Origin of the sequence: Vibrio sp. Vb0888 (assembly GCF_033338835.1) — a bacterium.
Lineage (GTDB): Bacteria > Pseudomonadota > Gammaproteobacteria > Enterobacterales > Vibrionaceae > Vibrio > Vibrio alginolyticus.
In genome coordinates, this window is record NZ_JAWOTL010000020.1 from 1 (window position 1) to 57671 (window position 57671).

Consider the following 57671-nt stretch of genomic DNA (forward strand, 5'->3'; position numbering starts at 1 on the left):
TTTAAAATACAAAACGCCCGATGAAGTACATCGAGCGTTTTAGTTAAAAAGTGTCAACCCATATCAGGACGGGTCATGAATTGCTAGAAAAGCTTATTCACCCGCCACTTTCATGGTATCCAGTAGGATAGAGCCCGTTTGGATTTGTGAGCGCGTTTCAATATCACTACCAACCGCCACAATCTTGGTGAACATGTCTTTTAGATTACCTGCGATGGTAATTTCTGATACTGGGTATTGGATTTCGCCATTCTCAACCCAGAAGCCTGCGGCACCGCGAGAGTAATCCCCCGTTACCACGTTCACACCTTGTCCCATGACTTCTGTCACTAGAAGACCAGTACCGAGCTCTTTAAGCATTTGTTCGAAGTTTTGGCCTGTCGACTTCACGTACCAGTTATGAATCCCACCAGCGTGACCTGTCGGCGTCATCTTCATTTTACGTGCGGCATAACTGGTTAACAGATAAGTTGCTAGCACACCGTCGGTAATGATCTCACGGTCTTGAGTGTACACACCTTCACTATCGAATGGACTTGATGCCAAACCACGCAATACATGCGGACGTTCTGAGATATTGAACCATTCAGGAAGCACTTGTTTGCCTAGATGGTCAAGTAAGAAAGAAGATTTTCGGTACAGGTTACCACCGCTGATCGCCATAACGAGATGGCCAATCAAGCCTGTCGCAACATCAGCCGCAAACATGATTGGGTATTGACCTGTTTTTAGACGCTGCGCATCTAAGCGGTTAACCGTATTCTCTGCCGCCTTACGACCCACCGTTTCTGGGGTCCATAAGTCATCACGATGACGTGCCACGGTGTAGCTGTAATCACGTTCCATCTCGCCGTTTTGACCAACGCCAATTACACAACAGCTAGTACTATGGCGGCTAGACGCATAACTAGCTAATAAGCCATGGCTATTGCCATACACTTTCACGCCGTAATGACTATCATAACTCGCGCCATCACTTTGTTTGATTGCACTGTTATAACTTAGCGCCTCTTTTTCTGCTGCAATCGCCACATTGGCAGCATAGTCTGGATCGGGTGCGTCAGGGTGGAAAAGATCAAGCTCAGGGATATCTTGCACCATGTATTCTTTTGCTGCAGGGCCTGCAAATGGGTCTTCAGATGTGTAATGTGCAATATCTAGCGCCGCAATAACGGTTTGCTCGATTGCCGCTTCACTTAAATCAGACGTGGAAGCACTGCCTTTGCGTTGACCTCGGTAAACGGTAATGCCCAGCGCACCATCGCTGTTGAACTCGACATTCTCTACTTCACCCATACGAGTTGAAACACTTAAACCAGTGCTTTTAGTAATTGCGACTTCGGCGGCGTCAGATTTTGCCGATGCAAGCTTTAAGGCTCTTGCGACGGCTTGCTCTAGCTCGGTACGTTGCTCAGCAACCTGCTGTTTAATATCCATTGTCTTTCACATCTTGTCTTTGATGAACAATAGGATAACAAGAATTTCGCTTTCTCCCCATGATTCTTGTTAAAATAGTCATAATATTAATCAAAACACAGGCAACTGAAATGGCACGTAAGAATCAAAAAGCGCCATGGGAACCAGAAGAAGAGATCATCTGGGTAAGTAAATCCGAGATGAAGCGAGACATGGAAGAACTGCAAAAGCTAGGTGAGGAGCTTGTCGGCCTCAAACCTTCAGTTCTAGAAAAGTTTCCATTGAGCGAAGATTTGCGAGAAGCAATTGCTGACGCGCAACGCTTTAAAAATGAAGCGCGTCGTCGCCAATTACAACGTATTGGTAAATTGATGCGTTACGAAGATCCAGAGCCAATCCAAGCCGCACTGGATAAAATTCGTAATAAGCACTCTCAATTAACGGCGGTATTCCACAAACTTGAAGCGTTGCGTGATCGCGTAGTGGAAGAAGGTGACAAAGCCATTGATGACGTAATGGAAATGTACCCAGAAGCGGATCGTCAGCGTCTACGCCAACTTGCTCGCCAAGCAGCGAAAGAGAGAAAAGCTGGGAAACCAGCAAAAGCGTACCGCGAAATCTTTCAGATCCTTAAAGGTCTAAACGAAGAAGAGTTTTAATTCGAGGGCTCACGCAATGAGCATTCGATTTAAACGCAAAAAGCAGACGTCAATGTCTGCTTTTTTTATCTTTGGTTTTACAGTCAGCGTTACACTAAGCGATTAACGCGGTCTCCGCGATCGAAAGCGTTAATGTTATCAATCAGGATTTCCGCTAAACGTTGGATAGATGAGTCGCTGCCCCATGCAACATGCGGTGTCAGTAACAAATTAGGTAAACTCATATTGGCAATCAGCGGATTGCTCTCATCAGCCGGTTCTTGTGTAAAAACATCAAAACCAGCCGCTGCAATTTCTTGCTGTTTTAAGGCATCCACCAGTGCGCTCTCATCCACCAAACCTCCACGCCCTGTATTAATCAAAATGGCGTTGGACTTCATTTGTTTCAACTCTGCTTGACCAATTAAATTCTGAGTATGATCGTTGAGCGGGCAATGCAAAGTCAGCGCATCGGAGCGTTTTAATACTTCCTCAAACGACACATAACCTGGTCTACATTCTGCCGCCCCTTTACGCTCAGAAAACAAGACGGTCATTCCTAACGCTTGAGCCAGATTCGCCGTCGCTTGCCCTAGTGCCCCGCTACCAACAACACCTAACGTGCTACCACCAATATCCCCGATTGGGTGCGTAAAAAAACAAAACTGCTGGTTACGCTGCCACTCACCTGCGGCAATATCTTGGTGGTACCCAAATAAATTCCGTCTTAAAGCGAATAACATTGCCATCACGTGCTCGGGCACCGAACGCGTCGCGTAACCACGTACATTAGCAACCGCAATATCATGATTAGCACAGTAGTTCACATCGACGTTGTTAAAACCAGTTGCGGCAACCGCGATCATCCGTAATTTTGGTAGTTGCTCTAATACATGTTGGTCAAGCAGGACTTTATTGCTAATCACGATATCGGCATCTGCTAACCTTTCTATTACCTGCCCAGGCGCAGTTAGGTCGTACTCACGCCAGTGGTGCGGAAAGCTAGGTCGTGGGATCTCAATATGTTCTGGGATGGTCGCTCGATCTAAAAATACGATGCTTGGCAAAGACATAACAACTCCTTGTTCACGGCTGAAAGACAGGATACATCAACCACAGTAACGAAATAGCCAAAAATAGCGAACTAGAAAGAACCGCTGTTGAGTGCAATTGGCATTAAGGGTGTGGCAACGTTTTATAATCAGGCAATGTACGCTCTGGCGAAAAATAGTTAAAGATCATCGCCTCGGCTTCAGAATAAAAGTCACAGGGTACAAAAATACTGCTCAGCTGATCCGTAGCTGGATGATAAAAACTTAGCTCCGCAGCGTGCAACTCTAAACGCTCTGAAAACTGATACGCCTCTTCGCTTGCATAAAACTCATCACCCACAATCGCATGACCAATCGCCATCAAATGCACGCGTAACTGATGCGATCGACCAGTAATGGGCAGTAGTCGCACAACGGTTGTATGGGTGCCATCAGGGTGCACTTCACGCTTCACTACTTGGAATAAAGTTTGAGATGGTTTGCCGTCGTCAAAACATACTTTTTGTCGTGGACGATTTGGCCAATCACAAATTAATGGAAGATCAATATTCCCTTCTTGCGACTCAACATGCCCCCAAACACGTGCGTAATACACCTTGTGAGTGAGGCGATATTGGAACTGCTTTTTTAATGCTCGCTCCGCGGGTTTGTTTTTCGCCAGCAACATCAACCCTGATGTCGACATATCCAAGCGATGCACAACTTGAATTTCTGGATGCAACTCTTTGAGGCGGCTCCACATGCTGTCGTAATGCTCTGCAAGGCGACCAGGGACAGACAGCAGCCCTGATGGCTTATTCACTGCCAGAATGTCGTCATCCTCAAAAACGATATCAACCCAAGGGTCGGTGGGAGGGGTATATTCAAGCATTGCCATGGGAGATCTCTACAAAATAAAAACGCCGCGATTATATACCCAAATAGCACCCAGATGCAGGATTCTGAAGAAAAGTTCAACCCAATAAAACAAAGTCAATCCTTTAGCATAAAAACTAAAAATAGCACGTTGTAAATTTAGTTTGACAACAAGACGCATAACTGAATAGAGTGCTAGATGCACACAGCATGATATTCGCAAAGAATACTTAAAATAAATACATCAAAACACAGCATTTAAAAGACATTACCGTTGCGCAGTATAGGGCGAGCGCTCAGTTTGTCATGTACTGCGGTATGTATCTCTTTAGAAAGATACATAAGATAAAAAGGACAATAAGCAATGGACTCCGCCGTTATAGATAAACCCCAATCCAAACTTTCCTTATTTTTTCGTTCACTAGGCCCCGGCATATTAATGGCATCTGCTGCGGTCGGTGGCTCTCACCTCGTGGCATCAACCAAGGCTGGTGCGATTTATGGTTGGCAATTGGCTGCACTGATTCTGCTCGTAAACCTGTTTAAATACCCTTTTTTCCGAGCGGGCGTACAGTACACCATGGGGACAGGGCTCACCTTGGTTGAGGGCTACGCGAAATTAGGTCGGCCTTATCTATGGCTATTTCTATTTCTTAGCGTGGTATCGGCCGTCATCAATACCGCCGCTTTGTTGATGTTTAGCGCTAGCTTGCTGGGCTACTTCATTCCGTTTTCACTATCAATGGCATCACTCAGCATCATTGTGATTGTCACCTGCCTGATCATATTATTTGCTGGCCATTACAAAGCGCTCGATACGCTATCTAAGGTGATCATGTCGGTGTTAACCATCGCGACTTTACTCGCTGTTTCTATCGCCTTTGGTAACCCTGTTGAGCAAGTAGCCAACTTCGAGCCGCCGTCACCTTGGTCTATTGCGGCTATTGGTTTTATCGTCGTGACAATGGGGTGGATGCCTGCACCGATAGAGATCTCCTGTTTAACCTCAGCGTGGCTAAAACGCCAATCAAGCCAGCAAGAAGTAACATACCGCTCTGCTCTATTTGACTTTAATGTCGGTTATATTGGCACGGCGTTTCTTGCCATTATCTTTGTATCTCTAGGCTCTTTGATGCTTTATGGTTCTGGCGTTGCGCTTGAAAGCTCTGGCGTTGGCTTCTCCCACCAATTGGTTGGCTTATATGCGGCAACGATTGGCGAATGGTCTCGTTACTTAATCGCGGTAATTGCGTTTTTCTGTATCTTTGGCAGCACGATTACCGTTATTGATGGCTATTCGCGCGTTATTTCGGATTCTCAACGCCTACTGCGCTCACAACCAGACACTAACCCTAAAACCACTTCAGCGATCATGCTGGTAGTCTCCTTACTTGCATTAGGTATTGTGGTTTTCTGGGCTTCTGCGTTATTGCCTATGCTGAACTTTGCGATGATTCTCGCCTTTATGACCACGCCATTCTTTGCTCTGCTAAATTACACCTTAGTGAGCAAAACTGAGTTACCTGAGCCTTTGGCTGTTGGACCTAAACTAAAGTGGTTGTCGATTGCAGGCCTGATTTACTTGTTTGGCTTCTTGGCTGTATTTATCTGGTGGAAGTGGTTGATGTAAATGAGATAGCTATCAGTGATTAATGCATTCCGCATAAAGAAACTAAACCGTAAATAAAGAAAAAGGTCTTCAACTGAAGACCTTTTTTAATGAGCAATAAATACTTACTTAGTTGTGGCTCACCACAATCAAACGCAGCGAGTCGAGCTGAACCTGAGCTTGGTTGATATAACCAGTAAGCTCTTTAATTTGTGCGTCGATAGCTTCAATTTCTTCGTCACGAATATTTGGGTTCACCGCTTTCAGTGCTTGCAAACGCTCAAGCTCTGCATTCAAACTGTGCTGCATATCTTGATGAGCTTGTTTGCGTACTTCTTCGACCTTCTCTTCAATAAGAACATCACCGGCTTCAATTAAGCGGTGTACGTCTTTCTGTACCGACGTAACCAACTTGCTACCTAAATGACGGTTTACAGGGCTGAGCTGGCGGTTAAAGCTTTCAAACTCCACTTGAGCAGACAAATCATTACCACGCGAGTCCATCATTAAACGGATTGGCGTTTTCGGTAAGAAGCGCGCGATACCACTGCGTTTTGGCGCTTGCGCATCTACCGCGTAAATCAACTCAAGAAGAATAGTCCCGACTGGTAACGCTTTGTTTTTCAATAGAGATACCGCAGACGTCCCCACCCCTTCACTCATAAGAAGATCGATACCACCCTGGATCATTGGGTGTTCCCAACTGATAAAGTGCATATCTTCACGAGATAACGCTGTATCACGATCAAACGTGATCGTCGCTCCTTCGTATGGCAGACCTGGGTAGCTTGGCACCATCATGTGCTCAGATGGGGTCACAATCAGGGCGTTTTCACCTTTGTCGTCTTGATTCAAGCCAATCGTGTCAAAAAGAGAAAGTGCGAAGGTGACCAGATTGGTATCGCCGTCGGTTGATTCAATTTTCTCAACGATTTGTTGTGCTTTTTCCCCGCCATTTGAATGCATTTCTAATAGGCGATCACGGCCTTGCTCCAATTGGGATTTCAGCTCTTTATTCATTTTTGCTGACGCTTCAATGATCTCATCTAGCGTGCTGGTATCACCAGAGGCAAGAATTTCAATCAGATCATCGGAGTACTTATCGTAAACAGCACGGCCTGTTGGGCAGGTTTCCGCAAAAGCGTTCAGGCCTTCATCGAACCAACGTGCTAAGATCGCTTGCGATGTGCCTTTCAGGTAAGGAACATGAATGTCGATATCGCGATTTTGACCGATACGGTCCAAACGACCAATACGTTGCTCAAGCAAGTCTGGGTTGAATGGCAAGTCGAACATGACAAGTTGGTTGGCAAACTGGAAGTTACGACCTTCAGAGCCGATTTCGCTACAGATAAGAACTTGTGCTCCACCTTCTTCTTGCGCAAAGTAAGCCGCCGCTTTGTCACGTTCAAGAATCGACATACCTTCGTGGAAAACGGTGGCGCGGATACCTTCACGCTCACGCAGTGCTTGCTCCAATTGCAGTGCGGTACTCGCACGAGAAGCAATCACGAGGATTTTCTCGCTGCGCTTCTCTTTTACTTTTTCAAGCAACCAATTCACACGCGAGTCAAACTGCCACCAGCTCGCGTCATCGCCTTCAAATTCTTGGAAAATTTCTTCTGGGTAAAGGTTCTTCATCGCACGTGCTTCAGAACTCATCTTACCGCCAATCATCCCAGCAACACGCATTGATGTAGTGTATTGCGGTGGAATATCCATTGGCATCAGATGCACGTTACGCTTAGGGAAGCCTTTGATGGCCGCGCGCGTGTTACGGAACAGAACACGCCCTGTACCATGACGATCCATCAAGTTATCGATCAGCTCTTGGCGTGCCGACGCTTTAGCTTCTTCGTCCGCTTCACTTTCGATAATACGGAAAAGTGGTTCTACGTCTTGTTCAGACAACAACTCAGTGATCTGGTTTTTTGCTTCATTAGGTAGCTTTTCACCGGAAAAGAGTGAAGTAATCGCATCTGCTACGGGCGCGTATTGCTCTTCTTCCTCAACGAATGCTTCGTAATCATAGAAGCGGTCTGGATCCAACAAACGCAGACGAGCAAAGTGACTCTCACGACCAAGCTGCTCTGGCGTTGCAGTCAGTAGCAACACACCAGGAGTACGTTCAGCCAAGCCTTCTACCACTTGGTATTCGCGACTTGGTTTGTCTTGACTCCACTCTAGGTGGTGCGCTTCATCGACAACCAGTAGGTCCCATTCACCTTCCAGTGCTTGTTCAAAACGCTTGCGGCTCTTGCGTAGGAAATCCAAAGAACACAGCACATATTGCTGAGTATCAAATGGGTTTTCTGCATCCGCAAACGCTTCGATACAGCGCTCTTCGTCAAAGATAGAGAAATGCAGATTGAAACGACGCATCATCTCAACCAGCCATTGATGCTGCAGTGTTTCAGGCACCACAATCAAAATGCGTTCGGCACGACCAGACAGAACTTGTTGGTGGATGATCATGCCCGCTTCGATGGTTTTACCCAAACCTACCTCATCCGCCAATAAGACGCGTGGCGCGTGACGACGGCCAACTTCGTGCGCGATGTAAAGCTGATGAGGGATCAAACCTGCACGCATACCACATAGGCCACGCATTGGGCTCTTATGCTGCTCAAACTGGTTGGTTAGCGCACGGTAACGCAGAACAAAGTTGTCCATACGGTCGATTTGACCGGCGTACAACTTATCTTGAGGTTTGTTAAAACGAATTTGGTTGCTAAGGAAAATCTCACGCAGAACAACAGCGGTTTCTTGCGTGTCTTCACGAGTACCGAAATAGGTGTAAAGACCTTCATCTTCCAGTACTTCTTCTACTTTTAGAGACCAACCTTCTTGGCAATCGATGACATCCCCAACATTAAAGGTGACTCGGGTAACAGGTGCATCGTTACGTGCGTAAACTCGGTTTTCCTCTGACGCTGCAAACATCAATGTCACAGTACGAGCATCCATTGCTACAACGGTACCTAAACCTAAATCGCTTTCCGTATCGCTAATCCAGCGCTGCCCCAAAGCAAATGTCATGAATTGACTACCTCGTTATTAGTTCTTGATTCGTATTTCTTGTTGGTCTACTCATGCCCGTGGGCATGGATAATAGTTTAGATCTGATTCTGGCTTCTGCTATGCCGATAGCATTCGTCATTTCAGTATGAACTGAGTATTTTTTAAGCCAGCTCAACATGATAAATCGGACGTAGCCTATACGCAGAAAAAGGTCGCTAATCTTACTTGAAGCTGTGATTTAGGTCACGCCGAAACCGCACCAAGCAGAAACTTTTTTTCCCAAACTCTAAATGCAATCAAATTGTAAAATACTCATGCCAATTATTAAGTTGTAGAACGTAAATATTACGTATACTTCTAATGAGGGGCGTTTAAAACCATTGCATATGATTTAAGCGCGTTAGTACACGATTAGGATCAACACGGGTTTGCAGTAAGTTGTCTTGCTACTCGGTTGCACACTAGCCGACATCAGCCCGACAACCTCTATTGCAAGCAATCAGAGTTAGGTCACTTCACACCTATTTGGAAACGACCTAACAACTCGCATGCAGAGCCGTACTACGGCAAGGAGACGCTATGGGCGATACCGATCGGAAACTGTTTGTACTCGATACCAACATTCTTCTTCATGAACCCTTTGCCATCTTCTCTTTCCAAGAACACGATGTCGTTATCCCCATGACCGTGTTGGAAGAACTCGACCGAATCAAAGACAGTAAGCGCGACGTTGCAAGAGATGCGCGCGTGGCTATTCGCACCTTGGAAGATTTGTTTAAAGAAGCAACGCCAGATGAAATCTCTGAAGGCATTCCTGTTTCTAAAGACAACCCCGACCAAGGTACTATTTCCATTTTGGCGGATTTTGAACTGCAGGAAACCGTCAAAGCCTTCGCCGACAAAGCCGGTGACAACCGTATTCTCAACGCGGTGCTTTATCTGCAAAATAAACGTGCACCACGCGAAGTGGTACTGATCACGAAAGACATCAACATGCGTCTGCGAGCCAAAGGGGCTGGTGTACGCTTTGTTGAGGATTATAGAACCGACCAACTGATTGACGACATTCAATACCTAACCAAGGGCTTTCAATTGCGTGAAGGTGATTTCTGGAGCGGTATTGAGGAAGTAGAAAGCTATGCACTGGGTGGAAAAACTTACCATAAACTCAGTCGCGAACCCTTCGACCCAACCTTTATCAACCAATACGTTATTGATGAAGACAGTGACTTTGCTGGTCGCGTAGAAACCATCAATGAAGACAAGTTAACGCTTCTCGACCTGAGCCGCGAACGCCTAATGCATCGCAAGGCTTGGGACATCACACCTAAAAATATCTACCAGGGAATGGCGTTAGATGCCTTACTCGATCCAGAAATTGACTTGGTGATTCTAACGGGTGCGGCGGGTAGTGGTAAGACATTACTGGCAATGGCAGCAGCATTGGAGCAAACCATTGAAAAAAGCATGTTCGATAAAATTATCGTAACACGTAACACGCCAGATATCGGTGAATCCATCGGCTTCTTACCCGGCTCCGAAGAGGAGAAAATGATGCCGTGGTTAGCGGCGGTGACCGATACCTTGGAAGCACTACATAAACACGATCACTGCACTGAAGGCTCATTGAAGTACATCTGCGATAAAGCCAACATTCAATTTAAATCGATCAACTTTATGCGTGGCCGTTCGATTCAAAATGCGTTTGTACTGCTTGATGAGTGTCAAAACCTCACTGCATCACAAATCAAAACCATCATTACCCGCTGTGGCGAAGGAACCAAAATCGTCTGCTCCGGTAACTTGGCGCAGATTGACTCTCATTACCTCACCCCAGTGACATCAGGATTGACGTACATGGTTGAGCGCTTCAAGAACTTTGAAGGCAGCGCAAATATTCACCTCAACGGCGTGGTTCGTAGCCGCTTGGCGGAATTTGCTGAAGAAAACCTGTAATTGACACCGACTCACAAAGCAAAAGAGCGCTCATTAGAGCGCTCTTTTTATAACGATTCGACTGAGTTACTCCGTGCCACCCACTGTCAGTGAGTCCAGCTTCAAGGTCGGCTGACCAACACCAACTGGCACACTTTGACCTGCTTTACCACATACGCCAACGCCCTTGTCGATACTTAGGTCGTTACCGACCATAGACACTTGCTGCATTGCTTCGATACCTGAGCCAATCAACGTCGCACCTTTAACAGGGCGCGTAATTTTACCGTTTTCAATCAAGTACGCTTCCGATGCAGAGAACACAAACTTACCCGAAGTAATGTCCACCTGGCCGCCACCAAAGTTTGGCGCATACAACCCTTTCTCGACCGTCGAGATAATTTCTTCTGGCGTATGTTCACCTGGAAGCATGTAGGTGTTGGTCATACGAGGCATTGGCAAGTGTGCATACGATTCACGACGACCGTTACCCGTTGGATTTACACCCATTAGCCGCGCGTTTAGCTTGTCTTGCATATAGCCTTTCAGCACACCATTCTCGATAAGCGTGTTGTACTGACCGTTTACCCCTTCATCATCCACATTCAGTGAACCACGAAGGTCTTTTAACGTGCCATCATCGACGATGGTACACAACGAAGACGTCACTTGTTGACCCATTTTGCCAGAGAAAACCGAAGATTCCTTCCGGTTAAAGTCACCTTCTAGGCCATGACCTACCGCTTCGTGTAGCAACACGCCAGGCCAACCTGAGCCCAATACCACTGGCATCATGCCAGCTGGTGCGGCTTCTGCTTCAAGGTTGATTAACGCCATGCGAATCGCTTCGTCTGCGTAATGAAAAGCTTGTTTCACACCATTGCTTTCCGTTAAAAAGAAATCGTAACCGAAACGGCCGCCGCCACCAGCACTACCGCGTTCACGTCGTTCACCTTTTTGTGCAAGCACGCTAATAGACAAACGCACCAAAGGACGAATATCGCCTGCATAAGTACCGTCTATTGCCGCAACAAGCATCTGCTCATGCACACCGCTGATGCTGATCGAAACTTCTTTAATCAATGGTTCTTTAGTGCGGATGTAAGCATCTAGAGATTTGAGCAATTCTGTTTTTTGCTGCTTTTCCCATTCAGCTAGTGGATTCACAGCCGCGTAGTACGCTTGGTTTTCGGTGCGTTTAAACGCTTGGACTTTGCCATTTTGCCCTTGCTGAGCAATACCGCGCGCCGCCATTGCACTCTGCTTCAGGCCTTCAGGCTGGATTTGATCAGAGTAGGCAAAGCCGGTTTTCTCGCCAGTTACTGCACGGACACCAACACCACAATCAATGTTAAAAGAGCCATCTTTGATGATGCTGTCTTCTAGAACCAGAGACTCATGCCAGCTGGACTGAAAGTAAATGTCCGCATAATCGATCTGGCGCGTCGCAATGCTGGCAAGCGTGTCAGCAATGTCTTGTTCTGTCAGACCATTTGGGGCAAGGAGTGCCTGTTCTATTTGGTTTGTGCTCATAGTTAGCTCTTTTATTTCCGTCTCAATTCATTTTGAAAGCGACTGTGTTGAGTCAGCGGCATATTCTGCCTTACTTGTTGGCTTTGTGACAAATCTATCTCAGTCACCAATAAACCTACTTCATCCTGAAGCTGTTTATGGATACGTCCCCAAGGGTCAACGACCATTGAGTGTCCCCATGTTTTTCGTCCACATGGATGCGTTCCAGTTTGTCCGCTTGCCAAAATCCAACATTGTGTCTCAATCGCTCTAGCTCGCAATAATACTTCCCAGTGAGCTTGCCCCGTCACAGCGGTAAACGCAGCGGGCACCACAATGATATCCGCCCCTTCTTGACGCAATACTTTATAAAGTTCTGGGAAACGTAAATCATAACAAATGCTCAATCCAACACTGCCGATATCAGTTTCCGCAACGACTATTTGATTACCCGCCATAAACGTATCCGACTCACGATAACTACCATAACCATCGGCTACGTCGACATCAAACATATGCAGTTTGTCATAGTGAGCAATGCATTTACCGTGCGGCGGCAATACAAGTGTTGTTGTCGTGACACCTTTTGCGGTTTGAATGGGCATGCTTCCGACAATTAGCGTTAACTGGTTCTTTCTAGCGATTTCACAGAGCCGCTGTTGAATCATGCCACTGCCAAGTGGCTCTGCATGTTGATGATAAGCTTCGCGACTGGAAAATAGCACTGTATTTTCAGGAGTAAGAACAAGTTTGGCACCTTGCTTGCTCGCTAAAGCACACTGTTTTTCAATGAAGTCCAAATTCGCGTTAATATCCGGACCCGAAGTCATTTGAATAATGCCAACACGCTCCATGTGTTTCCTCCCTATTCCATTATATTCGGTGAGTTATTTGGCCTGTTCACGCAGTTTTTCTGGCAGCTTGTATTCACCTTTACTTCGCGAAATTTCTTTCACCGTTGGTGAATCTAGTGGGCCTTTCACTTCATAATTGACTTGAGTGAAGACCTCAACCACCGGAGATATCACCGTAGAGATGGCCAAGACATACAAAGCAGTTTGAGGCGCAACGGCAAACGCAGTCAGCATTGGTAAGCCTGATGTGATGTCTGGTGTGAATTTCACTTCCGCATCAACCATTCTGCTGTTCATATTAGCGATACCGCGGATTTGCATTTCCCCTGCTAACGCATCCATTACGATATCATTGGTGATAAACACACCGTCTTGGATTTTGCCTGTTCCCGTGATCGAGTTGAATGCCATGCCTTTATCGAATACGTCGGTAAAGTCGAGCTGCATCTTACGGATGATAGAATCCAAGCTAAACAAGCCTAACAAGCGTGCCGCACCACTAACTTCACTGATCACGCCTTTACCAAATTCCGTTGAGACGTTTCCTTGCAAGGTTTGTGTCTTCATTGACCAAGGTGCGCCGTCCCATTCCATATTGGCATTGATCTCAAATGGTGCTTGTTGAATGCCTGATGTAATACCAAAGCGCTCCATAAGATCGGTGTTGTTATCACCTTTCATTTTCATGGTTAAGTTGGAATGACTACTCTCTTTCGCCAGGTCCCACCAACCACTCATATCAATGCGGTTTTTGCCGCTACTAAAGGTGATATTTTTCCACTCCAAGCGGTTCTCGCGACGCTGCAAATCAACATTAACTTTGCCCACTTTGTAACCTTGCAGCCAAAAATCATCGATGTTCAAAGTTAAGTTTGGCATCTCTGCGTGAAACTTGCGGTCAAAATTGGTAATCAAAGGTGCGTTTTGATCTTCACTCGCAAAGATTGAACTGCGCTCTTTGGTCATCTCTTCAAACCCTGGGATGTACAGATGCAAGTGCTCTAAAGAGACCGATAGATCATAGGGTTTCAGATAGTTAGCTTTCCCTTTAACCTCTTGACTGTCCACATCGAGTTGCCAACTCAAATTTTTCTTGCTTGCTGAAAAATCCACATCATGAAACTCAATCCCACCGAGCTGTAAGTTTGGCGTTTCAACTTCAATGCGTGTCGGCAATGGAATGGTCGGCGTTTTCATGTTTGCCAAAACAGACGATGAAGGCTTGCTCTCAGAGACCTGCGCAAGCTCAGCCCATTGGTCTAAATTCAGTTCTTCGACACGCACCGAAGCATCGTGCCCGACAATAGGACTAATCCGGAAGCCACCTTTGCCAACCATTAAATGAGTCGCAGTCAGAACCGGGACATCGCCAGCGATATCTATCTCAGTTTGATACTTCACATTTGGGATCTGTAGTCTTGCTGAAATACTCTCTTGATTGCCAGATGCTTGCAGTTTCGCTTGCCCAGGCTCGCCAATTTGTTTCGCTAAAGGATAAGGATATTGACTAGCCAGACGATTTAGCTGCGCCAGCACTTCAAGCTGATAAGTGAAACCAACATCATTGAGTTGCAAGTCAATGTCCATTTGCCACGGCGCATGGCCAGAAACAAGGTTTAACCAACGCTCACCGACATAGGGTTTGAGAGGCTCGACATCCCAATCTCCTAGTGTATTAATTGTCACGTTGTAGCCTTGCTCCGCACTCTCTCCATGGAAATCAAGAGAGATAGGCTGTTGTAATAATTCGGCCGACAAACCCGATGTGGTAACCACATCATTGTCGAAGGTGATACGCCCTGTGGCGTTTTCAAGCATCATTGGCGGCGCTTCAACATCAACACGATTTTCTGTTAAATCGGCATAACCCCAAGCGCGAGACTCTTTCTCAAAATCAAACGGTATATTGAGTTGAAACTCAGAGTAAACGGGACCACTCACTTGCAGCGCTGTCAATGCGGCACCGACTGAATCCACTAATGGCGTCGCCATCATGTAGTCACGGACTTCATTACCCGGCGCGCTTGCTTTCGCTTCAATCTCGATGTGTCCACCTTCTGCCAACTCAGGGATTCGCCCAGTGATACGCTTGGCATGAACGCCATTTAGTGTGGCTGATTTTGAATCCAAATACATGGCATCATTTTCAAACAGCAAGTCTAGCTGCAAATCCGTGATGGTTGGCCATGCAGTATCAAAGCTAAATTTCGCGTCTTTTAATCCAACCCAAGCTTGGAACATGCCATTATGTTCTTTGTAAGGAAAATCACCTAACTCGCCATACCACAACAATTTCGCTGTATTCACTTTTCCGCCCTGAATCGCGGTCGAAAGATAGTCGGTCAAGTCTTGTCCAAGTGCCAGAGTCGGTAGATAGCGCCATGTCTCACCCGCGTTGTAGAGATCCGCTTCGGCATAGAACGATAAAAATGGGCTTTGTTCTTTTGGAAAATCAAGACGGAATGCCCCCAGGACTTGAAGATCAGGCGTTGCTGCCGTCACTTTGTCCGACCACAAGCGCCAGCCGCTCTCATCTTGCTGCCAGATAATATCGACTTCACCTTGTTTGATATTCAGCGGAGCTTGGAATACATCGCCGTACGGAAATACATCATCAATGACGGTGACTTTTGCTTTAGCTTGATTCACATCCCCCGATACGCTGCCCTGTACGTGATGAAACCCGGGTAGGAGCTCCCATTGTGTCATCGCGAGTTCATCCAGTTCAGCCGAGTAGCGTAAGGTGTCTAAACCACCGTTCATTGACAATCGGACATCTTCGACCCGACCTTTCGGTGCTAGTTTGTTAATAAGGTCACTGGTCGACTCTGACTCTGGAGCCAGCTTGATGAGCGGAATGAGTGCTTCTATGTCGAGTTGAGAGAGATTAAGCATCCAGCCGTTTGGTTGCCAATCAAACGCGACGTCTAGCTCTGGCCAAGGGGTATTATCGGTTCTGATTTGAAGTGAGTGACCATTTACTTTCCAGCCTTGTTTATCTGGTCGAAGATTGAAAATTCCAGACTCAATAAACAGCTCATGATGTCCATCTTCATTCCACACCAACTCGGAAGGCAGCAATTCAACATAAGCATCATGCGGTTGGCTATGTTTGAGCGTTAGCCAAGTATTTAAGCTGACTTTACCCGACTCTGCTCCTGACTCTTCTTGCATGTAAGTGGTCAGCCAAGGTGTGACCGAGACATCTTGAGCACTCACGTAAAACTCACCAGATACATCGCGCAACGAGCCATGATCTTTAAAGTTAGCGCTTACTAACAATGAGTTCAGGCGAACATCGGCAATGCTAACCGTGCCTTCGGCTACGTGACGTTTCCCTTGATTGCTCCAACGAAGCTGCTCAATATCTAAACGGCGAGTTTCACCAGACACCGACTTATACCAAATCCGTGAATCGCTAATAGTGAAGTCTTCGAACTGACGTAAAAGAAGTGAGTCGAGTTGGTCAATGAGTTTCACTTCGCTCTTATCCACTTCAGGCTTCGGTTCTTGACGATGAGAAGTCGGCAGAATGTCTACCGTGTGAATGTCTAAAGCGAGGTTATGAATGGTAAGGTCTGCAACTACAGGTTTAAGTTGAAAAAGAGATTGAATAAGATCGAACTCAATTTGGACTTCTTCAACAGCGAAGCGTGCATCTTGCACGTTTGGTAGATTTGCCTCTAAACCCAGTAACGCAATTGAGGGATGATTATTGCGCCACGTCCCTGCGACATTAGCAATAGAAACGTCAAAACCTGTGCCTTGTTTAACCCAGGTTTTGATCTCATCTTGGAAATGGTTAAGTTGCGGCAGTGTGACGCGAAGCGTGGTTACTAATATGGCTAATAACACCAATACAGTAACTAAACTCCACGCACAAAAACGCCCAAAACGGTTAACACCAGAATTCACAAATGTTCCAAATTACATCATTACGACGTCAAACTGTTCCTGAATGTACAGGGGTTCAGCCTGAACTCGCACTTGCTTGCCAATAAATACTTCGAGCTCTGCCAACGCATGAGACTCATCGCCCAATAGCGCTTCAGCAACAAACGGCGATGCGTACACGACAAAATTATCGGCGTCGTAAGCACGGTTCACACGAGTAATCTCGCGTAATATCTCAAAGCATACGGTTTCGACCGTTTTCACGCTGCCACGGCCTTCACAAGTAGGACAGCCAGAACACAAGATATGTTCAATACTTTCTCGCGTGCGCTTACGCGTCATTTCAACTAAGCCAAGCTGGGTAAAGCCGTTGATGTTGGTTTTTACTCGGTCTTTCGCCAGCGCCGTTTCCAGTGAGGTAAGTACTCGCTGACGATGCTCTTCGGATGCCATATCGATAAAATCAATAATGATGATACCGCCGAGGTTACGTAAACGTAGCTGACGCGCAATAGCTTGCGTTGCCTCTATATTGGTATTGAAGATAGTCTCTTCGAGATTACGACGACCAACAAATGCACCCGTGTTGATGTCGATGGTGGTCATGGCTTCGGTTTGATCGATGATCAAATAGCCGCCCGATTTTAGCTCGACCTTGCGCTCTAAAGAACGCTGAATTTCGTTTTCGGTGTCGTACATGTCAAAGATTGGCTTGTCACCTTCGTAAAGCTCAAGCTTATCTGTTAACTCCGGTACATACTCAGAAGTGAATTCTTTCAGGTTTTCATATTCAAGGCGGGAGTCGACCATGATCTTATCGAGCTCTGTGCCAACAAAGTCACGCAGAATGCGTTGAGCTAAGCCGAGTTCACCGTAAAGTGTTGAACGCGTTTTGTATTTTGAGCGACGCTCCATGACTTTTAACCACAAACGCTTTAAAAATGCCGCATCTTGAGAGAGCTCTTTTTCATCAGCGCCTTCTGCCGCGGTACGAATGATAAAACCACCGTGCTCATCGCAGTAATGGTTAACCACCTTTTTCAAACGCTCGCGCTCTTTTTCACTTTCAATACGCTGCGAAACACCGACATGGCTGGCCCCCGGCATAAAAACAAGATAACGCGAAGGTAAGGTGATATCCGTCGTTAAACGCGCACCTTTCGTGCCGAGCGGATCTTTGACCACTTGCACAACAATGTCTTGTCCCTGGCGTACCAGTTCAGAGATATCACGGACTTGAAACTGCTGTTTTTCGTTTTCTGCCACACATTCGGTATGAGGAACAATATCTGACGCATGTAAAAACGCCGCTTTATCTAAACCAATGTCGACGAAAGCCGCCTGCATACCTGGTAACACTCGGCTTACTTTGCCTTTGTATATATTGCCCACAATACCGCGACGCGATTCGCGCTCGATATGTATTTCTTGTAGTACTCCACCTTCAATCATGGCCACACGAGTTTCACTCGGGGTCACGTTAAGCAGCAATTCTGCACTCATGTGCACACCTCAAAACAATTATAAAAATTCTTGAATTAGCTGATCGGTTTCGAACAAAGGTAAGCCTACTACAGCGTGATAACTGCCTTCGATTCGGGTGACAAATCGCCCTCCGAGTCCCTGAATACCATAACTTCCAGCTTTATCGCATGGCTCTCCTGACTGCCAATATTGTTCGATTTCTTCGTGAGTCAGTGGTTTGAACCACACGTCAGTGGTAACGACCACTGAATGTTGTTGTTCCGATGATACAACGCTCACCGCAGTCATCACTTGATGACGACGACCGGATAAGTCAGTAAGCATACGCTTTGAATCTTCAAAACTCTTTGGTTTTTCTAGCACACGGTCATCGCATACTACGACCGTATCAGAGCCCAATACAACGGAATCAGGCTTAGCCAACGCTAAGCCTGCCTGAGCTTTTTCCAAAGAAAGACGCAACACGTAATCTCGTGCTTGCTCATGAGCCTGTTTGGCTTCCTCAATATCAGGCAATACGATCTCAAAATCATAACCCAGTTGAGCAAGCAGCTCTTTTCTTCTCGGAGAACCCGATGCGAGAACGAGAGATAAGCTTTTCTTCACCGCTTTACCTTACGTGCCATGCACGACGAACTCGTCGCATTAATAAAAACATCCATGGCCAAAGTATACAGTTTATTGCCGCCGTCCACAGAGATAATGGATTAAATACTACGTCCTGGTTCAAATATTCCCCACAGAATATCAAAACTTCCAATAACGCAGTAAAAAAGGCAATTAAAATCGACTGTTGCCACAATGCCATGTTGCGAATCAACAGGAAATTCAGCGCCACAAGGTAGATAACGATCGACATCATCATGCCACGAATTCCAAGCGTTGAGCCGATCAAGATATCCCACAATAAGCCCAACACTAGCGCAGTTCCGACGTTCACTCGGTGCGGTAGTGCCAACACCCAATAACACGTGACAAGGAACAACCATGACGGACGTAACACATCTAACACACCTGGCCATGGAATGGTTTGCAGTACCAGCGCAACGAAGAAACTGACGCCAATCACCATTCGGCTACTCAATACATTATTGGCCATCGGTTACCTCTTGTTCTTGCTCTAGCCCTTCATCTACATTGGACCGCAGTACTTTGTGTTGACGGTCTTCATTCGGCCAAATCAGCAGTAGGTAGCGTAAGCGATCAAATTCCACAACCGGCTCAGCCTTGATTGAGGCGAACTCTTGACGCGTATCGTGATCCACATTGGTAACCGTCGCGACTGGATATCCTTCAGGGTAAATACCACCTAAACCGGATGTCACCAATAAATCACCAACCTGAATATCTGTGCTGGTTGGAATGTGCTCCAGTTGGATTTCATCCATTTCACCATTGCCCGATGCGATCACTCGGATATCATTGCGGATCACCTGGACAGGAATTGCATTTTTCGCGTCCGTTAGCAGCAGAACACGTGCGTTGTGCGCTGCGACAAACGTGACCTGACCAACGATGCCTTTCTCATTGATAACAGGCTGACCAACGTAAACACCATCAATACGGCCTTTATCGATCACCACTTGATGACGATAAGGTGAAGTATCAACCGCCATTACTTCTGTCACGACTTTCTTTTCATCACGGACAAATGAAGATCCTAACAACTTACGTAAGCGTTGGTTTTCTTCTTTATACTGGTCGAGCAAGATAAGCTCGCTTTTCAGGCGTAGTACTTCTCGCTTTAAGCTGCGATTGCCTTCAACCAATGCCTGATGAGAATTAAAACGTTCAAATACGCCATCGAACATACTACGAGGTAAATTCGCTGCGTACTGAATCGGTGCAACCATACTGTTTAGTAGGTATCGAACGTTGGAAAACGTATCTAGACGACTATCGGCCAGCATCAAGCTCGCCGACACGATGACAGCAAAAAACAGACGTAATTGCAGAGACGGACCTCTGCCGAAAATCGGTTTCATCTTGTTTTTGACCTGATTGCTTCCATGATTATTGAGCCTTACTTGGCAACCTAAAAATACTTAACTAAATACTTTTAGGTATGGAGCATGTTTGAATTACAGAGAGAGCAGAAATGAAGGTGAAGCCCGACATGAGCTTCACCTAAACCTTTATTCTTCAGAGAACAGATCGCCACCGTGCATGTCGATCATTTCTAGTGCTTTACCGCCACCACGCGCAACACACGTTAGTGGATCTTCCGCGATAACCACAGGAATACCAGTTTCTTCCATTAGTAAACGGTCTAGGTCTTTAAGTAGTGCACCACCACCGGTTAGTACCATACCGTTTTCAGAAATGTCTGAAGCAAGCTCTGGTGGACACTGTTCTAGTGCAACCATGACTGCTGATACGATGCCAGATAGCGGCTCTTGAAGCGCTTCTAGGATCTCGTTTGAGTTCAAGCTAAAGCTGCGTGGCACACCCTCTGCAAGGTTACGACCGCGAACTTCAATCTCTTGAACTTCATCACCTGGGTAAGCAGAACCGATTTCGTGTTTGATCTTTTCAGCCGTTGCTTCACCAATCAAGCTGCCGTAGTTACGACGTACGTAGTTGATCACAGCTTCATCAAAGCGGTCACCACCGATACGTACAGACGATGAGTAAACCACACCGTTTAGAGAGATAACGGCAACTTCAGTTGTACCACCACCGATATCGACCACCATTGAACCTGTCGGCTCAGATACGCGTAAACCAGCACCAATTGCCGCCGCCATTGGCTCGTCGATTAGGTAAACTTCACGGGCACCAGCACCAAGTGCTGATTCACGAATTGCGCGACGCTCAACTTGGGTAGAACCACAAGGAACACAAACAAGAACACGTGGGCTTGGCTTTAGGATGCTGTTATCGTGCACTTGCTTGATAAAGTGCTGAAGCATTTTTTCGGTTACGTAGAAATCAGCGATTACGCCGTCTTTCATTGGGCGAATAGCGGAAATGTTGCCAGGTGTACGACCAAGCATCTGTTTTGCTGCGTGACCGACTGCAGCAACGCTTTTTGCAGAACCTACACGATCTTGACGAATAGCAACTACAGAAGGTTCATCAAGGACAATTCCTTGCCCTTTTACGTAAATTAGAGTGTTGGCTGTACCTAAATCGATAGATAGATCGTTAGAAAACATGCCACGAAGTTTCTTAAACATACTCTTCGCTCATCCTGCAAAAATATAGAAGACAAAAATTGCTCTAAATGTACCAATGCCTCGCTGTCACAGCAAGGTATTGGTACACAAACATGAGCAGAAAGCCTCAATTTCTTGCAGTTTCCTAACTTAAGGGCAAAAACCTAAGTTGTTACTGTCCGGTTAACCCTGGCTCACCACGGTAAATCACGCGATCGTTACCACGATGAATACCAAAGGTGACGACGGATGATGGGTTTTCTTCGGAGCCATCATTGTCCCAATCATATTTGAGCCATGGTAAGCCATTTTTTGAATCATCAAGATCTAACCAAACGCGCGTTTGCTGACGGTATGGTTCAGCTTGAGTTGCAGTAACAGATCGAGAAGAACCAGAAGACACTTCACCACCAGCTCCTAGTGTAACCGCTTTAGGATCAGCATCAGTACCTGTTGGCCAAATATGCCTTTCAGCGGCAGTGACACCTTTCACATCGGTTTGATTATCATTAGGGTTGGCGATAAAGCGGCTACCATTCCAGTATTCGATTCTTAGAGGAATATGTAAGGTCGCACCCTGATTTCCACCAACATCATCTAGGCCTACACGACCAAAGCGGATATCAGGTTGAGTAGAAAGAACTGGATTACCATACACCGATATAGGATCTGGCTCTGTTGCCACGCCAACCTTTATATCTGTCGCTTTTATGGTGTTGCCATTAAGATTAAAAGGTCCATCTTCGTAACCTGCGGCAGGAGTCTTTTTCATCCAACACAATCCTTCTGCCGAATTGCACTCTCCACTTAATGGGGGAGTCAGTGTGAAGCGTTGAATACTTCCCAATGCGTCTACCCAAGAAGGTGTTAAATTCCCCTGAGCATTAAACCGATTCAATGAATCACTCAACTCAAAAGATGCTACATGTTCTTTGTTGAAGTATTTATAATTTTCTACTGATTTTGGAACATCCCCACCAGTCAATACCTCTACTTCATACCACATAGAATCGAAGTTTTGATTCATATAGTTAAAGCTTTGACTTCCAGCATAGTCCCAATTTTGCCCGCGCAACGTGTAGAACTTAGGATAGAAACGACCAAGTGTAATGGTCGCGGGCTGAATCAAGAATGAACTCTTACCAAGGTAGAGAGACGTATTTTCAACATCGCCTTTGGGCGCACTTATTGAAAATTCAAACGCACCTACCTCTGACACAGTTTGAGGAAATAACGTTTTAGCATCATCAGAAGCAATATGTTTATATGTGTCTGTGAGAAGCTCTGCTTTTTTTCCGCCAGCACTTATAGCGGGATACACAACTTCATTTGACACAACCATTTGTTCTTCTTCGTAGTTTTTAGCTGGTATATGACCTTTACCATCTTCACTATACTGCAAAGCAGTGATGCTCATAGTAAATTCCTCACCAGCTGAAACAAACCGACTATCACACCCAGAGTTAATACTGCTACACCGCCCACCTGCAGTTACTTGGAGGCGATGTGGATAACTCACAAATTTGCCAACACCCTCGGAATCTTGAATCCCCTCAACAGAAGCAATAAACGAAACTTGACCTACTTCAGGATAAGTAAACTTAAACTTAGCTTGCCCATTATCATTAAAGTATACATCCTTAAGGTAAGTACTCCCTTTCTCTGAAATAGTTTTGTCCGAGCTCCAAACCGGCGCAGTATCCCCCTCTCTCTTCATATAGTTTAACGTAACATCTGGCTGCACTATCGGAGCTACGGTATGCTTCATGCTCATATTAATATTACGTGTAGTATCGGTTGTTGAACTAGATGAGCAAAATTCAAAAAAGTTGCTATCTGAAGACTCCTTGTTAGCGATGACATCTTCAGCAACGATAGATAACGTATTGCGACGGAATTTAATCTTACAGTATTTGGCCGAAAGCTCACCACCATTAATTCGACAACGTGTATCCTCAAAACCGAACTGTGGAACCGAGCTGTGTGCAATACCCATAGTAACTTCACCCGCTCTAGAGCCTCGAATCTGAAGATTAGTAGACCCCTTAAAGCTAATTGGTGAACTTTGTTCCCAATTAGCAACATGATGCCCCGCACTGGGGGAAAGAGTTACGTGCAAATCTTCGGCATCGGTTATTGAGCCAGGATAAAGCGTATTACAGTCTTTATCCATACATGCCCTCAGAGTGACATCAGACGGCTGACATGTACTGCCAGAGCCGGAGTAATCAAACTCAAAATGATGGATACCTTCTGTAAGTGGCTGGAATTCGTCGGCACATATTTGGAAGTTATCAATTTCATGCACATTTTTTACCAAGCCAGTAGAACCCGCTACAGACACTCGAAATTCACTTGGAGCAGTCGATTGAGCAAAACCTTGCATGATATTGAAAGAATCAATAATGTCCTCCCAATCTAGGTTATAGCTTTTTAGTTTCCCTCTATCATCAACATCAACTTTGAGGTTACCTTGGTAGCTGGCTCTTTTGATAGAGACATAAACCCCGGCGTCTCGACCATCGATAGCCCGTGAATCAATAGTCATCCGATAACGGTGAATCTCGTCCTTTGACTCATCATCAAGCTTGCCAACGTTACTGTTCTTTTTAATAAAGCGATACCCACCGAACCATCCTTCAGGGAACGTACCTATACGATGGTTGTTCGTGTCAATATATTCACCAGGACCTTTTTTCTCACCCGATCCTCGTATTGTTATTGAATGATCATTCTGTCCAGGGCTACTATCAAGCGGATTTTTATCTTGATAATAACTGCCTTCATTAGAGAAGTTACCATACTCATCAATACCAAAAGCGATCCAACCTCCAGCAAACCCTTCGATGCCTCCGCCGTCAGGTTTCACGCCATAACCTAACGGCCCACCAAATGCACCAGTAGATGGTGGAACACTTGCATCCGAAAACACAATCGCTACCCCATCTGCACCAGTGTTGTTACGGTTACCATCGTACGCAAAATGGTCAAATTCAACTTCAATAATGTTGTTGCTTGATGGAAATATATAGTTGTATGCGCCAACTGCGGCTTGGCCCTGCACATTGTTGGTTATTCTCAAACGATTCTTGTGAATAAATGGTTTAGGCTCTGCACCACCCTGTCCATTATAATCACCGCTAAAGTAACCCATAGTTGCCCACTTTTGCTCAAGGTCAGATTCTTGAGCAAAGGCCTCAACATCAATACATTTTTTTGGATCAGGTAAAGTTGGTTCAGGCTCTGGCGGCGTAATGCCACAGTAATCATAAAAATCTCTATATTCTGAACTACTCACTAAATCAACAGGACATTTACCCTTCGATTGCTGTGCACTACATTTTGGATCGCTTAACCCACAATACGCAACGAGGTTTCCATCATAGGAATACGATGAATTCGCAGTACCGCAAAGGGTAGTATTATTAGAGAACTCAATGTACCTATTGCTTGGAAACTCTAAAGCCTTACTGTCCGCTAGGATTTTTGCTGCAGACAAAGCCATTCCTGCATTAAGAACACCTGCCGTGCCAAACACTGTTGAGTTCGTCACGTTCAGGTACTTTTTAGTGTTTACATCATCACCGATATAGGCGTTACTGATATTTGCCCCATTATTTTCACTTGATGCTGTACCACACACATAAGAATTACTAACTACCTCTAGATACCCCTTAACCTCAACATCACTTTTCACTCTTGAGCTATTGATCTGACCGCCATCGTTAGAACTGACGACTTCACCATCAACAAGGGAGTTTTGAACATCCACATAGCCTTTAGCTAAAACATCACCATCTATCTGACTACTTTCAACTAAAATGCCCTGATTGCTGCCTTGAGTATTATCTACATTGCCGCTCACGGAAGAATGGCTTACTTTGATATACCCTTTGCTTATAATACTGCCTGAAACATCTGAACCTTGCTGGATGACTACAGCGGGACTGCTATTACTATTTGTACTTACATAGCTGGCAACTTTAGTGTTAGTCAGTTCAATATAACCATCCGATGAGATTTGCTGGCTTACCTGATAATGATTAACCGTGACGGCCCCCTTAGCCGTAATATGACCACTCACAGACTTTGCGCTGGCACTGCCAGACGCATCAATATCTACCCCACCATTAGAGCTTGTGATACTGCCGTTAACCGAGCTATTGAAAGCTTCAATTTCTTGCTTCGCGATGAGATATGAGCCAACAAATGCATTATTAATACGAATACCACTATGACTGCTGTCAAGGTATCCATGGATAGCACCGTTTGAAACATCTACATAGTTTTTAGCGATAACATTTTGGCCGACATCGACATTGGTCAGCTTGACACCATCTTTGGTACTTCTTACCGTCCCTAGCACAGTCGAGTTAGATAGCTCTATATAGTTACCATTATCAATATGGCCATTAAGAGTCAGGTTAGAGGCAGCAAATGAATTTCCGTTGAGATCCAACGATAAAGAGTTGCTCGGGCTACCGATGGTATTATAACCGCCAAAACTCACGTATTTTTTTATACGCAGCCAACTGGTTTGGTTATTGGTTAAGATTTTATCGCCGGGATCAAGCGATAATCCCTTTGAGCAAGTGTAAATGGTTAAACTGTAGTTGTAACTGCCCTTCCCTGGACAAGGGCTATTTTTAGCATATATCTTTCCTTTCCAGCTATACCAAGGCGTGAGATCGAAAACAGTAGCAAAAGCATTTCCAGAAAAAAACAGCAATCCAGAAATTATAATTAGTATTCTTGTATTCATTTGTACTCCTTTACCCAAACCTCTTGCTGACGCTGTACCTGTATAACCCCAGAACCACACATTGCCGTGGCCTGCACCTTAAAAAGAGATTTAGCGTCAGGGGTACCCTCATTGAAAGTACCTATATTTGTACATGCCATCGCATTAACCTTGCACCCACTTCCCACAGCTACCGGCGGAACGGCACCGCTAACCTCCCCACTGCATACGGTCTCGATATCTGTTGTACTTGTATCTAACGGATACATCTTGGTCAGTGCCCACTCATTGGCGGACTGAGCAACAAACCAAGCTTTTGTTCCCAAAAACTCTCTTGTTAATCCGCTTTGATTCGACCATGTAACTTTCATTAAAGAGGAAGCCAAATATCCCATTACAATAATGACGAATAACACGATGATTAGTACATTTCCGCTGGAGTTTCTTTTACGGGACATTGAGCACCTGCACATCTTGTTGATACACACTACGTTCACCATCCTGCTCAAACTCTAGATTTATATGAACTAAACCACCTCGTTGCAGAGTAGGCTCTAGATAACGCATACTACTTACGGACGTATCGACACTATCCGCAACCGTAATACCATTTCGCGTAACTTGCTTGGTATCAAAACAGTAGCGAACCTCCGACTTCTCTTGATAAATATAAAGACGGCTAGAAACAGAGGATCCCGTAATCGTACTTGCCCCCCCACTAACAACAAAAACCTTACCTGTTTTAGCTAAACCACCAATGGCTATATTTCGCGAAGAAGTTGATTGTAAATCTTCATATCGGCTCGGGTTTATCACAATCCTGCGATTCGCAGGAATAGGATTAAGCGTTGAGTCATTACCTAGCAAAAACTCTAAGTCATTATTCTTAAAAGTGTAAAAACCAGAATATTCAATCGGCATAAACTCTAGACAATTAGTTGTTCCTTTTGGCACATGAAAACTATTAGGTACAGCATGGCGGATTTCACGCGTCATCTTTTCTAAAACAAACTGAGCCTGTGTTTGTATTCGTTGGCGATCGATAGTATCAGCGTAACCTTTCATTCCTAACTGGACATACCCAGCTATACCCAACATGATGAAGCTGCCGATCACAATCGTAACTATCATTTCCATTAAGGTGAAACCACGAGCTTTCATCAGTAGTTCCCTTTAATAGCGGTTAAAGTAAGGGGCTGCGTGTTCCCCGCAAAAATCCTTAATGTTACTTTTTTGTATTCGGTTATTTCATCGGGAGCTTTATCCGTCAGATCATCATATGCAACGCTAACTTCTAATCTAAAGTTTTTGTACTGCTCAGTACTGTCCGCACCAAGTACATCACTGATATTCCCTCTAGAGGCACCATCACACTGAGAAGCTGTTGTAGATGTGCTCCAACACCCGATATAGTCATCTACATCGTTGAAATCACTAGGCGTTGTTTCCAAGGAACCGTCTAGTTTTTTATCCACACCTAATTTATTTACGTCAGTGCAGCTCACTCCATTCTCACCACATCGAACAGTACCACCATCAAAATCGCTGTTCTCATCAAAGCCTCGCGCCAATATCTGAGACATAAAACCTTGGCCTAATGCAGCGGCACGAGTTTGATAATGAGGAATGGCGGAATCTCGAATTTGAGGGACAAGAAAAGAAGTAAACGCCACCATCGCAATGCCCATTAAAACAATCGCGATGATCATTTCTATCAAAGTCATGCCACTAGATTTCTTCATGAGCATGTTCCTTTAGAAACATAGCCTTGAGTATTAATTTCAACTTGGCAGCGGCTTCGACCATGTTTATCTTCAATTAAGATGTTTACAGCACCACTTACAGGATTGCCGAGAAGGTTAAAATTAATTGTATTTGCGGCACCGCTGATAACGGAAAACTTTGCGGACTTATCGATAACCACGTCACTACGGGCATCTTGTGCACTACCTATTAGTGCGCAGGCAGCAACTGAACCAACACATGAGCTAGAAACTTGCAAACGAAAGTTATCATCAGGTTTCTCAACATTCGACTGCATACGATTCACCTGCACTTGGCGAATCACAGAAATCACGCGTTCTTGTAATGCATATGCAGAAAAACTGCCAGAGCCCATAAAACGGCTGGCTGCAAAAAGTGAAAGGATAGAGAGGAGAACAATCACGAGGATTAACTCCATTAACGTGAACCCTAATGCAGAGCTGCGAATTTTCATAACCCAACCTTAGGCTTAGAACAAGCGAGATAAGTATACGATGAAATTATGAGATTAATGATAGGTTTATAATTTTTCGATTCGAAGTGTGAACAGACGAACAAATAACCAATGTCTAGTTATTTTGCCCTTTTGAACGACCAATCTCTTCTTCAATTCGATCGTAAGTTTCTTTATTGCTCAATGTTTCAGAAACCTGCTCGGCGGTTTGCTTAGTTTGCTCCCACTTTGCTTCGTAAGTTTCTGGTTCAAAGCTGATAAATCTTGGTAATACCACATAACCGATCACACCCAAGATAATTAGCACAACCACAAACTCTATTGCACTAAGACCTGATGATTTACGCATATGAACTATTCCGAGATTAATCAAAATAAAGAGATAAAGGCCAGCCAAAACGACTGACCCTTACAGAAAAATTTAGCACTTATCGCTAACAATTACAGTTTTGGCGGCTTTATCTGCTGTACTACCCGTTGCCTCTATATAAGCCACATAACAACCAGTTGTTTTTTCTTCATTATCTAACTCTGTTACATCTAACTTCCAGCCTTCAGTATCTCTACCTTCAAATGTAAATGCTGTACTAGCATTAGTAAGCGAAAACTCTTTCCAATCATCAGCTAAACCTGTTACAGCAACATCTAAACCTCCCTCTGTTGGGTAGCCATATGCTAGTGCAATACCTTCAACGCTTGCTTTGGCATTACCTTTTTCTAACCCTTCAACACCCTCAACCGCAGCTTTGCCATATGTGATACCCGCAGCACCATCAATGGCACCTTTCAAACCTTGTAATGAAGCTTTGCGAGCATCATCTTGCAGGTTAAGGAAACGTGGTGCTGCAGTTACCGCTAGAATACCTAGGATTACAATTACCACTACCAATTCGATAAGGGTGAAACCACCTTGTCTTTTCATTGTTTACTCTCTCTATGTAAGCATGCAGTACAACTGCAAAGTTTTGTTTAGGTCACGCGACCATTTTGGATATTGTCAAAACGGTTTGGGGCAGCAACGTTCACTAAAACTGACCGTGAAGTGGATACTGTATCTACCGCTTGAGCAGAATGACGATTCGCCATTATTCAGTTCATGCTGCAATGAGAAAAACACATTATTGTTTACCCACTATTACAGCCTGTTACTTATGGTAATGATTGCATTATACCGACTTTCATTACCAATTATAGTGATTAGGTGTCAAAAAATTCACTCTGCCGACATTTCGACGTCTATTTTCAGTTGATTAGCAGTTAAGATAACTACAATCGACTGACCATTTTCATAAGTGTATTGACAGACATAACGATCAGTTTTGATGGCTCCACTGATATCTATTAACTTGTTGGTCATTATTTTACGTTGGGGGTAATGCACCGCTAGCCAATAACCACAATCTAATACACCTTGCTGAGTAAAGGGAGACACTAACCCGTCCTCAGTCATAGTAAGGTTAAAACCATCCATCAGCATATGCTCTGGCTCGCCTTGTACTAGCCAAGCTTGACGATAACGCTGAACACTATCTTGCATCCAAACTCTCGCCAACTTAGCCCCAGTTACTTGTGCTTGCTCGGTCACAGGACGTAATTTGACCGCCAAACCCACCGCCATAATCGTAGCAATAACCCCAAACACAATAAGCGTTGCTCGGCTTTGATTTTCAACCACCTATTAGCCGCCTTTGATGATGTCGAGCATTCCCCACATTGGTAAGAAGATACCCAATGCCAGCACCATGACCATGCCTGCGACAATCACCAAAAGTAATGGTTCTATTCTTGCGGTCAGCGTTTTTAGATCGTAATCGACTTCTCGATCGTAAAAGTCCGACACCTCCAGCAGCAACTCATCAATACGACCAGTTTCTTCACCTACTGCAATCATCTGAATCACCAATGGGGTAAATATTTTACTGTTGATGGCCGTCACTGAAATGGTGCTACCCGCTTCAATTGCGGACTTCATCTCAAGAATTCGGTTTTCTAAAAAACGGTTCCCTAAGGCTTCCCCGGCCAAAGCCAAAGACTGGTTAAGTGGCACCCCTGATTTCAGCATCAACGAGAAGGTTCTGGCAAAACGAGAAAGCTGCGCACGATTAACGATATCGCCTACAATTGGCAGCCGAAGCCGAAACTTATCGAACTTCTCCCGACCATCAGCCGTCGCCACCCACGCTCTGAATACAGTAAACGCGCCAATCATTGCCACAACCAGCAACACCCAATAATTTACAAAGAAATTAGAAGTCGCGATCAAAATACGCGTCGGCAATGGTAGCTCAACCCCAAAGCGCGTGAACATCGATGCAAACTCAGGGATCACCAAGATATTCAATACAAACATGGCGATGGTGATAAAGATAATGACAAACGTCGGATAACGCATCGCCGCTTTGATGCGTTTGCGAGTCTCAAGTTCCTGTTCGTAGTAATTCGCCAGTTGCAATAGCGCTTGGTCAAGCCGACCCGTATTCTCACCGACGTTGATCATAGAAACGAACAGTGGGCTGAATACTTTGCTGTGTTGCTGCATCGCAGAAGACAAACCTCGGCCATTACTCAGTTCAGAAACGACATCTTCTAGCGCCTCTTTGAGCTGTTTGTTTTCGCAATTTTGCAACAAGCCACGCATAGAGCGCAGCAAAGGTACGCCAGCTTTAGTCAAACTAAACAACTGGCGAGAGAAAAGAATAATTACTTCCAACGGAATAGCAGGCACAAACAGCTTAGACAAGCTCACTTGGCTTTTTGCCGACTCTTTCTCTAACCGTACATTGAGCGGGATGACCCCTTTGTTCATCAATGCTTCCGCCGCAGCTTCTGAGTTCACTGCTTCGATTTTGCCGTTAGTGGATGAGCCGTCTAGCGTGCGGCCTTGATAACGAAAAGTTGGCATTCACTTACCTATATGAAAATGGGATCAGTCTTACCAGAAGCATCGCCCTCACCTAGGGTCATCACTTCGTCCAAACTGACGGTGCCTTGTAGCGCCAGTTCCATTGCAGAAGCAAGCAGTGGCTTATAGTTTTCTGAGCGGCGCGCGGCTTGCGCAAAGCCAACCGCATCATTGGCGCGCAATTTATCCATCATCTCTTGCTCAAGTTCGAGCATTTCAAACACACCGATTCGGCCTCGATAACCAGTCAAATTACAGTTTTGGCAACCTGCGCCTTTATAAAAAATGGTGCTAACTTGATTTGGGAAACGCCCAGCTAACCACTGCTGGCGAGACTCATCTAAGTGGTCTTCTGTTTTACAATCGGGGCAAACTCGGCGCACAAGACGCTGCGCCACCACAGCTCTGACTGCACTAGCAACCAAGTAACCCGGCGCACCCATGTCGATCATACGTAACGCACTGTCGACAGCATCGTTGGTGTGGAGAGTACTCAATACTAAGTGACCCGTTAGTGCAGCTCGCAGACCAATTTCTACCGTCTCTTGGTCACGCATCTCACCAACAAGAATGATGTCTGGGTCTTGACGTAAAAAGGTTCTAAGAACACGCGAGAAAGTTAGATCGATCTTGCTGTTAACCTGTACCTGAGTGATGCGAGGCAGACGATATTCAACCGGGTCCTCTGCTGTAATGATCTTTTTCCCAGGTTCGTTGAGCTCACTCAATGCGCCGTAAAGCGTGGTGGTTTTACCGGAACCTGTCGGCCCGGTAACCAAAATCATGCCGTGCGGACGCGCCAACTGTCGACGCAAGCGAGCAAGCAAGTCTGGCGGCAAGCCCGACTCTTCTAACGGACGCAAACCAGCGGACTGGTTAAGCAGACGCATTACCACAGATTCTCCGTACTGCGTTGGTAACGTCGACATACGAATATCAATTGATTGGCCACGAACTTTGATATTGAATCGGCCATCTTGTGGCAAGCGCTTTTCAGAAATATCTAGGTGTGCCATCAACTTCAGTCGAAGAACCAAAGCCGATGCAATATTCACTTCATTTAAGAGCGTTTCATGCAATACGCCATCAATACGCTGGCGCAAACGCAATACTTGATCGTCTGGCTCAATATGAATATCCGAAGCTCCAACCTGTACCGCATCTTCAAACATGGAATTAACCAGCTTTACAACGGTAACCTCTTCACTGTCGGCCTCATCAATACCGTAATCAAAGCTTTGTACATCTTTATGCTCTTCATGCAGCTGCTCAGCAAAGGAGGCAATTTCTTTAGTACGGCGGTAATAGCGGTCAAAGCTTGAAATGAGCTGACGCTCCGAAGCCACAATGAACTCAAGGTTGTATTGGCCCAACAAGTTCATCAATGATTCTTGGATGAACAAGTCCGCAGGGTCACTCATAGCAACGCGCAGTGTGTCCCCATTTCGAGCAACGACCATCGCACGTAAGCGACGTGCGTGTACCTCAGGTAGAATCTGCACGGCTTCGGCATCCACAGGCGCACGACCAAGATCGATCAGTGGCAAACCAAGCTGCTGAGACAAGAAGTCCAACATTTGCTTTTCAGTAATAAAGCCAAGGTCAATTAACGCATCCCCTAACTTCTGCCCGGTACTGCGTTGTGCGTTTAGTGCTTGCTGGATTTGTTCTTCAGAGACGATACCTTCCTCAACCAGAAGATCGCCCAAGCGTTTTCTCAACTGAATTTTCATTGTGCGCTCTCCAACTCTTTCAAGATGTTCAAACGGTCACGGATAAATGCTTGCGATTGATTCGAAATGCCAACTTTACCCAGAGCTTGGTTGTAAGAGTTAATCGCGGCAGTAAAAGCCAGGGCGCGCTCTTGTTGAATAGCCAAACCTAACCACCAGCGCGCGTTTTCCGGCTCACGCTGAGTGAGGAGTTGATAGCTCTCAAGCGCAATGTCATTTTGCTTGTGTTTTTGTGCCAATGCCGCACGCATCGCCAAGTAATCTCGACTTAGTACTGGAGGCAAATGAACAAGCGGGCTCAGCGCCGCTTCAGGTTGATTAGCTTTCACTAACAACTTAGACAAGGCCAAGCGGAGTACTTGGTTGTTCGTATCTAGGTTGATACCTTCTTGAATAATCTCATATGCTTTACGCGTGTCACCTTTACCAAAGTACAACGCTGATAACTTTTGACGCGTGTCTGCATTCATTGGCTCATAACGCAACGCCTCGGCATAAGCCGATAACGCCGTTTGCATATCGTTAGCATCCAGTGCTTTTTCCGCTCGGCTAACCGCTTTAAGAGATAATTGGCGGTGAGTAAGCTCAACCTGCTCAATGCGCATTGAACTGTTTTCTGATGTTGTGTGGGTTACGTGATCGTATTGCTCCTCGCTCGGCATCGTTGCTAACTGCGCGAGTAAAACTGCATCATCAGAGGCGATATTTATCTCAGATCTTGGCGTGAACCTATCAGTCTCTTGCATGTGAGGCTGTTGCGCTACCGGCTGTGTGGCTGGTTTAGTGTAAACCACTTGAGTTGTATCGGGCGTCATTTTACTCGTTGGCGAGTGAGTGCGCTCCGATGAAACAATTGGTGAGACATTCACAGACGACAGTGGCATAGCGTCGGTTTGAAACTGTGATAGCTCGCCTGAAGGGACAGGACCGCGAGAGACCGCCCAGCTACCAACCGCAAGGCTTAACGAAAAACCGGCGACAAGCCAAAGCCAAGGTTTACTGCGTGAGACACTTGGAATCTCCGCACGAGTAAGCTCTGACGGCGATGTTTTTTCAGCAAGTTCTGATAATGCTTTATTGATGGCACTCAAGGTTGACTCCATCCCCAAAATACGGGTGTTTTAAACTTAGGTTTACGGGCATCAAACGTATCGTGCATAGCGGCGTAAACGTGATGATTTTTCAATAGTGTGCAACGCTCATTAAATGCAGCAAGCAACGACTTGTGGCTAATTTGGTTTATCAAGCGCGGAATCCCCATGGATGAACGCCAAATCGCTTTTTTCTGTTCAATAGAAAAAATGTGCGCCCCATTGCCTGCTTTATCTAAACGATTATTGATGTAAGCCACGCCTTCATCGATAGAGAGAGGACGTAACTGGCAACTAAACGTAATGCGTTGACGAAATTGCCTTAGCTCATGGTTAGCCAATCTTTCATCCAACTCAGGTTGTCCGAATAACACCAATTGAATGAGCTTATCTTGTTCCGTTTCTAAGTTGCCAAATAGACGTAATGTTTCTAAAGCTTGTGGGGAAAGAGCTTGCGCTTCATCAACGATCAAGACGGTTTTCTTTCCCAAGTAATGTACTTGAATCAAGTGCTCTTGAATGAGGGAAACGATACGCAGCGGATCATCGTTCTCGATACCCAACTCTCTGGCGACAGCAAACTGCAACTGTTCCCCATTCAACACTGGATTGGGTAAGTAAATAAGCTCAACTTCAGATTCAATCTGCTCGATCAGCTTACGGCATACCATGGTTTTTCCAGTGCCGACTTCTCCCGTCACCTTAATCACCCCTTCTCCCATTTGCACGGCAGCTAGGATGGTTTGGATCGCCTCATAGTGAGGGACTAACCCCAAGAACATTTCTGTATTTGGGGTTAACGAAAAAGGCTGAACTCGGAATCCAAAGTGTGACAAGTACATACTCGAATCACAAACCTATTGAAAAACAGAACCTTTCCCAGCACTTATTGCGCATCTGGGAACCACTCTTGCAGCAGATCACGAGAGCGCTCTAGCTCTTTCTGCCAAGAGTTCACGCCAACTACGGTCGGTTTTAGCAAGATGACCAATTCTGTTTTCTCAGTTACGTTATTCACGTTGCGGAACAAATGCCCCAGTGCTGGTACATCGCCCAAAAATGGGACTTTAGAAACAAGCTCACGATTTTGCTGTTTCATCAACCCGCCGATAACCACAACATCGCCATCTTTAGCACGAATAACCGAGTCTGATTCACGAATAGAGCTTTTCGCTAATGGCAGTTGGATGTTTTGGAAATCTCCGCCCAAGTTCAATTGCTTCACTTCTTCCGTGACTTCAATAACTGCGGGGTGAACATGCAGGAACACATTGCCTTTGTTATCAATTTGCGGAGTCACATCGAGGGAAATACCCGAGAAGAATGGCGTCAGTTCCACTTCAGGAACTGCATTTGAGTTTTCACCGTTGCCTGCATTACTCGATAGCTCGGTAACAAAGTACTCATCGGTACCGACCTTGATGACAGATTTTTGGTTGTTGGCAGCGGTAATACGAGGGCTCGAAAGGACGTTCAAGTCACCTTGCGTAGACATAAAGCTCAACACGGCATTGAAGTTACCATCCGAAATAGTCACGTTGGTTTGACCGCCCAATAGCGTGCCAATCGCATCCAATGGTGGTAATGTCGACGCAGGGCGGTTGACTACGATACTACCCGAGTTACCAATTGACGCCGATAAGTTTGACCAGTTGATGCCTTGTTGGTAGCCATCATTCAACGTCACTTCTAGGATTTTAGCTTCAAGAATGACCTGGCGCTGCATGCGCTCCTGCGATACACCTAAGAACTCGCGTACTTCGCGAATATCATCTGGAAATGCTCGAACCGTAATAACTCCCGCTTGTGGCGTTACAACCACACTTTGCCCTTTGCCTGAACCAATTAGATTCGCAACAGCTTGCTGCAGCATCGGCCAGAAATCACTTTCAGTGATGGTTTCAATGCGTGTACCACCCGTAGATGTGGTCGAGCTATCGTTGTTGTTTCCATTGTTAGAGTCTGACGAGTCAGAACTGTCTGAGCTACCACCAGAATTAGACGTACCAGCCGAGGTTACAGAGCCCGTAACAATGCTGGTTAATGAGCGACCAGAACGCTTGAACTGCAGGTAATCGACTGGAATGGTCACCGTACGCATACCTGCTGGGTAGATTTGAATAACTTTGCCAGACTTCACCACGTCATAGCCATACATATTCTGTACGACATTCAGAACTTCATCCAATGTCACATCTGACAAGTTGACAGTGATATTACCTTGTACCGATGGGTGAATCGCCACACTGTACTCTGTGCCTTTCACCAACGAAGCGAAAAAGCTTCTTGCATCGACCGCATTCGCTTGAATACGAAAACGCTTCGAGGTGCCTTGCTCTGATGCAACGTTCGAGTCTAAATTTGGCATCAAGTCTGCCTCAACAGAAGAAGGGATTTCTTCCAATGTGCGGCTGTTCGCTTGATTGATCGATTCATTGAGCGCTTCTTTAACTTCCACTGGATTCCGATGACCCATTGAACATCCCATTAAAGAAGCAATCGTTATTCCTACAACTAATTTGCGCATATCTGATCGGGCTCTGGTTATTATTGTTTTACGTTTAAATCAAAAAGCTCTAGGTCCCACTGACGGTTACCACGCTTTAAAGTTACAAATTCACTATTAATGCTCGCGACGCGATAACCCTTAAATAGCTCGCCTTTTTCGACAAGTTTGTTATCCATAATCGCGATACAATCAGTACTTGGCTTACACACAATACTGTTGAGCTTAGGCAGTCGATACCGTTTAACTTTTGGTTTCGCTGACGTTTCAACCGCTGGCTTTTCCCAACCAAGTGGGGCCGTTGGGTCCTGGTTTGCCCAAGCGGTTCCTGCCGCTGCCATAACAAGCAATGAGATGATGAGTTTGTTAACCACCAATAAACTCCTCTCTAGATCCTAGTGTGTAGACTTCTAACACAAGCTTCGCTTTCGGGTACTCTTCGACTTTATAACTAAAGCTGCGCCAGTAATAACTCGCAGGAAGGCTCTCCAATTTATTCAGATAATTAGCAATAGAAAAATAGTCACCAGTCAGTTCCATACGAACAGGATGCACGTAGTAACCAGAGTATTGCGATGCTTCTTTATCTTCCGTTATTGGCTCAGATGGCAAGGTTTGCAGAGACAAAAGGTGAATGCCACTTTGCTGCTCCAACACATTTTCAAGCAGCTCAGCCATTTGCGAAGGTGTAATAAGATGCTCGATGATCTCCGCTAATTGCATCGAAAGATGCTGACTCTCAGCTAACAGATTAGATATCGCGCGATCAATCTCAGCATTTGGATCTTTCTTAAGTTGCGCCTGAATACGTAGCGTATCGATTTCAATCTTTTGATTGGCTTGCTTTAAATTACTTAGTTGCCTCTCATTACTGATGATCTCGTTAAGCTTTGGCTCCAATACCAGCGTAAAGAGCAACATGATCACGACAACTAAACCGCACAATGCGGTGAGCACTTTTTCACGCGTACTCATTTCGCCAAAGCGCCCTTCTAATGAGAGCCAGAATTCGTTCATTTCTCTTTATCCTCGCGCGTTTTTAGTTCAAACGTCACAATATCCTTATCATTTCGACCTATTTTGACGTCGTCAAACGTTCGGCCAACCAAGCTAATTTCATTTTTAAATTGGCTGACCCAATTTGGCACTGAGCTCGGTTTTTTCGCTAGTCCCTTCAGGTCTAAGGTATAGGTATTGATTCGAATTTCGGACAAAGAAATTTCTTGGTTTCCTAGCTTCGCTAATGATTGCATCACGCCAGAGTAACCCGTGCGTTGCGAGTCATCGTATTTCCCGACAGCTTTAAGCGAGTCTCGCTTCGCCTTGACTTCACGCTCTAAGCGGGCTTTAGCTGCCAGCTTATTATTGTCAGGTTGATGCTTACGTAGCTTGACTTGATAACGTTCAAGCTCTGACTTCATGATATCGCCTTTACTTTTTACAATAGCAATCTCATCTTCCAAACCGCTGCTCTGCCAAGTCACATAACCGTAAGAAAATAGAATTGCAGCCGCCGCAACGCCCCAAGATAACGCGATATTTTTTAGCGTCAGGAGCTCTTTTTTCGGCTTTAAGTAATCGGGATATAAGTTGACGCGTCGAGTATTTGAAGTAGCCGCAGTGTCAGCCAAAACATGTCCTGATAGCTCATGTTCTGGTGGTAATAACGGTGAAACCTTAGTACTTAAACGGTAGTTCAGAGCCTGAACAAGCTCGCTCTCATCCTCTTCATCGCAGCACACTTTCAATTGATGTAATTGCACGTGGCGTAACTGAGATGAAAGATAATCAATCGAACGTTGCAGTTCTAACGACAGACTGTCCATCTGTAAATCGCTAGACGGAACCCCCGTTAACGGTGGCGTCACACTGCGAATAGAGCGGTGGAACGCAATAGTATTTTCAACAAAAGCGCTTATACGGAAATGACCACGCACACTGCGTTGTAATAATAGGAAGTTTCCTAGTTCACCCGCAGTCTCTCCCCAAATATCGTCTTCAGGAAGAATGGCTTCTAATGGTAACTGGGCTCGGCTGGCCAGTAACACAATCTTATCCAATATTTTTCGCGATAAGACGTATGCTTGCACTTTGGTTGAATTCGGTAACTCGACCGCATCGGCAATAATGTCGATGGCACGCTCAGAGATCAGTTCTTTCAACAAAAACGGTAATGCAGCTGGCCATTCTTGACGCGGCATGACCGGTTTGTCGATTTGGTACATCTGGTAATAGTTATGAGAAAGAATAACCGTTAATGAATCATACGCACTCGCTGCAACGCTCAATGCTTGCTCAACGGCTTTTTCCCAATTGGACTCAGAAATATCAAATTGGTATGGACGACTACTTTTGATTGAAGATGATAAATAAACGGCGTCTGGCTGAATAACCAAAAAGCAGGAGCGACCACCACTAGATGATCGCTTAAGCTTGTCGAATAGTGCTTTGAAATCCATGATTATTATCTTTATTTTTTCCGCCAGCGATTTCGTCTTCCCAATTTAACTTGGGATTCTGATTGAGAATTCGGCAACGCTTGGGGACGAGGAAGAAACTGCTGCTCCGCAGAAAAGTAACGCCCTTGCCCACCATAAACCCCGAGCTCAATTAATGTGTTGAGCTCGTTCTGATTCTCAATTCCCACTGCTATAATTTTAGTTTTACTGTTTGCCGCCGCACCTAGCATACTGCGGACAAATAGCTGGTTTTCATGTCGTTGGTCGATTTTTGCTACTAAACTGCGATGAAGTTTAAGGTAACGAATGTCCACTTCTTTTAAATAGTGAGTGCTAACGATGGTACGCCCAGCCTGCCCAACCATTAAGTGGCACCCTAAACCGGCCAGCATTTTAGCGACTGGTCGCATAAAGTCTAAGTGCCTTACAAATTGTGCTTCAACAAACTCAAAACTGAGACACTTTCTCTGCTCACGTGACAACTGTAAGAGTTCATCACGAAACCATTTAAAGTACTCTCGGTTAGAAAATGGCGTTACATTCAAATTGAGCGCATACGATCTTGAGTTATCAAAATTATCCTTAAACTCTCTTAAGAATTTATTAATAACCGACTTATCCATTTGCGCTTCATAACCAACCTGTCTGATCGCAGAAATGAACCGAGACGCTTTAACAATCCCATTCTCAGGATCGCGAATCCGACATGTTAACTCTTCATATAATGATTTTTTATGCGTCGCGTCACTTATTGGGTGCACAGATTGTGCGTAGAGTATCACACTTTCAGGTGTAAGTGCTGTGTCAAATAACGTTCTCCACCTCACACTTCCGCGAGCTTCTTCATCGTGGTTCCATTTTTTGAAGCGACTCCAATTATTGTTATTTTGTAGTTGCGCACTACGCAAAGCAGTCTCGGCTTCATCAATGATTTGGCTGTGTCGCTCACCTTCTTTATAAGTGGTGATGCCAATATGGCACCAGTTGTCTGGATCAAGTGGCTCTGGCGGCATTAACTTTTCTAACTGGCGAATGCATTGCGAGGCGAGGTTAGCCACATCTTTCGCACTTTGGTGCGGTAGAAAAAGCGCAAAATCAGCATCGTAATAACGGGAAAATACAACATCTGGGTATCGTTGAACTAAATTGGACAATAAACTCCCAACTTCAACAATAAACTCATCCGTAATTTGCTTATCTTGCTCTTCTTCAACCAGTTTCCAGTCTTGAATACGCACTAGCAACACGGCGCCGCGAGCCCCACTTTCTAGTAACGCCGATTCCAACTTGCTATCAAATAACACTCGGTTAGCGGTACCGGTTAGCTTATCAAGGAAGGTTTGAGTTCGAATAAAGGTATCAAATCGGCTTCGCTCTTGACGCGCATCTTGTAACTCTTCGATTAATACATCGAGCGCTTCACTGGCGGTGTAAGGCCATTCTTTTTTGTCACCTTTGGCATACTGCTCTACCCTACCAGCCAGGATCATTCTGCCTCGCTCTTCGAGCATTTCGGAGCCTTCTAATTGTTCCTTAAGCCATGCCACGCCGCGCATTAAGCAGAAGATGATCAATATAACGGCAAGCGTGATCGACCAAAGCGCCTGCATTGAGTAGCTGTAACCTAAGTAAGGGGGAATTGCTTTAAAGTGAATCGTGTAATCTTGATTGTGAGTCAGCTGGTACTCAGCCTCAAACAAGACTGACGCTTCCATTTGATGAGAAGTATCTTTGAAGCGATAAACAACGGCGTTGTTGGTCGACAACGTCATTTCGACAATATTGGAAGCCTGCAGCATCTTCGGCATCCAGCGCTGCATAGAATAAGCGGCGTCAGGATCTTCCATCTCCTTGTCGACCACCTCTACGATCCCTTCTAAATAATGGGTGAGATATTCCTGCCCAAGACGTTTAAAAGAGAGGGTGCCACCGACAAACAAGATAAACATGGCGCAGATAACGATCATGGTGACAAAGGCCACCAGCCGTGTGCTTAACTTAAGAGTTGGGGTATACCTCATGAATACCAAATTCCTTTTTTATTCATCATATACCTTATTGAAATATTTATACTTGATAAGAGTTCATCAAACAATCGGATTAGTCTGATAGTGAGAGGCTGGAGCATAAAGAAAATCACACTCATTGATAAGTTTTATTGTTACGCCTAACCTTGCCAAGATAAGCCTGTGAGATCATCAGATTGCGACAATAAAAAAGGCCGCGATATTCGCGGCCTTTTCGATTCAAGCATAAGCAGAATTTAGAACGGGATATCGTCGTCAAAATCCATTGGTGGCTCATTGTACTGCTGCTGTGATTGCTGCGGAGCCTGTTGTTGTGGTTGCTGTTGCTGAGGCGCATTGTACTGCTGCTGAGCTGGCTGTTGAGGCTGACCCCATCCACCTTGCTGCTGCTGTTGACCGCCCATAGGTGCGCCGCCACCTTGAGCACGACCGCCAAGCATTTGCATCACACCATTGAAGCCTTGAACAACGACTTCAGTTGAGTAGCGATCTTGACCACTTTGATCTTGCCATTTGCGAGTTTGCAGTTGCCCTTCAATGTAAACTTGAGAGCCTTTACGCAAATACTCACCTGCTACTTCCGCAAGTTTGCCGAACAACACAACACGGTGCCATTCCGTTTTTTCGCGCTGTTCGCCAGTCGCTTTATCACGCCATGAATCAGAAGTCGCAATAGTAATGTTTGCTACTGCACCGCCATTCGGCATGTAACGAATTTCAGGGTCGTTACCTAGATTCCCCACCAAAATAACTTTGTTAATTCCACGGCTGGCCATGATGTGCTCCGTTTCACTCTGGATATATAAAATTTTAGCGCATTAGAATAGCACGCTTTAATGTTTTGATTAAAGTCTAATACCATTGTGATCTATTGAGTCATCCTCTAGAACCCAAATCGTATTTCAACTTACGTGTGTAGCATTTTTGATTCGCGTTGCAGACATCGTTTCGTGAAGCTTTGAATTCGAACGCATTTATTCAGTAAAGCGATGGTTATGGCCTCTCTTTAATGCCAGTTTATGGCTTCTATTGAACCCAGGGAGATTGGAACACGTGAGAAAGTCGGCTTACGCAAGAAAGCTATTTCTGATCAGTATGGAAGATAATGCGCAAAAAAAAGTGGCGGCACTCGAAAAGTACGTTGATATGAGCATCCCGGTGATTTCAACCGCAGCACTCATGGAAGCCAAGCCACAACACCGTAATAAAATTCTACTGATCGACTTCAGTGAACATAAATCACTTGTTCAATCGATCAAAAATTTGCCTCTTGTATGGAAAAACTTTGAAACCGTTGTCTTCAACGTGCCTAAAAGACTAACCACAGATGAACTTCTTTCATTTGGTCAATTAAAAGGTGTGTTTTATTCTGAAGATACGCTAGAGCAAATTGGAGAAGGGTTAAAAGGCATTGTTAACGGTCAAAACTGGCTGCCGCGTAATGTAACCAGTCAACTTTTACACTATTACCGCAATGTCATTAATACTCATACTGCACCAGCTACGGTAGACCTAACCATTCGTGAGCTACAAGTACTGCGTTGCCTACAAGCTGGCGCCTCGAACAGTCAGATGGCCGAAGAGTTATTCGTCAGTGAATTCACCATCAAATCGCACTTGTATCAGATATTCAAAAAGCTATCCGTAAAGAACCGAGTACAGGCAATCGCCTGGGCAGACCAAAACTTAATGTCGTGATGCAATGTTAGCGGCTCTGATAACTGAAATGACGAGTCGCTCATCTTTTTTCCGCACCGAGTCTCACATTTTTTCCTACTTTATTCATGATTCATTGATACCTCTCGTGTTAAAGTTATGCGCAGATTCTTGATAAAAACGAGATAGGATATTCCCCCAATGATAAAAAAATGTCTGTTCCCTGCTGCAGGCTATGGCACACGCTTCCTACCGGCAACGAAATCTATGCCAAAAGAGATGATGCCAGTCGTGAACAAACCGCTTATTGAATACGGTGTCGAAGAAGCAATCCAAGCTGGTATGAACGGCATGTGTATTGTGACAGGTCGTGGCAAGCACTCGATCATGGACCACTTTGATAAGAACTACGAACTGGAACATCAGATTAGCGGTACCAACAAAGAAGAGCTGTTGGTAGATATCCGTGAAATCATTGAATCTGCAAACTTCACTTATATACGTCAACGCGAAATGAAAGGCTTGGGCCACGCGATTCTAACTGGACGAGAATTGGTAGGCGATGAGCCATTTGCTGTTGTTCTTGCTGATGACCTTTGTGTGAACGAGCAAGAGGGCGTACTGGCTCAGATGGTGGCACTATTTAAGCAGTTCCGCTGTTCTATCGTTGCAGTGCAAGAAGTACCAGCCGAAGAAACACACAAATACGGCGTTATCTCTGGTGAAATGATCAAAGACGACATCTACCGCGTAGACGACATGGTAGAAAAACCAGAGAAAGGCACGGCGCCTAGCAACCTTGCTATCATTGGCCGCTACATCCTGACTCCCGATATTTTTGAACTGATCGAAAACACCGAACCTGGTAAAGGTGGTGAAATTCAAATCACTGACGCGCTGCTGAAGCAAGCAAAAGCGGGCTGTGTGTTGGCTTACAAATTCAAGGGTAAACGCTTTGACTGTGGTAGCGTTGAAGGTTACATCGAAGCAACTAACTATTGTTTTGAAAACCTGTATCTAAAAGATGAAAAAACCTCTGAGCTAGGTAAGCACGCAACACAAAAAGCAGTATAAAGCATCGTCTTAGTACGAAATTACTGTATCGAAAGCCCAGCACAACGCTGGGCTTTTTACTTTACTGTTTTTTTATCCAGTAATTTTCTTTGCACATTTCTCACACTATGTAATACTTGCCCCACTTGGTTATACATAGAGCAAAAACGATGGATAAAATAGAAGTTCGCGGTGCCCGAACCCATAACCTTAAAGACATTAATCTTACAATCCCTCGCGATAAACTGATTGTCATTACTGGACTAAGTGGCTCCGGTAAATCCTCTCTCGCTTTCGATACATTGTATGCAGAAGGCCAACGACGCTACGTAGAGTCTCTCTCTGCCTACGCTCGTCAGTTTTTGTCTCTGATGGAAAAACCCGATGTCGACCACATTGAAGGGTTATCACCTGCGATTTCTATTGAACAGAAATCTACTTCTCATAACCCGCGTTCAACCGTCGGTACAATTACCGAAGTCTACGACTACTTACGTCTATTGTATGCTCGTGTGGGCGAACCCCGCTGTCCAACGCATCATGCCCCTCTTGCCGCGCAAACCATCAGCCAAATGGTGGACAAAGTCCTAGAGATGCCGGAAGGCAGCAAAATGATGCTATTGGCGCCTATTGTCAAAGAACGTAAAGGTGAGCATGTTAAAACGCTTGAGAACTTAGCGGCTCAAGGCTTTATTCGTGCGCGTATTGATGGAGAAACTTGCGATCTTTCCGATCCTCCAACCCTTGAACTACATAAAAAGCACACCATTGAAGTTGTGGTAGACCGCTTTAAAGTTCGTCCAGACTTACAACAGCGCTTGGCCGAATCTTTCGAGACAACACTCGAATTATCAGGCGGAATTGCGGTTGTCGCGCCAATGGATGGCGACGGTGAAGAGATTATTTTCTCCGCCAACTTCGCTTGTCCACAATGTGGTTACAGCATGCAAGAGTTAGAGCCGCGACTTTTCTCATTCAACAACCCTGCTGGTGCATGTGGCACTTGTGATGGTTTGGGTGTTCAACAATACTTCGATCCAAGTCGAGTCATTCAAGATGATTCATTAAGCTTGGCACAAGGTGCGATTCGCGGTTGGGATCAAAAGAACTACTACTACTTCCAAATGCTCACCTCATTGGCCGATCATTATGGTTTTGACCTCCATGCCCCTTTTAATTCTCTGCCAAAGAAAACGCAAGATGTCATTCTAAAGGGCTCAGGTCGTACTGAGATTGAGTTTAAATACATCAACGATCGTGGCGATATTCGCGTTAAGCGTCATCCATTCGAAGGTATTCTGAATACCCTAGAACGTCGCTATCGTGATACAGAATCCAACTCTGTCCGTGAAGAGCTTGCGAAATACATCTCCACTAAATCTTGTTCAAGCTGTGGCGGTACTCGTCTACGCCTTGAAGCACGTAACGTGTTTATTGCTGATACGACACTACCTGAGATTGTTGAACTCAGCATTGCTGATGCATTGGAATTCTTCCATTCCTTGAAACTGGAAGGTCAACGCGCCCAAATCGCTGAAAAAGTGATGAAGGAAATCAACGACCGCCTGCAATTCTTAGTTAATGTCGGTTTGAACTACCTAAACTTATCACGCAGTGCGGAAACCTTATCAGGCGGTGAAGCTCAACGTATTCGTTTAGCAAGCCAAATTGGTGCAGGTCTTGTTGGTGTGATGTATGTTCTGGATGAACCGTCGATTGGCCTCCACCAGCGTGATAATGAACGACTCCTAAAAACACTGACTCATTTGCGCGATTTAGGTAATACCGTACTTGTGGTAGAACACGATGAAGATGCGATTCGCTGTGCAGATCATGTCATAGATATTGGTCCTGGTGCTGGCGTACATGGTGGTAATGTTGTTGCGGAAGGCACCATGGAAGAGATAGTCGCGAATCCGAATTCTCTGACAGGTCAGTACTTAAGTGGTGTTAAAGAAATCGCAGTACCGAAAGATCGCACGCCGCGAGATCCGAAAAAAACGGTTGAGCTATTAGGCGCAACAGGTAATAACCTTAAAAACGTTAACCTTTCAATTCCTGTTGGGTTATTCAGCTGTATTACAGGAGTATCTGGCTCAGGTAAATCAACGCTGATTAATGATACTTTCTTTAAAATTGCGCATACCCAACTTAACGGAGCGACAACGGCTCAGCCTTCACCTTATAAATCGATTAAAGGTCTAGAGCACTTCGATAAAGTCATCGATATCGATCAAAGCCCAATTGGCCGTACACCTCGCTCTAACCCTGCAACCTATACGGGGATCTTTACACCAATCCGTGAACTGTTTGCAGGCACACAGGAGTCGCGTTCTCGCGGTTACAAACCGGGCCGTTTTAGTTTTAACGTACGCGGTGGTCGTTGTGAGGCCTGTCAGGGTGACGGTGTTATCAAAGTAGAAATGCACTTCCTACCAGATGTTTATGTGCCATGTGATGTGTGTAAAGGTAAACGCTACAACCGTGAAACGCTCGAAGTACGTTACAAAGGTAAAACTATTGATGAAGTGCTAGAAATGACGGTCGAAGATGCACGCACCTTCTTCGATCCAGTTCCTGCCATCGCTCGCAAACTACAAACACTGATGGATGTGGGTTTGTCGTACATACGATTGGGTCAAGCGGCAACAACACTCTCCGGTGGTGAAGCACAGCGTGTGAAACTGGCGCGAGAGCTATCCAAACGTGATACAGGAAAAACCTTGTACATTTTGGATGAACCAACAACCGGCCTTCACTTCCATGATATCCAGCAGTTGCTCACTGTACTGCACAGACTTCGCGACCACGGAAATACTGTCGTGGTGATCGAGCATAACCTGGACGTCATTAAGACTGCGGACTGGATTATCGATCTTGGTCCTGAAGGGGGTCAGGGTGGCGGCGAGATAATCGCTCAAGGCACTCCGGAAGATGTGTCGCAAATCGAGGGTTCGCACACAGCTCACTTCCTCAAGCCTATGTTGAAGTAGAAAAAACAGGTAAAGTATCGAGACCAGCAAGTGCTGGTCTTTTTTCATTCAAAACAACGCAATAACTATGGCTACTATACATGTAAGTGGAACAAAGCTTTCTCCCGAAAAAGTACAGGTTCCCCTCAATCGCAAGTTTCTCATTGCCTTGGCAACACTATTTGTGTTGGCAATGCACTTTTTCATGCCCAACCCCGGCGGTTCGGGGCTTTCGCTTTCGTTCAATGCGACAACTTGGATTGCTTTTAGCTTTGCATTAGGCATTGGGTGTTACCAACTTGCGAATAATCGAGTACTACGTTACTCAAAACTAACCATCGGCTTGTTCATTAGTACTCTTATCATGACGGTGCCCATTCTGTACCCAAATGCGAATAGCAGTTTGGCAGCCAATAAGCTCATTGGCCTGTGGTGTGGTGTCCTGTTCTTTATTGTCTTACAACAATTTCATTTCAGTAATAAACATCGCCAACGCCTATTATGGTTCATTGTCCTTGCGGTTGTTATCGAAGCCATTTTTGGTTTGACACAATATCTGTATCTCAAACCAGGCAATCCGTTTGGTTACGACACGGTGGCCAATCGTCCTTATGGTATTTTCCAACAGCCCAATGTAATGGCCAGCTTTCTTGCGACAGGGTTGGTGATTGCCAGCTATTTACTTGCACGTCAGCCCTACAAATACGATCGTAAGTTAAGCGATGTTTACCTTCTCTATGCCGTACCAGTTTTAACTTTACCACTAATTGTGGCGTTGGCTTCACGCACTGGTTGGTTAGCCTCGGTCATCGCCGTGTTGTTGGTCATTCCATACATGTACCGCTTTGCAACCAAAGGGCGCTTTATCCGCTGGGTTGTGTCACTTGTAAGTGGGCTCTTACTCTCAGTCGTTGTCATGCATCTTGCCTTTCCTGATGGAGGTGGGTTAGCCGCAGAAAAAGTAAATATGGAGTCTCCTCGAGCGTATACTTTTCCACAAACATTAGACATGGTGATTGAAAAGCCTTTTACTGGTTATGGATATGGCAAGTTTGAATCTGAGTACATGCTGTATACGGCTCGTCAACATGCCCTAAATGAGAATTACCCAGCTGGTTTGCCAGCCATGGATCATCCGCATAATGAGCTACTTTACTGGGGAGTAGAAGGTGGCTTGCTGCCAATACTCGGCATCTTCTTAGCGATGGCACTGGTACTGTATCGAATCTATCAAGCCAAACGCGGAACTCGTCTTGCGTTGCTGGCCTTGTTTATACCTATCGTATTGCACTCGCAACTGGAATACCCTTTCTACCACTCTCTCGTGCATTGGTTGATCTTCGTTATCCTACTGTACTGGGTCGATCAGCGCGTCTCTCGTTATCGACAAGTCGGCTTTAGTAATGTAACCAAAAGCTTGCTGCGTGTTTTTAGTTTGGTACTTCCCGTTGCGTTTACGTTTTACATGGTAAGCGCATTACATACGAACTATGTATTGACGAAGTTTGAGACCACTAGACCAACTAACCCTGATATTCTGAATCAAGTCAGTAACCCTGTAGTTTGGAAAGACAGATTTGATTGGGATGTCTATAGCACGTTTTTAAACCTTGGGCTGTACCAACAAGACGCAACCTTGATCAAGCCTTATATCGATTGGTCGCTAAAAATCATCAAAGATAAGCCTCGCCCTGCATTTTATAATAATTTGATTTTGGCCTACCAAGGCTTAGATGACTCAAGTAAAGCGGAGCAAATTAGAGCTGAAGCGCAGTTTTTGTTCCCGAAGATTGATTTCAGTGACGTCAATTACCAACCACCTTCTCAAGCAATCTCTGCCTCACCAGCCCCCACTTCAGGAGCTGAGTAATAAATACCAAAAAGCGAAGGGATGACCTTCGCTTTTCTTTATCTCATTACTGTATGATTTTATTCAGTGAGTGACTCTTCTAACGCTTTTAAGCACAGCGCAACGTTTTCAGATCGAGCGCCGTAACCCATTAAGCCAATACGCCACGCTTTACCAGCTAATGCCCCAAGGCCTGCACCAATTTCTAGGTTATAGGTTTCTAGCAAGTGAGCACGAACTTTTGCTTCATCAATTCCTTCAGGCACGTAAATCGCATTTAATTGTGGCAACCGATGGGCTTCGTCCACAACAAATTCAAAGCCTAACTTTTGTAAGCCATTTTTGAGTTTTTCATGCATCAGTTGGTGACGAGCCCAAGCGTTTTCTAATCCTTCATTTTTCAGTATCAATAAAGCTTCATGAAGCGCATACAAGCTATTAACTGGCGCCGTATGATGGTAACTACGCTTGCCTTCTCCACTCCAATACCCCAAAACTAAACTCTGATCGAGGAACCAACTCTGTACTGGTGTTGTTCTTGCTTGAATCTTTTCAATCGCGGCAGTAGAAAACGTCACTGGTGAGAGCCCTGGTACACATGACAAACATTTTTGACTGCCAGAGTAAACCGCATCCAGTTGCCATTCATCCACTTTTAACGGCACACCACCAAGCGATGTCACCGCATCAACAATAGATAATGCATTATGCTGTTTCGCCAGCTTACCCAATGCTTGAGCATCACTGACTGCACCAGTTGAGGTTTCCGCATGCACAAAAGCAAGAATTTTTGTATCTGGGTGCTGTTCGAGTGCTTGCTCGACTTTATCAATGGAAACAGGCGTCCCCCATTCATCATCGACGATAACAACTTCGCCACCAGCACGGACGACATTTTCGCGCATGCGTTCACCAAATACACCGTTACGGCAGACGATCACTTTGTCGCCTTTCTCGATCAAGTTTACAAAGCAGGTTTCCATCCCTGCGCTACCAGGCGCTGAAACCGCAATAGTGAACTCATTGTCAGTTTGAAAGGCATACTTCAATAGCTGCTTGAGCTCATCCATCATACCGATAAACAGAGGATCAAGGTGACCTACCGTAGGACGGCTTAGTGCTTGTAACACTTGAGGATAAATATCAGAAGGACCAGGTCCCATTAAAATACGGTGAGGCGGAATAAAGCTTTGGATCGACATGTCAGCTCCTTGATTATCTTTTATCCTGAGCATTCTAAAAGTTCTATTCAATAACATGGCTCAGGTGTAGGGTTCTTCACCCTAATAGATTTTTCCTCTATCAGCAATTAGCCGTAAGTATGGAGGTCAAACCAGTGTCACAAAATCGTTAATAAAAAACACCATAAAGGTTGAAATATTGATTGACATTAAGGCCTCAAAACCGTTCAATGTTTGAGCTTTATGTAGAAGAGGAGCGCTACCCAGGTAGATGATTTGTGGAACCGCAATTCCAACACCAATCATTGAGGGGGAGTAGTGCCGAGGTAAGTCAAAGTTGCAGGATTTGACTTGTCGGTTGAATTGGGCTGAATCCCATCAACTGTCATCAGCGCAGTCTGATGAAGGGCTTCTGAGGGTAAATTTTTCAAATAGCATTCTAAATACCTCTCTTTTTGCTCTGTTCCTTTTCTCACTAAACATTGGATGTACAATTTTTTAGGAAGTCGTGGGAGAACGCAGTGAGCGCATTTAACGTAGCTAAATTCGGTGGAACCAGTGTTGCCAACTTTGAGGCAATGAGTCGTTGCGCCACCATTATCGAAAACAATCCAAATACTCGCCTGGTCGTGAGCAGCGCTTGCTCTGGCGTCACCAACCTATTGGTAGAACTCGCCAACGGTGTTCAGGATCAAACGCACCGTACTGAGCTGCTGCAAAATCTGGCCAACATTCATGACGCCATTTTAACTCAGCTCGAAGACAGCACGAAAACTGCTGCCGAGGTGTATGGCATATTAGATACCGTAACCAGCCTGGCCGAGGCTGCATCTATCCAAGCTAGTGCGAAGTTAACCGATCATTTAGTCGCATGTGGTGAACTCATGTCGACGCACATTCTAACTCAGTTAATGTGTGAGCGAGGCATTCAAGCAGTGCGCTTTGATATCCGCGATGTGCTGCGTACTGATGACAACTTTGGTCGCGCGGAGCCAAACATTGAAGCAATTTCGACGCTTACGCAAGATAAACTCGTACCACTTTGCCAACAATCCGTTGTTGTTACTCAAGGCTTCATAGGATCTGACGAAGCCGGTAATACAACAACACTAGGTCGAGGAGGCAGCGATTACAGCGCCGCCTTAATTGCTGAGAGCGTCAAAGCGGCAGGGTTAGAAATCTGGACTGATGTTCCGGGCATCTACACAACAGACCCGCGAATTGCGCCAAAAGCCTCACCAATTCCCGAGATCAGCTTTAGCGAAGCTTCAGAAATGGCTAACTTTGGCGCTAAAATCCTTCACCCTTCTACGCTAGTACCCGCATTGCGCCACGACATTCCGGTATTTGTAGGGTCATCGAAAGAGCCAGAAAAAGGGGGAACTTGGATTCGCCACCAAGTCGAAAGCTCACCGTTATTCCGTGCGCTAGCTTTGCGTTGTAACCAAACCATGGTAACGCTACGCAGCGCCAATATGTTCCACGCATACGGCTTCTTAGCAAAGGTCTTTGAGATCCTTGCAAAGCATAAGATATCTGTCGATTTGATCACAACATCTGAAATCAGTGTATCGTTAACACTTGATCAAACCGATACATCCGGCGGCGCGCCGCAGCTGCCGCAAGCTGTACGAGAAGAGTTAGAAGAGTTATGTAAGGTAGAAGTTGAACATGACCTATGCCTCGTTGCCCTAATTGGTAACAACATGAGTGAGAGTAAAGGCTACGCGAAACAGGTTTTTGGCACGCTAGAAGATTTTAACCTACGCATGATTTGTTATGGCGCTAGCCCTCACAACTTATGCTTCTTGCTCCATGAATCGGTATCGAAACAAGCCATACAAAAACTCCACACTGAGTTGTTTGAGAAGTAAGTTCAACTCAATAAAACAAAGGGCTGCGTATCTGCAGCCCTTTGTCGTTTCATTAGTTGTTACATTTGGACGAGGTAAACATCAATTTAACCGTTAATGTTTGGCCCTAACCATTTTTCAGCCTCGATCCTATCCCACCCCTTACGATCGGCGTAACTCTCTAACTGATCTTCTTGGATCTGTGCGATCGCAAAGTAACGTGAGTCAGGATGAGAGAAATACCAACCAGAGACTGACGCGCCCGGATACATTGCATAGCTGGAGGTTAGCGTCATGCCAATATTCTCTTCCACATTAAGTAGCTCCCAAAGCGGTCCTTTTTCAGTATGCTCAGGGCACGCTGGATAACCTGGTGCAGGGCGAATACCTTGGTATTTTTCACGAATGAGATCATCGTTAGATAAATCTTCATCCGCAGCATAACCCCAAATTTCTTTACGGACACGCTCATGCAAATACTCAGCAAACGCTTCGGCTAGGCGATCCGCCACCGCTTGAATCATAATTGCGTTGTAATCATCTCCCTGTGCTTTGTATTCATCAGCAAGCTCTCGTTCACCAATACCACCAGTGACAGCAAATGCCCCTATCCAATCATGTTTACCCGACTCTTTAGGTGCGATGTAGTCGGATAAACAATAGTTGAATCCTTTTGGTTTCTCGGTCTGTTGTCGCAAGTTACGTAATACTTTCAAAACGTCGGTACGAGTTTCATCAGCATAAACTTCAATGTCGTCCCCCACGCTCGCAGCAGGGAATAAGCCACACATTCCACGCGCTTTTAACAGGCCTTCTCGCTCAACTCGATCAAGTATCTCGTTGGCATCTTCGAATAAACGTTTTGCTTCTTCACCAACTTCTTCATGTTGGAAAATTGTTGGATACTTACCTACAAGTGACCAAGTCATAAAGAATGGTGTCCAATCGATGTATTGACGTAACATAGCCACATCAAAATCATCGAAGATATGAATGCCAGGCTTAACAGGCACTGGAGGAGTATAAGCTTCCCAATCGATCGCAACTTTATTCGCTCGAGCCGCTTCTAATGTCACTGGTTTGGTTCTCGGTTTCTTTCGATTATGTTGATCACGTACTCGTTCGTAATCAGCTTCAAGTTTTTCAACAAATTCAGGGCGACGTTCATCTGACAATAGAGAAGTACATACGCCCACTGCACGTGAGGCGTTGTTCACGTAAACCACTGGATGCTTGTAATTTTGCTCAATCTTAACTGCTGTATGGGCTTTTGACGTTGTTGCGCCACCGATGAGAAGAGGTAAGTTAAAGTCGAGACGCTCCATCTCTTTTGCAACATGCACCATTTCGTCTAATGAAGGCGTGATCAACCCTGATAAACCAATAATATCGACGTTTTCTTCTTGCGCTACTTTTAAGATCTTTTCGCAAGGAACCATGACACCAAGATCGATAATTTCATAATTATTGCACTGCAATACAACGCCAACGATATTTTTCCCGATATCATGTACATCACCTTTGACCGTCGCTAGCAAAATCTTACCGTTTGTTTGTCCCACCTGCTTTTCTGCATTGATGTAGGGCTCCAGATGCGCGACTGCTTGCTTCATCACTCGTGCAGATTTTACGACCTGAGGAAGGAACATTTTACCTTCACCAAACAAGTCTCCAACGACGTTCATCCCATCCATTAGTGGGCCTTCAATCACCTCTAATGGCTTTGAAGCGTTGACACGAGCCTCTTCGGTATCATCAACGATGAACTCAGTTATTCCTTTCACTAACGCGTGCTCTAAACGCTTTTCAACAGGCCAAGTTCTCCACTCAAGTGCAGAGGCATCCTCCTCTTTACCTACCCCTTTGCCTGCATATTCCGCCGCGATATCTAACAATCTCTCAGTGGCGTCATCACGACGGTTAAGAACGACATCTTCCACAGCCTCACGCAATTTTTCAGGCACGTTATCGTAGATTTCTAACTGACCCGCATTCACAATCCCCATATCCATACCATTTTTAAAACAGTGGTAGAGGAACACCGCGTGAATCGCTTCACGTACATAGTTATTGCCACGGAAAGAGAATGAGACGTTAGAAACACCACCAGATATCATCGCATGTGGTAAATCACGTTTGATATCGCCAACGGCTTCAATGAAATCCACCGCGTAGTTATTATGCTCCTCGATCCCCGTAGCAATGGCAAAAATGTTTGGGTCAAAAATGATGTCTTCTGGTGGAAAGCCCACTTCATCAACAAGAATTCGGTAAGCGTTGGTACAAATTTCTACTTTGCGCTCACGTGTATCTGCTTGCCCAATCTCATCAAACGCCATCACAATCACAGCCGCACCGTAACGGCGGATCAACTTAGCTTGTTCAACGAATTTCTCTTTGCCTTCTTTGAGAGAGATCGAGTTAACAATGCCTTTGCCTTGGATGCACTTAAGACCGGCTTCAATAACCTCCCACTTGGAAGAGTCAACCATGATTGGTACTTTTGAGATTTCAGGTTCTGACGCACAAAGGTTTAAAAAGCGAACCATACAAGCTTGTGCATCCAACATGCCTTCATCCATGTTGATATCGATAATTTGAGCGCCATTTTCAACTTGTTGACGAGCCACATCGAGCGCTTCATCGTACAGCTCTTCTTTAATTAAGCGCTTAAAACGCGCAGAACCGGTTACATTCGTACGCTCACCGACATTGATAAATAAAGAGTCTTTATCAATAGCGAGTGGCTCTAGGCCAGACAAGCGACAAGCAACGGGAAGTTCAGGTAATTGACGAGGGGCGATATTTTCAACCGCGAGTGCCATTTGGCGAATGTGCTCAGGAGTTGTACCACAACACCCACCAATCAAGTTTAAAAAGCCACTTTGAGCCCACTCTTTAACATGCTTAGCCATATCTTCTGGCGACAAATCGTATTCGCCGAATGCATTCGGAAGCCCAGCATTTGGGTGAGCGGAAACAAAAGATTCTGATATACGAGAGAGCTCTTCAACATAAGGACGCAGCTCATCTGGACCAAGTGCACAGTTCAAACCAAACGAAATCGGTTTAACATGACGTAATGAGTTGTAAAACGCTTCTGTGGTTTGACCGGATAATGTCCGACCGGAAGCATCAGTAATAGTCCCCGAGATCATCACAGGTAACTCAATACTCATCTCTTCAAACACACTTTCAACAGCAAATGAACAAGCCTTAGCGTTAAGCGTATCGAAGATGGTCTCGATAAGAATAAGGTCTGAACCACCTTTAATAAGCGCTCGAGTCGATTCAGAGTAAGCCTCAACTAACTCGTCGAAAGAAACATTTCGATATCCGGGGTCATTTACATCAGGAGAAATAGAACAAGTTCGGTTTGTCGGCCCTAAAACCCCTGCGACATAACGTGGTTTATCGGGTGTTTTTGCGGTCCATTCGTCTGCAACTTCACGTGCAAGCTTGGCAGCTGCAAAGTTAATTTCTTCACTTAGGCTTTCCATCTCGTAGTCAGCCATCGCAATGGTTGTTGCGTTAAAAGTGTTGGTCTCAAGAATATCTGCACCCGCTTCTAAATATGCAGCGTGAATTTCCTTGATAAGTTGAGGCTGACTTAGAACCAACAGGTCGTTGTTACCTTTTAGATCACAATGCCAATCCGCAAAGCGCGTTCCTCGATAGTCTTGCTCTTCAAGTTTGTACCCTTGAATCATGGTTCCCATACCACCATCAATCAAAAGAATACGTTGCTTCAATTGAGCTTCAATCTGTTGTCTTACGTTACTTCCCACAGTACAGCCTCATTCCTTTAGTTATCTTTCCATCCTATCACACAAACTTCAGGAGTCTAGACGTCTAAACGTGGAATTAATGATTATTTTATCTCCTTCTTAACTTACAAAATAATCACGAAAAAATGTTTGCTATTTAAGCAGCATCAGCCGAGAATTCCATTCATAAAATGTTACAAATAGAGAGCTCTATGTCGGTCTATCATACTTTATGTTTTCTATCCGCAGCTGCGATGCTAATTGCTTTTGTAAACAGCAAGATAGGAAAGATGCAAACCACCATTGCGATTACCGCAGGTTCAATGGTGCTTTCACTTCTAATCTTAATTGCGGGTCAAAACAACTGGTTCCATCTCACCGAAATTGCGACGGAGACGGTCACAAGGATTAACTTCGAAGATTTCTTGCTCAAAGGCATTCTTGGCTTCTTACTATTTGCTGGTGGACTAGGCATCAAACTCCCGAACCTTAAAGATCAAAAGTGGGAGATCACTGTTTTAGCTCTTGGAGCCACACTGTTTTCCACGTTCTTTATTGGATTTGCGCTGTATGGGTTTTGTCAGTTAATTGGCATCCAATTTGATTTGGTCTACTGCTTACTATTTGGTGCTCTAATATCGCCAACTGACCCAATCGCTGTATTGGCTATTGTTAAAAAACTCGATGCTCCCAAACGTATCTCCACTCAGATTGAAGGAGAATCGCTCTTCAATGATGGCTTCGGTTTGGTTATCTTCGTCACTCTATTTACGATTGCGTTTGGCACTGAGGCACCAACTGTAGGTAGTGTCACCTTACTCTTCATCCAAGAAGCTATCGGTGGTATCACATATGGTTTAGTCCTCGGTTTGCTATTCCACTACTTGATCAGTGCCACCGATGATCACTCAATGGAATTGTTACTTACCATTGGTGTCCCAACGGCAGGTTACGCATTTGCTGAATACATCCATGTATCAGGCCCACTCGCAATGGTTGTATCCGGTATTATGATTGGCAACTGGACACGCTTTATTGGCTTTTCAAAAGAGAGTGAAGATCACCTTGACCATTTTTGGGAGCTTGTTGATGAATTCTTGAATGGCGTGTTATTCCTACTGATCGGTATGTCGATGCTGCTATTTGAATTCCACAAAGAAGACTGGATCATGATGGCTATTTCAGTCCCTCTTGTACTAGCAGCTCGCTATCTAAGTGTATTTCTTTCTTACATAGGCTTTAAACGTTACAGAAAATATAATCCATGGTCAGTGCGTATTTTGACGTGGGGCGGTTTACGCGGGGGCCTTGCATTGGCAATGGCACTTTCCATTCCATCTGGTATTTGGGTGATTCAAGATAAGTTAATCGATGTAAAAGAGATTATTCTTGTGATGACCTACTCCGTCGTTGTTTTCTCTATCCTCATTCAAGGCTCAACAATCACCCCAATGATTGAAAAAGCAAAAGCTGAAGAGAAGAAGATGGAAGAGGACAACCAAGCAATAACCACTCCAGAGCATACGGAGCCAGTGGACTCTTAAAGACACGTAACTTAATAAATAAAAAGCAGCTACCTAGCTGCTTTTTTCATAACTAATTTTCAGACTTCCCTTCAAGAACGAAGGCTCCTTATTCTTTGATATACCATCAAATATACGAAGAATCGCTACGCTACATTTTCATAGATACTAACTATTGCCGATAGATAGTATTCATAGACGAGTCTTTTAATTTACCCATTTTCATCTGTATCACTTCTCTTCCCTTGGCAATATAGGCTCCTCGCAAACATCAAAGCTAAACTTCCACAATACTTAGCAATGAGCGAGTTTGTATTTTTATGAGAAAGAGACATTTAGGGTGATTGCGTTCAGAACCCAAACGGGTTAGAAACCTCACCGAGATAAAACTGAGCTGGCACCCAGGTAGCAAAGCCTTAACGGAAGTTTAAATCCCTCCCTCTTGAACTCAGTGAGACTAAACTTGTATTCAAAGTCCTCCTGTTTTCAAATTAGAAACAAGCGACACTTCAAACAATTAAACTCTGTCACATAACTAGATTTTCTAATATCGAATAAAAGGAGCTTTGGTTAGAGCTTGGTATCGGAATAAGACTAAGGCACAGAGTTACGTGCTAGCTCGTTCACAACGGTATTAAAACCATGTGAAGAGGGTAGTGTAACTCCAGATGCAAGGTTTCAATATGAAAGTGGATTTAAGGTAAGTCGGGG

The 57671-nt window shown here is 45.0% G+C and carries 41 protein-coding genes and 1 riboswitch; of the genes, 9 read left to right on the forward strand and 32 right to left on the reverse strand.

Annotated features, from left to right (window positions below; genetic code table 11):
* Positions 1-93: 93 nt before the first annotated feature.
* On the reverse strand, positions 94-1437 hold the full coding sequence (pmbA, locus tag R7P72_RS20165; protein WP_005381122.1) for a metalloprotease PmbA: 1344 nt from the start codon (positions 1435-1437) through the stop codon (positions 94-96).
* Positions 1438-1547: 110 nt separating this feature from the next.
* Here pmbA and yjgA point away from each other — a divergent pair, with 110 nt between their 5' ends.
* On the forward strand, positions 1548-2075 hold the full coding sequence (gene yjgA / locus R7P72_RS20170; protein ID WP_025767614.1) for a ribosome biogenesis factor YjgA: 528 nt from the start codon (positions 1548-1550) through the stop codon (positions 2073-2075).
* An 89-nt stretch (positions 2076-2164) separates the two neighbouring features.
* Here yjgA and R7P72_RS20175 read toward each other — a convergent pair whose 3' ends face one another.
* On the reverse strand, positions 2165-3127 hold the full coding sequence (locus R7P72_RS20175; RefSeq protein WP_213907447.1) for a D-2-hydroxyacid dehydrogenase: 963 nt from the start codon (positions 3125-3127) through the stop codon (positions 2165-2167).
* Between the two features lie 103 nt (positions 3128-3230).
* Complete coding sequence (locus R7P72_RS20180; RefSeq protein WP_005381128.1) at positions 3231-3983, reverse strand: pseudouridine synthase; 753 nt, start codon at positions 3981-3983, stop codon at positions 3231-3233.
* Between the two features lie 342 nt (positions 3984-4325).
* Between R7P72_RS20180 and R7P72_RS20185 the strand changes: the two genes are divergently transcribed.
* The gene (locus R7P72_RS20185) at positions 4326-5591 is read left to right on the forward strand and encodes an NRAMP family divalent metal transporter (RefSeq protein WP_005381130.1); all 1266 of its coding nucleotides are present in this window, start codon (positions 4326-4328) and stop codon (positions 5589-5591) included.
* Positions 5592-5699: 108 nt separating this feature from the next.
* Here R7P72_RS20185 and rapA read toward each other — a convergent pair whose 3' ends face one another.
* On the reverse strand, positions 5700-8609 hold the full coding sequence (gene rapA, locus R7P72_RS20190) for an RNA polymerase-associated protein RapA (protein ID WP_005381132.1): 2910 nt from the start codon (positions 8607-8609) through the stop codon (positions 5700-5702).
* A 561-nt stretch (positions 8610-9170) separates the two neighbouring features.
* Between rapA and R7P72_RS20195 the strand changes: the two genes are divergently transcribed.
* Positions 9171-10547: a PhoH family protein gene (locus tag R7P72_RS20195; protein ID WP_005381133.1), complete on the forward strand. Its 1377-nt coding sequence runs from the start codon at positions 9171-9173 to the stop codon at positions 10545-10547.
* Between the two features lie 66 nt (positions 10548-10613).
* Here R7P72_RS20195 and tldD read toward each other — a convergent pair whose 3' ends face one another.
* The 26 genes from tldD to R7P72_RS20325 all read right to left on the reverse strand — a co-directional run bounded on the left by tldD (position 10614) and on the right by R7P72_RS20325 (position 41882).
* Positions 10614-12059 carry a metalloprotease TldD gene (gene tldD / locus R7P72_RS20200; RefSeq protein ID WP_318110754.1) on the reverse strand — a complete coding sequence of 482 codons (1446 nt, stop codon included), beginning with the start codon at positions 12057-12059 and terminating at the stop codon, positions 10614-10616.
* Positions 12060-12070: 11 nt separating this feature from the next.
* The gene (locus R7P72_RS20205) at positions 12071-12892 is read right to left on the reverse strand and encodes a carbon-nitrogen hydrolase family protein (protein ID WP_005388437.1); all 822 of its coding nucleotides are present in this window, start codon (positions 12890-12892) and stop codon (positions 12071-12073) included.
* Positions 12893-12925: 33 nt separating this feature from the next.
* On the reverse strand, positions 12926-16807 hold the full coding sequence (locus tag R7P72_RS20210; protein WP_318110755.1) for a YhdP family protein: 3882 nt from the start codon (positions 16805-16807) through the stop codon (positions 12926-12928).
* Between the two features lie 12 nt (positions 16808-16819).
* Positions 16820-18289 (reverse strand): ribonuclease G, encoded by a 1470-nt coding sequence (gene rng, locus R7P72_RS20215; protein WP_005381138.1) that lies wholly within the window; start codon positions 18287-18289, stop codon positions 16820-16822.
* 18 nt (positions 18290-18307) lie between these two features.
* A complete protein-coding gene (locus R7P72_RS20220; protein WP_005381139.1) occupies positions 18308-18877 on the reverse strand; it encodes a Maf family protein in 570 nt (189 codons plus the stop codon).
* 4 nt (positions 18878-18881) lie between these two features.
* A complete protein-coding gene (gene mreD / locus R7P72_RS20225; RefSeq protein WP_005381141.1) occupies positions 18882-19370 on the reverse strand; it encodes a rod shape-determining protein MreD in 489 nt (162 codons plus the stop codon).
* Complete coding sequence (gene mreC / locus R7P72_RS20230) at positions 19360-20256, reverse strand: rod shape-determining protein MreC (protein ID WP_005381142.1); 897 nt, start codon at positions 20254-20256, stop codon at positions 19360-19362. The genes mreD and mreC overlap by 11 nt, the downstream gene beginning before the upstream one ends.
* Before the next feature lie 150 nt (positions 20257-20406).
* Positions 20407-21450, reverse strand: coding sequence for a rod shape-determining protein (locus tag R7P72_RS20235; RefSeq protein ID WP_005381144.1), 1044 nt, complete (start codon positions 21448-21450; stop codon positions 20407-20409).
* A 151-nt stretch (positions 21451-21601) separates the two neighbouring features.
* Positions 21602-26191 (reverse strand): DUF6701 domain-containing protein, encoded by a 4590-nt coding sequence (locus R7P72_RS20240; RefSeq protein WP_318110756.1) that lies wholly within the window; start codon positions 26189-26191, stop codon positions 21602-21604.
* Positions 26188-26628: an MSHA biogenesis protein MshP gene (locus tag R7P72_RS20245; protein ID WP_258494768.1), complete on the reverse strand. Its 441-nt coding sequence runs from the start codon at positions 26626-26628 to the stop codon at positions 26188-26190. Before R7P72_RS20245 ends, R7P72_RS20240 begins: the two co-directional genes overlap by 4 nt.
* Positions 26618-27331, reverse strand: coding sequence for a PilW family protein (locus R7P72_RS20250; RefSeq protein ID WP_258494770.1), 714 nt, complete (start codon positions 27329-27331; stop codon positions 26618-26620). The genes R7P72_RS20245 and R7P72_RS20250 overlap by 11 nt, the downstream gene beginning before the upstream one ends.
* On the reverse strand, positions 27331-27912 hold the full coding sequence (locus R7P72_RS20255) for a type II secretion system protein (protein ID WP_158159795.1): 582 nt from the start codon (positions 27910-27912) through the stop codon (positions 27331-27333). The genes R7P72_RS20250 and R7P72_RS20255 overlap by 1 nt, the downstream gene beginning before the upstream one ends.
* Positions 27909-28388 (reverse strand): type II secretion system protein, encoded by a 480-nt coding sequence (locus tag R7P72_RS20260; RefSeq protein WP_048626843.1) that lies wholly within the window; start codon positions 28386-28388, stop codon positions 27909-27911. Before R7P72_RS20260 ends, R7P72_RS20255 begins: the two co-directional genes overlap by 4 nt.
* A 115-nt stretch (positions 28389-28503) precedes the next feature.
* Complete coding sequence (locus tag R7P72_RS20265) at positions 28504-28737, reverse strand: type II secretion system protein (protein WP_047103652.1); 234 nt, start codon at positions 28735-28737, stop codon at positions 28504-28506.
* A 72-nt stretch (positions 28738-28809) separates the two neighbouring features.
* The gene (locus tag R7P72_RS20270; RefSeq protein WP_053350602.1) at positions 28810-29310 is read right to left on the reverse strand and encodes a type II secretion system protein; all 501 of its coding nucleotides are present in this window, start codon (positions 29308-29310) and stop codon (positions 28810-28812) included.
* 291 nt (positions 29311-29601) lie between these two features.
* Positions 29602-30063, reverse strand: coding sequence for an MSHA biogenesis protein MshF (locus R7P72_RS20275; protein ID WP_238855076.1), 462 nt, complete (start codon positions 30061-30063; stop codon positions 29602-29604).
* 3 nt (positions 30064-30066) lie between these two features.
* Complete coding sequence (locus tag R7P72_RS20280; protein ID WP_005381186.1) at positions 30067-31290, reverse strand: type II secretion system F family protein; 1224 nt, start codon at positions 31288-31290, stop codon at positions 30067-30069.
* 8 nt (positions 31291-31298) lie between these two features.
* Positions 31299-33023, reverse strand: a complete 1725-nt coding sequence (locus R7P72_RS20285) for a GspE/PulE family protein (protein WP_005381188.1) — start codon at positions 33021-33023, stop codon at positions 31299-31301.
* The gene (locus tag R7P72_RS20290) at positions 33020-34114 is read right to left on the reverse strand and encodes a tetratricopeptide repeat protein (RefSeq protein WP_238855077.1); all 1095 of its coding nucleotides are present in this window, start codon (positions 34112-34114) and stop codon (positions 33020-33022) included. Before R7P72_RS20290 ends, R7P72_RS20285 begins: the two co-directional genes overlap by 4 nt.
* A complete protein-coding gene (locus R7P72_RS20295; RefSeq protein ID WP_053303467.1) occupies positions 34111-34956 on the reverse strand; it encodes an ExeA family protein in 846 nt (281 codons plus the stop codon). The genes R7P72_RS20290 and R7P72_RS20295 overlap by 4 nt, the downstream gene beginning before the upstream one ends.
* Before the next feature lie 44 nt (positions 34957-35000).
* The gene (gene mshL / locus R7P72_RS20300) at positions 35001-36641 is read right to left on the reverse strand and encodes a pilus (MSHA type) biogenesis protein MshL (RefSeq protein ID WP_005388471.1); all 1641 of its coding nucleotides are present in this window, start codon (positions 36639-36641) and stop codon (positions 35001-35003) included.
* 20 nt (positions 36642-36661) lie between these two features.
* Positions 36662-36994, reverse strand: coding sequence for a hypothetical protein (locus R7P72_RS20305; RefSeq protein WP_005381196.1), 333 nt, complete (start codon positions 36992-36994; stop codon positions 36662-36664).
* Entirely contained in the window at positions 36987-37637 is a 651-nt protein-coding gene (gspM, locus tag R7P72_RS20310; RefSeq protein ID WP_005381197.1) for a type II secretion system protein GspM, read from the reverse strand. Before gspM ends, R7P72_RS20305 begins: the two co-directional genes overlap by 8 nt.
* Positions 37634-39079, reverse strand: a complete 1446-nt coding sequence (locus R7P72_RS20315) for a hypothetical protein (RefSeq protein WP_005381199.1) — start codon at positions 39077-39079, stop codon at positions 37634-37636. Before R7P72_RS20315 ends, gspM begins: the two co-directional genes overlap by 4 nt.
* 11 nt (positions 39080-39090) lie before the next feature.
* A complete protein-coding gene (gene csrD, locus R7P72_RS20320; RefSeq protein ID WP_005381201.1) occupies positions 39091-41100 on the reverse strand; it encodes an RNase E specificity factor CsrD in 2010 nt (669 codons plus the stop codon).
* A gap of 242 nt (positions 41101-41342) precedes the next feature.
* Positions 41343-41882 carry a single-stranded DNA-binding protein gene (locus R7P72_RS20325; RefSeq protein ID WP_005381235.1) on the reverse strand — a complete coding sequence of 180 codons (540 nt, stop codon included), beginning with the start codon at positions 41880-41882 and terminating at the stop codon, positions 41343-41345.
* 277 nt (positions 41883-42159) lie between these two features.
* On the opposite strand from R7P72_RS20325, the gene R7P72_RS20330 reads away from it, so the two are divergent.
* The 4 genes from R7P72_RS20330 to R7P72_RS20345 all read left to right on the forward strand — a co-directional run bounded on the left by R7P72_RS20330 (position 42160) and on the right by R7P72_RS20345 (position 48657).
* On the forward strand, positions 42160-42804 hold the full coding sequence (locus tag R7P72_RS20330) for a LuxR C-terminal-related transcriptional regulator (protein ID WP_005381237.1): 645 nt from the start codon (positions 42160-42162) through the stop codon (positions 42802-42804).
* Between the two features lie 159 nt (positions 42805-42963).
* Positions 42964-43836 carry a UTP--glucose-1-phosphate uridylyltransferase GalU gene (gene galU, locus R7P72_RS20335; RefSeq protein ID WP_005381239.1) on the forward strand — a complete coding sequence of 291 codons (873 nt, stop codon included), beginning with the start codon at positions 42964-42966 and terminating at the stop codon, positions 43834-43836.
* Between the two features lie 149 nt (positions 43837-43985).
* On the forward strand, positions 43986-46808 hold the full coding sequence (uvrA, locus tag R7P72_RS20340) for an excinuclease ABC subunit UvrA (protein ID WP_005381241.1): 2823 nt from the start codon (positions 43986-43988) through the stop codon (positions 46806-46808).
* 67 nt (positions 46809-46875) lie between these two features.
* The gene (locus tag R7P72_RS20345; protein WP_031779063.1) at positions 46876-48657 is read left to right on the forward strand and encodes a PglL family O-oligosaccharyltransferase; all 1782 of its coding nucleotides are present in this window, start codon (positions 46876-46878) and stop codon (positions 48655-48657) included.
* 59 nt (positions 48658-48716) lie between these two features.
* On the opposite strand, the gene R7P72_RS20350 is transcribed toward R7P72_RS20345, so the two are convergent.
* A complete protein-coding gene (locus R7P72_RS20350; RefSeq protein WP_005381245.1) occupies positions 48717-49838 on the reverse strand; it encodes a pyridoxal-phosphate-dependent aminotransferase family protein in 1122 nt (373 codons plus the stop codon).
* A gap of 220 nt (positions 49839-50058) precedes the next feature.
* Positions 50059-50237: riboswitch (Lysine riboswitch) on the forward strand.
* 101 nt (positions 50238-50338) lie between these two features.
* Between R7P72_RS20350 and lysC the strand changes: the two genes are divergently transcribed.
* Positions 50339-51691 (forward strand): lysine-sensitive aspartokinase 3, encoded by a 1353-nt coding sequence (lysC, locus tag R7P72_RS20355; RefSeq protein ID WP_005381251.1) that lies wholly within the window; start codon positions 50339-50341, stop codon positions 51689-51691.
* An 86-nt stretch (positions 51692-51777) separates the two neighbouring features.
* Here the strand turns inward: lysC and metH are convergent, their stop codons facing one another.
* Positions 51778-55458, reverse strand: coding sequence for a methionine synthase (gene metH, locus R7P72_RS20360; protein WP_005381253.1), 3681 nt, complete (start codon positions 55456-55458; stop codon positions 51778-51780).
* 191 nt (positions 55459-55649) lie between these two features.
* Between metH and R7P72_RS20365 the strand changes: the two genes are divergently transcribed.
* Positions 55650-56981: a cation:proton antiporter gene (locus R7P72_RS20365; protein WP_031779064.1), complete on the forward strand. Its 1332-nt coding sequence runs from the start codon at positions 55650-55652 to the stop codon at positions 56979-56981.
* The last annotated feature ends 690 nt before the right edge of the window (positions 56982-57671 follow it).

What these genes read in the sequence shown, in the direction of transcription:
- pmbA (WP_005381122.1), bottom strand. Translation starts at nt 1,437, where the DNA reads ATGGATATTAAACAGCAGGTTGCTGAGCAACGTACCGAGCTAGAGCAA.
- yjgA (WP_025767614.1), top strand. Translation starts at nt 1,548, where the DNA reads ATGGCACGTAAGAATCAAAAAGCGCCATGGGAACCAGAAGAAGAGATC.
- R7P72_RS20175 (WP_213907447.1), bottom strand. Translation starts at nt 3,127, where the DNA reads ATGTCTTTGCCAAGCATCGTATTTTTAGATCGAGCGACCATCCCAGAA.
- R7P72_RS20180 (WP_005381128.1), bottom strand. Translation starts at nt 3,983, where the DNA reads ATGGCAATGCTTGAATATACCCCTCCCACCGACCCTTGGGTTGATATC.
- R7P72_RS20185 (WP_005381130.1), top strand. Translation starts at nt 4,326, where the DNA reads ATGGACTCCGCCGTTATAGATAAACCCCAATCCAAACTTTCCTTATTT.
- rapA (WP_005381132.1), bottom strand. Translation starts at nt 8,609, where the DNA reads ATGACATTTGCTTTGGGGCAGCGCTGGATTAGCGATACGGAAAGCGAT.
- R7P72_RS20195 (WP_005381133.1), top strand. Translation starts at nt 9,171, where the DNA reads ATGGGCGATACCGATCGGAAACTGTTTGTACTCGATACCAACATTCTT.
- tldD (WP_318110754.1), bottom strand. Translation starts at nt 12,059, where the DNA reads ATGAGCACAAACCAAATAGAACAGGCACTCCTTGCCCCAAATGGTCTG.
- R7P72_RS20205 (WP_005388437.1), bottom strand. Translation starts at nt 12,892, where the DNA reads ATGGAGCGTGTTGGCATTATTCAAATGACTTCGGGTCCGGATATTAAC.
- rng (WP_005381138.1), bottom strand. Translation starts at nt 18,289, where the DNA reads ATGAGTGCAGAATTGCTGCTTAACGTGACCCCGAGTGAAACTCGTGTG.
- mreD (WP_005381141.1), bottom strand. Translation starts at nt 19,370, where the DNA reads ATGGCCAATAATGTATTGAGTAGCCGAATGGTGATTGGCGTCAGTTTC.
- mreC (WP_005381142.1), bottom strand. Translation starts at nt 20,256, where the DNA reads ATGAAACCGATTTTCGGCAGAGGTCCGTCTCTGCAATTACGTCTGTTT.
- R7P72_RS20235 (WP_005381144.1), bottom strand. Translation starts at nt 21,450, where the DNA reads ATGTTTAAGAAACTTCGTGGCATGTTTTCTAACGATCTATCTATCGAT.
- R7P72_RS20240 (WP_318110756.1), bottom strand. Translation starts at nt 26,191, where the DNA reads ATGAATACAAGAATACTAATTATAATTTCTGGATTGCTGTTTTTTTCT.
- R7P72_RS20245 (WP_258494768.1), bottom strand. Translation starts at nt 26,628, where the DNA reads ATGTCCCGTAAAAGAAACTCCAGCGGAAATGTACTAATCATCGTGTTA.
- R7P72_RS20250 (WP_258494770.1), bottom strand. Translation starts at nt 27,331, where the DNA reads ATGAAAGCTCGTGGTTTCACCTTAATGGAAATGATAGTTACGATTGTG.
- R7P72_RS20255 (WP_158159795.1), bottom strand. Translation starts at nt 27,912, where the DNA reads ATGAAGAAATCTAGTGGCATGACTTTGATAGAAATGATCATCGCGATT.
- R7P72_RS20260 (WP_048626843.1), bottom strand. Translation starts at nt 28,388, where the DNA reads ATGAAAATTCGCAGCTCTGCATTAGGGTTCACGTTAATGGAGTTAATC.
- R7P72_RS20265 (WP_047103652.1), bottom strand. Translation starts at nt 28,737, where the DNA reads ATGCGTAAATCATCAGGTCTTAGTGCAATAGAGTTTGTGGTTGTGCTA.
- R7P72_RS20270 (WP_053350602.1), bottom strand. Translation starts at nt 29,310, where the DNA reads ATGAAAAGACAAGGTGGTTTCACCCTTATCGAATTGGTAGTGGTAATT.
- R7P72_RS20280 (WP_005381186.1), bottom strand. Translation starts at nt 31,290, where the DNA reads ATGCCAACTTTTCGTTATCAAGGCCGCACGCTAGACGGCTCATCCACT.
- R7P72_RS20285 (WP_005381188.1), bottom strand. Translation starts at nt 33,023, where the DNA reads ATGAAAATTCAGTTGAGAAAACGCTTGGGCGATCTTCTGGTTGAGGAA.
- R7P72_RS20295 (WP_053303467.1), bottom strand. Translation starts at nt 34,956, where the DNA reads ATGTACTTGTCACACTTTGGATTCCGAGTTCAGCCTTTTTCGTTAACC.
- mshL (WP_005388471.1), bottom strand. Translation starts at nt 36,641, where the DNA reads ATGCGCAAATTAGTTGTAGGAATAACGATTGCTTCTTTAATGGGATGT.
- gspM (WP_005381197.1), bottom strand. Translation starts at nt 37,637, where the DNA reads ATGAACGAATTCTGGCTCTCATTAGAAGGGCGCTTTGGCGAAATGAGT.
- R7P72_RS20315 (WP_005381199.1), bottom strand. Translation starts at nt 39,079, where the DNA reads ATGGATTTCAAAGCACTATTCGACAAGCTTAAGCGATCATCTAGTGGT.
- csrD (WP_005381201.1), bottom strand. Translation starts at nt 41,100, where the DNA reads ATGAGGTATACCCCAACTCTTAAGTTAAGCACACGGCTGGTGGCCTTT.
- R7P72_RS20325 (WP_005381235.1), bottom strand. Translation starts at nt 41,882, where the DNA reads ATGGCCAGCCGTGGAATTAACAAAGTTATTTTGGTGGGGAATCTAGGT.
- galU (WP_005381239.1), top strand. Translation starts at nt 42,964, where the DNA reads ATGATAAAAAAATGTCTGTTCCCTGCTGCAGGCTATGGCACACGCTTC.
- uvrA (WP_005381241.1), top strand. Translation starts at nt 43,986, where the DNA reads ATGGATAAAATAGAAGTTCGCGGTGCCCGAACCCATAACCTTAAAGAC.
- R7P72_RS20345 (WP_031779063.1), top strand. Translation starts at nt 46,876, where the DNA reads ATGGCTACTATACATGTAAGTGGAACAAAGCTTTCTCCCGAAAAAGTA.
- R7P72_RS20350 (WP_005381245.1), bottom strand. Translation starts at nt 49,838, where the DNA reads ATGTCGATCCAAAGCTTTATTCCGCCTCACCGTATTTTAATGGGACCT.
- R7P72_RS20365 (WP_031779064.1), top strand. Translation starts at nt 55,650, where the DNA reads ATGTCGGTCTATCATACTTTATGTTTTCTATCCGCAGCTGCGATGCTA.